Origin of the sequence: Flavobacterium sp. (genome assembly GCF_044357305.1) — a bacterium.
In the GTDB taxonomy this organism is placed as follows: Bacteria; Bacteroidota; Bacteroidia; order Flavobacteriales; family Flavobacteriaceae; genus Flavobacterium.
In genome coordinates this window covers 1-57671 of the sequence record NZ_JBIKPS010000004.1, presented here as the reverse complement: position 1 = coordinate 57671, position 57671 = coordinate 1, and the positions used below count along the sequence as shown (strand labels likewise).

At 32.5% G+C, this 57671-nt stretch carries 47 protein-coding genes (1 of these 47 running past the window's edge); 21 read left to right on the top strand and 26 right to left on the bottom strand.

Going from position 1 to position 57671, the window contains the following annotated elements; translation table 11 throughout:
• The 5 genes from porU to ACIQ2J_RS04595 form a co-directional block, all read left to right on the top strand.
• A protein-coding gene (gene porU / locus ACIQ2J_RS04615) for a type IX secretion system sortase PorU (RefSeq protein WP_396167197.1) crosses the window boundary here: on the top strand, positions 1-2775 show its 3' portion. It extends 1059 nt beyond the left edge of the window; the window shows 2775 of its 3834 coding nt (coding positions 1060-3834); its start codon lies beyond the left edge, outside the window; it ends in the stop codon at positions 2773-2775.
• A gap of 37 nt (positions 2776-2812) precedes the next feature.
• Entirely contained in the window at positions 2813-4033 is a 1221-nt protein-coding gene (porV, locus tag ACIQ2J_RS04610; protein WP_396167196.1) for a type IX secretion system outer membrane channel protein PorV, read from the top strand.
• A 69-nt stretch (positions 4034-4102) separates the two neighbouring features.
• Positions 4103-4585, top strand: a complete 483-nt coding sequence (cdd, locus tag ACIQ2J_RS04605) for a cytidine deaminase (protein ID WP_396167195.1) — start codon at positions 4103-4105, stop codon at positions 4583-4585.
• A 173-nt stretch (positions 4586-4758) separates the two neighbouring features.
• Positions 4759-5757: a pyruvate dehydrogenase (acetyl-transferring) E1 component subunit alpha gene (gene pdhA / locus ACIQ2J_RS04600; protein ID WP_396167194.1), complete on the top strand. Its 999-nt coding sequence runs from the start codon at positions 4759-4761 to the stop codon at positions 5755-5757.
• Between the two features lie 2 nt (positions 5758-5759).
• A complete protein-coding gene (locus tag ACIQ2J_RS04595) occupies positions 5760-7373 on the top strand; it encodes a 2-oxo acid dehydrogenase subunit E2 (protein ID WP_396167193.1) in 1614 nt (537 codons plus the stop codon).
• Positions 7374-7431: 58 nt separating this feature from the next.
• Here the strand turns inward: ACIQ2J_RS04595 and ACIQ2J_RS04590 are convergent, their stop codons facing one another.
• On the bottom strand, positions 7432-8037 hold the full coding sequence (locus ACIQ2J_RS04590) for an outer membrane beta-barrel protein (RefSeq protein WP_396167192.1): 606 nt from the start codon (positions 8035-8037) through the stop codon (positions 7432-7434).
• 154 nt (positions 8038-8191) lie between these two features.
• Between ACIQ2J_RS04590 and aroQ the strand changes: the two genes are divergently transcribed.
• Both aroQ and ACIQ2J_RS04580 read left to right on the top strand, forming a co-directional pair.
• Complete coding sequence (gene aroQ / locus ACIQ2J_RS04585) at positions 8192-8608, top strand: type II 3-dehydroquinate dehydratase (RefSeq protein ID WP_396167191.1); 417 nt, start codon at positions 8192-8194, stop codon at positions 8606-8608.
• 45 nt (positions 8609-8653) lie between these two features.
• Positions 8654-11128: a DUF5686 and carboxypeptidase regulatory-like domain-containing protein gene (locus tag ACIQ2J_RS04580; RefSeq protein ID WP_396167190.1), complete on the top strand. Its 2475-nt coding sequence runs from the start codon at positions 8654-8656 to the stop codon at positions 11126-11128.
• Between the two features lie 119 nt (positions 11129-11247).
• Here the strand turns inward: ACIQ2J_RS04580 and ACIQ2J_RS04575 are convergent, their stop codons facing one another.
• From ACIQ2J_RS04575 to ACIQ2J_RS04560, 4 genes are all read right to left on the bottom strand, one after another.
• On the bottom strand, positions 11248-12015 hold the full coding sequence (locus tag ACIQ2J_RS04575; protein ID WP_396167189.1) for a sulfite exporter TauE/SafE family protein: 768 nt from the start codon (positions 12013-12015) through the stop codon (positions 11248-11250).
• Between the two features lie 227 nt (positions 12016-12242).
• Positions 12243-13550 (bottom strand): UDP-N-acetylglucosamine 1-carboxyvinyltransferase, encoded by a 1308-nt coding sequence (gene murA, locus ACIQ2J_RS04570; protein ID WP_396167188.1) that lies wholly within the window; start codon positions 13548-13550, stop codon positions 12243-12245.
• A 90-nt stretch (positions 13551-13640) separates the two neighbouring features.
• Positions 13641-14366: a DUF4290 domain-containing protein gene (locus ACIQ2J_RS04565; protein ID WP_396167187.1), complete on the bottom strand. Its 726-nt coding sequence runs from the start codon at positions 14364-14366 to the stop codon at positions 13641-13643.
• Position 14367: 1 nt separating this feature from the next.
• Positions 14368-14652 (bottom strand): DUF493 family protein, encoded by a 285-nt coding sequence (locus tag ACIQ2J_RS04560; protein WP_396167186.1) that lies wholly within the window; start codon positions 14650-14652, stop codon positions 14368-14370.
• A gap of 618 nt (positions 14653-15270) precedes the next feature.
• Between ACIQ2J_RS04560 and ACIQ2J_RS04555 the strand changes: the two genes are divergently transcribed.
• The 5 genes from ACIQ2J_RS04555 (at position 15271) to ACIQ2J_RS04535 (ending at position 20215) form a co-directional block, all read left to right on the top strand.
• Complete coding sequence (locus ACIQ2J_RS04555) at positions 15271-16689, top strand: hypothetical protein (RefSeq protein WP_396167185.1); 1419 nt, start codon at positions 15271-15273, stop codon at positions 16687-16689.
• A 1333-nt stretch (positions 16690-18022) separates the two neighbouring features.
• Positions 18023-18334 (top strand): hypothetical protein, encoded by a 312-nt coding sequence (locus ACIQ2J_RS04550; protein WP_396167184.1) that lies wholly within the window; start codon positions 18023-18025, stop codon positions 18332-18334.
• A gap of 69 nt (positions 18335-18403) precedes the next feature.
• Positions 18404-19141: a hypothetical protein gene (locus ACIQ2J_RS04545; protein ID WP_396167183.1), complete on the top strand. Its 738-nt coding sequence runs from the start codon at positions 18404-18406 to the stop codon at positions 19139-19141.
• A complete protein-coding gene (locus tag ACIQ2J_RS04540; RefSeq protein WP_396167182.1) occupies positions 19122-19652 on the top strand; it encodes a stage II sporulation protein M in 531 nt (176 codons plus the stop codon). The genes ACIQ2J_RS04545 and ACIQ2J_RS04540 overlap by 20 nt, the downstream gene beginning before the upstream one ends.
• A gap of 8 nt (positions 19653-19660) precedes the next feature.
• Positions 19661-20215 carry a hypothetical protein gene (locus ACIQ2J_RS04535; RefSeq protein WP_396167181.1) on the top strand — a complete coding sequence of 185 codons (555 nt, stop codon included), beginning with the start codon at positions 19661-19663 and terminating at the stop codon, positions 20213-20215.
• Between the two features lie 489 nt (positions 20216-20704).
• Here ACIQ2J_RS04535 and ACIQ2J_RS04530 read toward each other — a convergent pair whose 3' ends face one another.
• From ACIQ2J_RS04530 to ACIQ2J_RS04495, 8 genes are all read right to left on the bottom strand, one after another.
• Positions 20705-21766: a fibrobacter succinogenes major paralogous domain-containing protein gene (locus ACIQ2J_RS04530; RefSeq protein ID WP_396167180.1), complete on the bottom strand. Its 1062-nt coding sequence runs from the start codon at positions 21764-21766 to the stop codon at positions 20705-20707.
• Positions 21767-22098: 332 nt separating this feature from the next.
• Positions 22099-23268, bottom strand: coding sequence for a proline dehydrogenase family protein (locus ACIQ2J_RS04525; RefSeq protein WP_396167179.1), 1170 nt, complete (start codon positions 23266-23268; stop codon positions 22099-22101).
• A 48-nt stretch (positions 23269-23316) separates the two neighbouring features.
• Complete coding sequence (locus ACIQ2J_RS04520; protein ID WP_396167178.1) at positions 23317-24609, bottom strand: DASH family cryptochrome; 1293 nt, start codon at positions 24607-24609, stop codon at positions 23317-23319.
• Positions 24606-26141, bottom strand: coding sequence for a cryptochrome/photolyase family protein (locus ACIQ2J_RS04515; RefSeq protein WP_396167177.1), 1536 nt, complete (start codon positions 26139-26141; stop codon positions 24606-24608). The genes ACIQ2J_RS04520 and ACIQ2J_RS04515 overlap by 4 nt, the downstream gene beginning before the upstream one ends.
• A 93-nt stretch (positions 26142-26234) precedes the next feature.
• Positions 26235-26372 (bottom strand): DUF2256 domain-containing protein, encoded by a 138-nt coding sequence (locus ACIQ2J_RS04510; protein ID WP_396167176.1) that lies wholly within the window; start codon positions 26370-26372, stop codon positions 26235-26237.
• Positions 26338-27846, bottom strand: a complete 1509-nt coding sequence (locus ACIQ2J_RS04505) for a deoxyribodipyrimidine photo-lyase/cryptochrome family protein (RefSeq protein ID WP_396167175.1) — start codon at positions 27844-27846, stop codon at positions 26338-26340. The genes ACIQ2J_RS04510 and ACIQ2J_RS04505 overlap by 35 nt, the downstream gene beginning before the upstream one ends.
• A 57-nt stretch (positions 27847-27903) precedes the next feature.
• Entirely contained in the window at positions 27904-28323 is a 420-nt protein-coding gene (locus ACIQ2J_RS04500) for a DUF2452 domain-containing protein (protein WP_396167174.1), read from the bottom strand.
• 20 nt (positions 28324-28343) lie between these two features.
• Positions 28344-28646, bottom strand: coding sequence for a TIGR03643 family protein (locus ACIQ2J_RS04495; RefSeq protein WP_396167173.1), 303 nt, complete (start codon positions 28644-28646; stop codon positions 28344-28346).
• A gap of 148 nt (positions 28647-28794) precedes the next feature.
• On the opposite strand from ACIQ2J_RS04495, the gene aroB reads away from it, so the two are divergent.
• The 5 genes from aroB to ACIQ2J_RS04470 all read left to right on the top strand — a co-directional run bounded on the left by aroB (position 28795) and on the right by ACIQ2J_RS04470 (position 33669).
• Positions 28795-29856 carry a 3-dehydroquinate synthase gene (aroB, locus tag ACIQ2J_RS04490; RefSeq protein ID WP_396167172.1) on the top strand — a complete coding sequence of 354 codons (1062 nt, stop codon included), beginning with the start codon at positions 28795-28797 and terminating at the stop codon, positions 29854-29856.
• A 291-nt stretch (positions 29857-30147) separates the two neighbouring features.
• Positions 30148-31551 (top strand): arginine decarboxylase, encoded by a 1404-nt coding sequence (locus ACIQ2J_RS04485; protein WP_396167171.1) that lies wholly within the window; start codon positions 30148-30150, stop codon positions 31549-31551.
• A 236-nt stretch (positions 31552-31787) separates the two neighbouring features.
• Positions 31788-32762, top strand: coding sequence for a deoxyhypusine synthase family protein (locus ACIQ2J_RS04480; RefSeq protein WP_396167170.1), 975 nt, complete (start codon positions 31788-31790; stop codon positions 32760-32762).
• A 10-nt stretch (positions 32763-32772) separates the two neighbouring features.
• Positions 32773-33183, top strand: a complete 411-nt coding sequence (locus tag ACIQ2J_RS04475; RefSeq protein WP_396167169.1) for a DNA primase — start codon at positions 32773-32775, stop codon at positions 33181-33183.
• Positions 33184-33333: 150 nt separating this feature from the next.
• Complete coding sequence (locus ACIQ2J_RS04470; protein WP_396167168.1) at positions 33334-33669, top strand: DUF6150 family protein; 336 nt, start codon at positions 33334-33336, stop codon at positions 33667-33669.
• 242 nt (positions 33670-33911) lie between these two features.
• Here the strand turns inward: ACIQ2J_RS04470 and ACIQ2J_RS04465 are convergent, their stop codons facing one another.
• The 8 genes from ACIQ2J_RS04465 to ACIQ2J_RS04430 form a co-directional block, all read right to left on the bottom strand.
• A complete protein-coding gene (locus ACIQ2J_RS04465; protein ID WP_396167167.1) occupies positions 33912-36581 on the bottom strand; it encodes a carboxypeptidase-like regulatory domain-containing protein in 2670 nt (889 codons plus the stop codon).
• 27 nt (positions 36582-36608) lie between these two features.
• A complete protein-coding gene (locus ACIQ2J_RS04460; RefSeq protein ID WP_396167166.1) occupies positions 36609-37358 on the bottom strand; it encodes a GLPGLI family protein in 750 nt (249 codons plus the stop codon).
• Between the two features lie 59 nt (positions 37359-37417).
• On the bottom strand, positions 37418-37648 hold the full coding sequence (locus tag ACIQ2J_RS04455; RefSeq protein ID WP_396167165.1) for a hypothetical protein: 231 nt from the start codon (positions 37646-37648) through the stop codon (positions 37418-37420).
• 18 nt (positions 37649-37666) lie between these two features.
• Positions 37667-37897 carry a hypothetical protein gene (locus ACIQ2J_RS04450; protein WP_396167164.1) on the bottom strand — a complete coding sequence of 77 codons (231 nt, stop codon included), beginning with the start codon at positions 37895-37897 and terminating at the stop codon, positions 37667-37669.
• Between the two features lie 402 nt (positions 37898-38299).
• On the bottom strand, positions 38300-39973 hold the full coding sequence (locus ACIQ2J_RS04445) for a formate--tetrahydrofolate ligase (RefSeq protein WP_396167163.1): 1674 nt from the start codon (positions 39971-39973) through the stop codon (positions 38300-38302).
• A 53-nt stretch (positions 39974-40026) separates the two neighbouring features.
• Entirely contained in the window at positions 40027-40482 is a 456-nt protein-coding gene (locus tag ACIQ2J_RS04440) for an RES family NAD+ phosphorylase (protein ID WP_396167162.1), read from the bottom strand.
• A gap of 3 nt (positions 40483-40485) precedes the next feature.
• Complete coding sequence (locus tag ACIQ2J_RS04435; RefSeq protein WP_396167161.1) at positions 40486-41001, bottom strand: antitoxin Xre/MbcA/ParS toxin-binding domain-containing protein; 516 nt, start codon at positions 40999-41001, stop codon at positions 40486-40488.
• A gap of 423 nt (positions 41002-41424) precedes the next feature.
• A complete protein-coding gene (locus ACIQ2J_RS04430; protein WP_396167160.1) occupies positions 41425-41634 on the bottom strand; it encodes a helix-turn-helix domain-containing protein in 210 nt (69 codons plus the stop codon).
• A 118-nt stretch (positions 41635-41752) separates the two neighbouring features.
• Between ACIQ2J_RS04430 and ACIQ2J_RS04425 the strand changes: the two genes are divergently transcribed.
• The 3 genes from ACIQ2J_RS04425 to ACIQ2J_RS04415 all read left to right on the top strand — a co-directional run bounded on the left by ACIQ2J_RS04425 (position 41753) and on the right by ACIQ2J_RS04415 (position 43562).
• Entirely contained in the window at positions 41753-42337 is a 585-nt protein-coding gene (locus ACIQ2J_RS04425) for a bacteriocin fulvocin C-related protein (protein ID WP_396167159.1), read from the top strand.
• 6 nt (positions 42338-42343) lie between these two features.
• Complete coding sequence (locus tag ACIQ2J_RS04420) at positions 42344-43189, top strand: TlpA family protein disulfide reductase (protein ID WP_396167158.1); 846 nt, start codon at positions 42344-42346, stop codon at positions 43187-43189.
• Positions 43190-43295: 106 nt separating this feature from the next.
• A complete protein-coding gene (locus tag ACIQ2J_RS04415) occupies positions 43296-43562 on the top strand; it encodes a DUF1573 domain-containing protein (protein WP_396167303.1) in 267 nt (88 codons plus the stop codon).
• Between the two features lie 44 nt (positions 43563-43606).
• On the opposite strand, the gene ACIQ2J_RS04410 is transcribed toward ACIQ2J_RS04415, so the two are convergent.
• The 5 genes from ACIQ2J_RS04410 to ychF form a co-directional block, all read right to left on the bottom strand.
• Positions 43607-46327 carry a DNA gyrase/topoisomerase IV subunit A gene (locus ACIQ2J_RS04410; RefSeq protein WP_396167157.1) on the bottom strand — a complete coding sequence of 907 codons (2721 nt, stop codon included), beginning with the start codon at positions 46325-46327 and terminating at the stop codon, positions 43607-43609.
• A complete protein-coding gene (locus ACIQ2J_RS04405; protein WP_396167156.1) occupies positions 46328-47434 on the bottom strand; it encodes a YhcG family protein in 1107 nt (368 codons plus the stop codon). It lies immediately after the preceding gene.
• Between the two features lie 8 nt (positions 47435-47442).
• On the bottom strand, positions 47443-49299 hold the full coding sequence (locus ACIQ2J_RS04400) for a DNA topoisomerase IV subunit B (RefSeq protein ID WP_396167155.1): 1857 nt from the start codon (positions 49297-49299) through the stop codon (positions 47443-47445).
• A 158-nt stretch (positions 49300-49457) separates the two neighbouring features.
• Positions 49458-50123, bottom strand: coding sequence for a hypothetical protein (locus tag ACIQ2J_RS04395; RefSeq protein WP_396167154.1), 666 nt, complete (start codon positions 50121-50123; stop codon positions 49458-49460).
• A 279-nt stretch (positions 50124-50402) separates the two neighbouring features.
• Positions 50403-51497, bottom strand: a complete 1095-nt coding sequence (gene ychF, locus ACIQ2J_RS04390; RefSeq protein ID WP_396167153.1) for a redox-regulated ATPase YchF — start codon at positions 51495-51497, stop codon at positions 50403-50405.
• 491 nt (positions 51498-51988) lie between these two features.
• Here ychF and ACIQ2J_RS04385 point away from each other — a divergent pair.
• A partial coding sequence (locus tag ACIQ2J_RS04385) for a hypothetical protein (RefSeq protein ID WP_396167152.1) occupies positions 51989-57671 on the top strand: 5683 nt, incomplete at its 3' end.

The window sequence follows — 57671 nt, the reverse complement described above, 5'->3', positions numbered from 1 at the left end:
CATACTGGAGCCCTTTCAATAGTTTCAACTTCTTTTGTTGCAACAGCAAATGGTTTAAATTTAGGTACTTTATCTATGGTTGACGTAGCCTTGAATTCCGGTAAAGTTGCGGCAGAAGCTAATTTATCGTCAACAACTACTTTTCCTGCCGTTGCAAATATCAGTATAAAACTTACTTATAATAATAATGGGGTTCCTACTTCCAAAGGCTATTTAGATTATATTAATTTAAAAGCAAAAAGTAATTTAATAGGTTATGGAAAACAATTTCGATTTACTTATAATGCTGCAAGTACTCTTTCCGGAATTGCTCAATATCAAATTGCCAATGCTGTTGGAATTTCTCAAGTTTGGGATATTTCAGATATTTATAATGTTGGAACTATTTCTAATGCAGGGCAAAGTAGTTTTTCATTTACTTCTTTATTAGGACAAGATACAAAATACATTGCAATAGATTTATCGGATTTATATGCACCTTCTAAAGATTCTAATGTTTCAGTAGCTAACCAAGATTTAAAAGGTACTATTTTTAAAAATACACAAGGTATTTTTCAAGATATAGATTATTTAATTATTACTCCTAGTTTTTTAAATTCACAAGCCGAAAAGTTGGCTAATTTCCATAGAAATTATTCGGGATTGAATGTGAAAGTAGTTAATCTAGATTTAATTTATCCAGAATTTGGTGGCGGAAAACAAGATATTGGCGCCATTAGAAATTTTATTAAATATGTATACCAAAACGCATCTACACCAGCTAATAAAGTAAAATATGTAAATCTTTTTGGCGATGCTTCGTATGATTTTAAAGATAGAATTCGAAATAATACCAATATAGTCCCTATTTACCATGCAGTGAATAGTTATACAGAATTTGCAACCTCTTTTTCTTCAGATGATTATTTTGTAGAGATGGATGCTACAGAAGGAAATCTCGACAATAATTATGGTGCGCCAGACATTGCTGTGGGTAGAATGTTGGTGTCATCAGTACAACAAGCAGAAGAAATGGTTACTAAGGTCATAGAATACCACGATATTAAATCTTATGGAAGTTGGAGAAATATATATGTATCAATATCGGATGATACCGATAAAGATGGAGATCAAGTTTTGCAAGTTGCTCAAAATGAACTAACAGATCTTATTTATACTAATAAACCCTTTATTAATTTCAAGAAAATTCTTTTAGATTCCTATCAACAAGAAACTTCAGCAGGTGGGGCAAGATATCCAAAAGCCAAAGAGGATTTAACCAATTATTTTGAAAATGGAGCATTAGTTTTTAATTATCTGGGTCATGGAGGAGAAGATGGTTTAACAGGAGAGCGACTTTGGGATAAATTGGATGGCGCTAATTTTCATAACCAATATAAATACCCCTTGGTAATTACAATCACTTGTCAATTTACCCGTTTTGACAATCCATTTCGGCCTACCGCTGGAGAATATACTTTTTGGAATCCATCTGGAGGTGCCATTTCTTTGGTTTCAACAACACGTGAAATAAGTTATGCCTTCGGTTTTAATAAATCACTTTCTGAAAAACTTTTTTCTTTTGGTACTTCACCAATCATTTCTATTGCCGAGGCATTGCGCCAGGCAAAAAGTGCTAGCAATGCCGATGGATCTGCAGTCAGAGTTACATCCTATATAGGAGATCCTGCCCTAATGTTGGCAATTCCAAAGCCAACTGTTGTTCTAACTAAGGTCAACGACGTGCCTATGTCACAGCCTGTAGATGACTTGAAAGCATTAGGTTATGTTAAACTTACTGGAGAAGTGCAAGATGAAAATGGAACTTTGTTAACTTCCTATAATGGAGAGCTTTCTGTAAATGTGTTTGATAAAAATTATTCCAAAATGACACTAAATAACGATGGATTTAGTGTGCCAATTTCGTTCGACAATATAGGAGAAACTATATTTAGAGGAAACGCTTCAGTAAATAATGGTGTATTCGAACTTGGTTTCGTTGTTCCTAAAGACATCAAAATTCCACTTGGAAATGGTAGAGTAAGTTTTTATGCTAAAAGAAATCAAGTATTTTTAGATAAAACCGGGTATAATTTGAATATAAAAGTAGGAGGGGTAAACACCAATGCTGTAGCAGATGTCATCCCGCCTAGAGTGCGGCTTTATATGAATGATGAAACTTTTGTAAATGGTGGAATCACTAATGAATCTCCCTATTTCCTTGCTTTTTTAGAAGACGAACATGGTATCAACACCGCAAGTGGAATAGGGCATGATATTGTGGCAATATTAGATGGCGACGAAACCAAACCTTATGTATTGAATGATTATTACGAAACCGAACTTAACAATTATACCAAAGGTAAAATCAGATTTCCGTTCCGGAATTTAGCTGCAGGATTGCATACTATTATTTTTAAAGCCTGGGATGTTTACAATAATTATGTGTCCAGTGAAATTCAATTTGTAGTTGCTAATAGTCAAGATGTTACCTTAACAAATGTGTTAAATTATCCAAATCCATTTGTAAATTATACGCAATTTTGGTTCAATCATAACAAGCCTTATGAGCCTTTAGAAGTGCAAGTGCAGGTCATGACCATTACCGGTAAAATTGTAAAAACTATCAATCAAATCATTACTACAGAAGGGTTTTTATCCAGAGAAATTAATTGGGATGGCAAAGATGATTTTGGAGATAAAATAGGAAAGGGTGTCTATATTTATAAACTAACCGTCAAGTCAACAGTTTCTAATAATAAGGCGGAAAAATTTGAAAAACTTGTTATCCTATAAGAAAATGTTATATTTGTTAAATAATAATACAATAAAAATGAAATCGAAGCTTCAACAATTTAAAATAAATAAGCAAATTAGCAGTAGTAAAACTATACTATTGTTGGCTTTAGTAATATTTACAAATCAGTTTGTTACTGCGCAAGAACGCGTTATTACAACTGGGGTTCCATTCTTAATGGTAGCTGCCGATGCACGCGCTGCAGGTATGGCAGATCAAGGTGTTGCAACATCTGCAGATGCCTATTCCCAACAATGGAATCCAGCTAAATATGCTTTTGCACTTGATAAACAAGGGTTTTCTATTAGTTATACGCCCTACTTAACCCAATTAGTAAACGATATTTCTTTAGGACAAGTAAATTACTACAACCGACTATCTGAAAGAAGTGCATTTGCAACAAGTTTGCGTTATTTTAGTTTAGGTGAAATAGAATTAAGACAAAATTTTGACGACCCAGCCAATGTTGTAAAACCAAATGAATTGGCATTGGATGGTTCCTATTCCTTGAAATTAAGTGATCATTTCAGTATGGCTGTTGGTGGAAGATACATTAGATCCAATTTGAAAATTGCAGATATAAATACCGATGCAGTAGCTGGAAAGTCTTTTGCGGTAGATGTGGCTGGATTTTTTCAATCGGAAGAAGTTGCTTTTAGTGATTTTAACGGAAGATACCGTTTTGGATTTAACTTCCAAAATATGGGTCCAAAAATAAGTTATGACGCTACTAAAAATGATATTACTTCTAATTATTTACCTGCGAACATGCGTATTGGTGGAGGTTTTGATTTTATTTTAGACGAATATAGTAAAGTAGCTCTAAACGTGGAATTTGCTAAACTGATGGTGCCAACTCCGCAAGCACTTACCGATGTTAATGCTGATGGAGTAATTGATAACACCGACCAATCCATAATCAACACCGATTACAAAAAAATAAACTGGGTTTCTGGAATGTTTAAATCTTTTGGAGATGCTCCAGGAGGAATGTCAGAAGAACTTAAAGAATTTACCTATTCAGTTGGTACGGAATATTCTTATCAAGATTCTTTCGCATTTCGAATGGGTTATTTTCATGAAAGTCCTATGAAAGGAGCAAGGAAATTTTTCTCTCTTGGAGCAGGTTTTAAATACAACGTAGTTAAAGTAGACGTTTCTTATTTATTCAATGCATCTAGAATTAAGAGTCCTTTAGAGAATACACTTCGTTTTTCTTTAACCTTTAACTTTGGTGATAAATACGATGAATATTAGAATTTTATAATTTAATTAAAAATCCAAATTTCAGTTTTGAAATTTGGATTTTTTTTCCGCAATAATCCAATGAAAGAAATACACATTACCACAACCTTTGAAGTTTTTCACAGCATTTCTGATTTGTCTGAAAATATTCAGACGTTAATGCAACAAGCTATCGAAATAAGGAAAAAGGCCTATGCTCCTTATTCTCATTTTAGAGTAGGTGCTGCAATCTTATTAGATAATGGTAAAATTGTTTTGGGGTCTAATCAAGAAAATGCGGCCTATCCATCGGGGCTTTGTGCCGAAAGGGTAGCGATATATCAAGCAGGAGCAGTTTATCCCGATGTCAAGATTTTAACCATCGCAATTACAGCGGCTTCCGATTCTAATCCCACCTTGTCGCCAATTCCTCCTTGTGGTTCTTGTCGTCAATCTATTGCAGAATATGAATTCAAACAGGATACTCCGATAGAAATATACTTTATGGGGGAATCGGGTGAGGTTTACAAGTCAAATTCCATTAATAATTTATTGCCTTTATCTTTTAATAAAACATCCTTATAGGCTATATCGTTATAGTTAATATTTTTGATGGAACAATTATTAAAAAATACCATTTTCGTCGGTAATAATTTTTACATCTAATAGCAATATCCTACTTTTGCAATTCGCGAATTTTTGATATTCTATATATTTGCTAAATAAAAACAAAAAACAACATCCGTAATTCATTAAAAATGAAAGAGATTACTAAAGAAGTATACTTAAACTGGTATGAAGATATGCAGTTCTGGAGAAAATTTGAAGATAAATTAGCTGCAGTTTACATCCAACAAAAAGTCAGAGGATTTTTACATTTATATAATGGTCAAGAAGCAGTTTTAGCGGGTGCACTTCACGCTATGGATCTTTCTAAAGACAAGATGATTACTGCTTACCGTAATCACGTGCAACCAATCGGAATGGGTGTGGATCCAAAAAGAGTTATGGCAGAACTTTACGGAAAAGTAACTGGAACTTCTAAAGGAATGGGTGGATCTATGCACATTTTCTCTAAAGAAAAAGGTTTTTTTGGTGGTCACGGAATCGTGGGTGCTCAAATTCCGGTAGGAGCTGGTATGGCTTTCGCCGATAAATATTTCGAAACTGGTGGCGTAACTTTAACCTATTTTGGGGATGGTGCCGCGCGCCAAGGATCGCTTCACGAAGCGTTTAATATGGCTATGTTATGGAAACTTCCTGTAGTATTTATTTGTGAAAACAACGGATATGCAATGGGAACTTCTGTTGAAAGAACCGCAAATCATACCGACGTGTGGAAACTTGGTTTAGGATATGAAATGCCTTGCGGACCAGTTGATGGAATGAATCCTGTGAAAGTTGCAGAAGCAATGACCGAAGCAATTGACAGAGCACGTCGTGGTGACGGACCAACATTTTTAGAAATGAAAACGTACCGTTATAGAGGTCACTCTATGTCGGATGCACAATTATACAGAACCAAAGACGAAGTTGAAGAATACCGAAAAATAGATCCAATTACGCAAGTTTTGGATGTAATCAAAGAAAATAACTACGCAACTGAAGCAGAAATTGAAGCAATTGATCAAAGAGTAAAAGACTTGGTTGACGAATGCGAAAAATTTGCTGAAGAATCACCGTTTCCAGAAGTACAACAATTGTATGATGTGGTTTACGAACAAGAAAATTATCCTTTCATTTCTCATAGATTATAATTATGGCTACAGTAATAAACATGCCTCGTTTGAGCGACACAATGACCGAAGGAACTGTTGCTACTTGGCTAAAAAAAGTGGGCGATACCATAAAAGAAGGTGACATCTTAGCCGAAATCGAAACCGATAAAGCTACAATGGAATTTGAATCTTTCAATTCGGGTGTTTTATTATACATCGGAATTCCTGAAGGAGAATCGGCACCAGTAGATTCACTTCTTGCAATTATAGGAACAGAAGGAGAAGATATTAGTTCATTAATTTCTAATACTTCAAATCCCAAATCCCAAGAAGAAAAAGTTGAACTTAAAGAAGAGCAACTTCCAACTTCTAACTTCCAACTTCCAGCTAATGTAAAAGTAATCACTATGCCACGTTTAAGTGATACTATGACTACTGGAACCGTTGCTACTTGGTTAAAAAAAGTTGGAGATGAAGTGAAAGAAGGAGATATTCTTGCGGAAATCGAAACCGACAAAGCAACCATGGAATTTGAATCTTTCAATTCAGGTACTTTATTATTCATAGGAATTAACGAAGGTGAATCTGCACCAGTAGATAGCGTATTAGCTATCATCGGGCCTGCAGGAACAGACATAACAGGAGTAGCAGAGAATTACGGAAATGGCGAAGCAGCAACAGTTGCTAAAAGTGTAGAAAAAGTAGAAGCACAAGCAGCTGCAACTTCTAACACCCAAGTCCCAACTTCCAACTCCAATGATCGCATTTTCGCTTCTCCATTAGCAAAACAAATAGCTAAAGATAAAGGGATTAACCTTTCTCTAGTGCAAGGTTCTGGTGAAAACGGAAGAATTACAAAAAGTGATGTAGAAAACTATAAAGTCGAAAGTCAACAGTCGAAAGTCGAAAGTCAACCTACAACTTCTCAGCCAGCAACTGCAGCTGCAACCAAACCATTCGTTCCAGCAGGAGAAGTGGTTACCGAAGAAATCAAAAATTCGCAAATGCGAAAAATAATTGCCAAACGTTTGGCAGAATCTTTATTCACCGCACCGCACTACAACCTTACAATTGAAGTGAGCATGGACGACGCAATGCAATCAAGAGCCATTATTAACGCAGTGCCAGATACCAAAGTTTCGTTTAACGATATGGTAATCAAAGCCTGTGCAATGGCATTGAAAAAACATCCAAAAATCAATTCGCAGTGGAAAGAAGAGGCAATTACCATCAATCACCACGTGAATATTGGCGTTGCAGTAGCTGTTGAAGACGGATTAGTAGTTCCAGTTTTACGTTTTACCGATGCCATGAGTTTGTCTCAAATTGGAGCAGGTGTTCGTGATTTAGCAGGAAGAGCAAAAACTAAAAAATTACTACCAACCGAAATGGAAGGAAGTACTTTCACTGTTTCTAACCTTGGAATGTTCGGAATAGTAGAATTTAATTCCATCATCAACCAACCCAATTCAGCTATCCTTTCCGTAGGAGCAATCGTTGAAAAACCAGTGGTTAAAAAAGGTCAAATTGTAGTTGGAAACACCATGATGTTATCCTTAGCTTGCGACCATCGAACTATCGATGGAGCTACAGGCGCACAATTTTTACAAACATTAAAATTGTTTATTGAAAATCCAGTAACGATGTTAGCATAATATATTAAAAACTAGTCCTAAAATATCTTTGTCGATTTTTAGGACTAGTTAATTTAGATTAGAATTTGTAGTTAACTCCAAATGAAACTGCAGACCAGTCTCCTCCAAGTCTAATGCTAGAAGCATTTTCATCACCAGGCTGGTCACCTTTTTGAGAAGCATAACTTAAAACTGCAATTTTAGTTTCTAAAGAGAAATTTTTTGAAACAAAATAATTTAATCCTGGAGCCAAAGCAACTGCAAAACTGTTCACTTTAGTAACATTTCCAATTACAGGAGTAGATTTATCTGTACCAAAAGCGGCACCAAGTTCTCCAAATAAGGAAAATTGAGAAGCTGGATTAAAATAATATCTACCAGCCAATCCAGCTGCAAAAGTACTAGTTTTGCTTTTACCCGAAGCAGAAGTTGCTTGAACACTTCCTGATCCAATATTTAGGTTTACACCTAAAGCTATATTATCCGAAACAAAATAGCCTACAGAAGGTGCAAAAACAAAACGGTCTTCTTTGTAATAAGAAATCTTTGAATCGGAACCAAATAGTAGAGCTCCAGATACAAAAACATCTCCTTTAGCAAATCCTAAATTAGATTCTTTTTTGTTTTGCGCGTTAGCAAAACCAATAGCACTAAGTGCAACAACAGTTAAAATGATTTTTTTCATCTTATTTATTAATTAAAGTTATACTTAAAGTTAAAAAAATAAAATAATCTGTGCAAAAAAAAATGTCTACTTTTAATATTTAGAATAGTTCTAAAAAAATCTTAAAACAACTTATTTGTAACAAAGTTTATTTAATTTTACCGAAACCTTTTACATGAAAATTATTATTATCAACGGTCCCAACTTGAATTTACTAGGAAAAAGAGAGCCTGAAATTTATGGGCACCAAAATTTTGAAGATTATTTTAATTTTTTAAAAGAGAAATTTCCTGTAGTAGAATTAGAATATTACCAAAGTAATGTTGAAGGTGAATTGATAAATAAATTACAAAATGTTGGATTTTCTTACAACGGAATCATTCTAAATGCTGCTGCCTACACTCATACTTCTATAGGAATTGGAGATGCCGTTAAAGCAATTACTACCCCGGTAATTGAAGTGCATATTTCTAATACGTTTGCAAGAGAAGAATTTCGTCACCAGTCCTATATTTCCTCTAGTGCCAAAGGAGTAATTCTTGGGTTTGGTTTGAAAAGTTACGAACTCGCTTTGCAATCCTTTTTGTTATAATAGTTAGCATTTATTTTATTAATAATTTTCTATAAAACATTTTTTATGAAAAAAATCAGTACCCTTTTATTTCTAATTTTCTCAGTAATTTCTTTCGGACAAGTAAAAGGAGTAGTTAATGACTTGCAAGGAAAACCAATTGCCTTTGCCAATGTATATGTAAAAGACACCTATATTAGCACCACTACTAATGACCAAGGCAAATACGAACTAAATATAAAAATTTCTGGAACGTACACAATTATTTATAAATATTTAGGGTATAAAACCGAAAAGAAAATTGTAGAATTTAATAAAGTTACTCTTACAGTAGACGCTACCTTACAAGAGGAAGAAATCCAATTGAATGAGGTGTCAATTAGTACTAAAGTAAATCCTGCTATTGAAATTATAAAAAATGCCATTGCTAGCAGAAAAGAAAATTCTGCCAAAACAGCTAAATACAATGCCGATTTTTATTCCAGAGGAATCTTTCGGGTTAAAAACCTTCCGAAAGCAATATTAGGTCAAAAGCTAGATTTCTTTGATGAAGTGATAGATTCCACCCGAAGCGGTATTTTATATCTTTCGGAAACAGTTTCTAAAATAACATTCCAAAAGCCCGATAAAATGAAGGAAACTATCATTGCTTCTAAAGTTAGTGGCAACGATAATGGTTTCAGTTTTAATAATGCTGCCGATGTAAATTTTGACTTTTACGAAAACTATTTAGATTTTAATGTAAAAGTAGTTTCTCCTATTGCAGACAATGCTTTTAATTATTATAAATACAAATTTGATGGTTCTTTTGTAGATGATAACAATAAAATTATAGATAAAATAAAAGTAACCCCAAAACGAGAAAATGAACCAGCAATGGTCGGCTACATTTACATTGTAGACGATTCTTGGGCAATCTATGCTGTAGATTTATCCATTAAGGGAAGTCAAATGCAAAATCCGGCACTGAATACTTTAACATTAAAGCAGAATTTTAGTTATAATAACACCAATAAAATTTGGGCTAAGAATACCCAAACGATAGATTTTGAAGCTGGAATGTTTGGCATCAATATCAATGGGAAATTTACCTATGTATTTTCTAATTTTGATTTTCCAGAAAAATTAGAAAAGAAAACGTTTACTAACGAAGTTTTAAAATTTGAAGCAAATGCCAATAAAAAAGAAGACTCCTTTTGGAACACCATTCGTCCAGTTCCTTTAACTTTAGAAGAAAGCACCGATTATTTAAAGAAAGATGCTATTCAAACCAAGAAAAAATCTAAAACCTATTTAGATTCTATTGACAACAAACGAAATAAATTTAGAGTTTCAAGTTTGCTTATGGGATATAATTATTCTAATTCCTTTAAAAAATGGTCTATCAATTACGATGGGCCTTTGATGAAAACCTCCTTCAACACCGTGCAGGGTTGGAAAACACAATCAGGTTTATCGTACATCAAACGAGATCAAGAAAAAAGAACTTTCACCAGAGTTGGTTCTAATTTTGATTATGGATTTTCAGAAAATAAACTACGTGCTACAGGAAGTTATGTTCGTAAATTCAACAATATCAATAATGCCATGCTTTATGTAAATGGAGGAAGCAGCGTGAACCAATTCAACGGAAACAATCCTATCTCAAATATGGTAAATACCTTCAGCAGTTTGTTGTTTAAAAACAATTTTATGAAGTTGTACGAGAAAAATTTTGTTGCTGCCAATTTTGGAAGGGAGATTGTAAATGGTTTAAATATGAATTTCAATTTAGAATATTCGGAAAGAAAATCCTTATGGAATACCTCTGACCAAAGCACTACCAAAACCGATGACATCTATTCGTATAACAACCCAATCCTACCAAATGACTTTGTAACTCCAGCATTTGAAAAACACAATTTAATGAAAGCCAATGTAGTTGCAGTAATCAAATTTGGGCAGCACTATTGGACCAGACCCGATGGAAAATACAACATTGGGAATGATGCTTACCCAACTATTTCGGTAGGTCTAGAAAAAACCTTTGCAGCAAACGACAAAAAATACGAATACACCTTGCTATCTGCAAGAGTTCAGCAAGATTTTACTCTCGGAAACAAAGGCGATATGAAAATCAACCTTAGAGGAGGCAAATTCTTTACTGCCGATAACATATCTTTTGTAGATTACAAACACTTTAACGGCAACCAAACCCATATTACAGGTGGCGAAAGTTATACCAATCAGTTCAACAACTTACCCTATTATTCAGCAAGTACCAACAATAGTTATTTTGAAACCCATATCGAGCATAACGACAAAGGATTTTTGATGAATAAAATTCCGTTATTGAACAAACTGCAATCGCAATTGGTTTTAGGATTCCACAATTTGGCAATCCCTGGAAGAAATCCGTACCAAGAATTTTCGGTGGGATTGGACAATTTAGGGGTTGGAAAAGCAAAACTTTTCAGAGTAGATTATGTTCGTTCTTACCAAAATGGCTACCAAGGAAATACCGTTATCTTCGGATTGAAATTCTTGAATATATTAGAATAAAATAGTTTTTTTTGCCACAGATTAAAAAGATTAATAGGATTTAAAAAATCTGTGTAATCCGTGTAATCTGTGGTAAAAACAAATAGTGAAAATTAGTGTCATTCGTGGCAAAAAAAATATCATTTAAAAAACACATCATATCCAAATCGGATTAAAGTGCCAACCACCACTATTAAAAAGAAAATTCGAATAAAAGAGTTTCCTTTTTTAATAGCCAACTTGGCTCCCATCCATCCACCAAAAGCATTACATACCGCCATCGGAATTGCAATTGCCCAAATAATTTTCCCTTTCAAAATAAACAAACAAATCGAACCGAAATTCGTTGCTAGGTTTACCATTTTAGCATTTGCGGAAGCATGTAAAAAATCAAAACCCAAGATTGTAACAAATCCTAAAACCAAAAAACTTCCCGTTCCCGGTCCAATAAATCCGTCGTAAAATCCTATACAAATACTCATTACAACGGCTAGAAGCAATTGCTTTTTTGGAGATAAATTCTTCTCTTGGTGGGTTCCGAAATTCTTTTTGGCAAAGGTATAAATTGCAATCAAAGTCAATACAACTAACAGCAATGGTTTCATAAAATCATTGCTCACCAAAGTCAATAAATTGGACCCTAAAAATGCCGAACTAAAAGCTATAACAGCCATTATGGAAAGTAATTTCCAATTCATTTGTACTTTCTTCAAATACTGATTGGCAGCAAAAGAAGTACCGCTAAAAGCAGGAATTTTCAACGATCCAATTACCGAAGAAACCGCCAAATTTGGCAACAATACCAAAGCAACCGGAGTTTGAATCAAACCACCACCACCTACAATAGCATCTACAAATCCTGCAAAAAAGGCTGCTAAACAAAGAAGTACAATTATATAGGTTTCCATAAATATTTTAAATTCCAATAATTAAATTCCAAATTCCAATTCATTAAAGTAAAGTTGAAATATTTGTTTTCATCAATCTCATTAAATTCCAATAATTAAATTCCAATTCCTTAAAGTAAAGTTGAAATATTTGTTTTCATCAATCTTATTAAATTAAAAAAAAATCCAAATTCCAAGGTATCAAAGATAAATTTGGAATTTGGAATTTTAAAATATTGGAATTTTATTTATACCCTCACGATATTCGCACCAAGTGCACGCAAGCGTTCGTCTATTCGTTCGTACCCTCTATCAATTTGTTCAATGTTTTGAATGGTAGAAGTCCCTTTAGCAGAAAGCGCAGCAATTAATAACGAGATTCCCGCTCTAATATCTGGCGAACTCATTACGGTTGCTTTCAATTCTGATTTAAAATTATGTCCCATAACCACCGCACGGTGCGGATCGCATAACATAATCTTAGCACCCATATCAATCAGTTTGTCCACAAAAAACAAACGGCTTTCAAACATTTTTTGGTGAATCAATACATCGCCATTGGCTTGCGTTGCAACCACTAAAATAATACTTAATAAATCGGGAGTAAATCCTGGCCATGGCGCATCGGCAATAGTTAAAATAGACCCATCAATATCGGTTTTTACTTCATATCCTTCATGCGTAGGAATATAAATATCATCGCCTCTTCGTTCTAGAGTAATTCCAAGTTTTCTAAACACACTCGGAATAACTCCTAGGTTATCCCAACTTACATTTTTAATCGTGATTTCACTTCTAGTCATGGCCGCAAGACCAATCCAAGAACCAATTTCAATCATGTCGGGTAGAATTCTATGATCACATCCACCAAGACTTTCAACGCCTTCAATGATTAACATATTCGATCCAACTCCTTTAATGTTGGCACCCATAGAGTTCAACATTTTACACAGTTGTTGCAAATAAGGCTCGCAAGCTGCATTGTAAATAGTAGTTATTCCTTCGGCTAAAACAGCAGCCATAACAATATTGGCAGTCCCCGTTACCGAAGCTTCGTCCAACAACATATAGGCACCTTTTAATCTTCCTTCATTTTCTACACCATAAAAATGGTCTTCTCTTTCGTATCTAAATTTAGCACCAAGATTAATAAATCCTTCAAAATGGGTATCCAATCTTCGTCTTCCAATTTTATCGCCACCTGGTTTCGGAATATATCCTTTTCCAAATCGAGTCAACAATGGCCCAACAATCATGATAGACCCTCTAAGAGAACCACCTTCTTTTTTAAATGCTTCCGTTTCAAGATACGCTACATTCACCTCATCGGCTTGAAAAGTAATAGATCCTGGTCCGTTTTTTTGCAATTTAACGCCCAAGTTTCCTAAAAGCGTTATCAATTTATTGACATCAATAATATCTGGAATATTACTAATTGTTACTTTTTCTGGTGTTAAAAGCACGGCACACAATATTTGTAAAGCCTCGTTTTTAGCGCCTTGTGGTGTAACATCCCCTTTTAGTCTAATGCCTCCTTCAATTTTAAAAGTTCCCATGTTTATTTTTGGTTTGGGGTTTTGGGTTTTGGGTTTTGGGTTTTGGGTTTTGGGTTCAAGAACTCGCAACTCGCAACACGTAACTCGCAACTATTTTGGATTATTATTATTTTTCACAAAAGGCTTTTTGCCTAAAGCTGGTTTTTTAAAACCTTGAATTTTCATGTTTTTTTGAGCCGGTGCCAACGTTTTGTTAGACACTTTTTTGTTGGTACGAATTAAATCATTAGTAGTAGATAATTCTTCTTCACTGCCCAAAAGATTGATAGTACCTTCGGATAGTTCATACAAATGTTCGAAAATAACCGTATCGGTAACCGTGTCTTTATTCCAACTCAAATACGATTTTTTCATGTGGTTGGCAATAACTTTTACCAACGCACTTTTCATTTCGCCTTCCTCCCATTTGTTGGCAACTTCTATCATGTATTTGATATTGTTTCCATAAAAACGGTATTTCGGATTTTTCTGCGGATATGCCAATCGCTCTGGCTTCAAGTTAATCACCTCCCGAGTTGGTATAGGATAGGGCGAATCTACATCCAACATAAAATCGGCCATAATAAAAATCTGGTCCCACAATTTATGCTGAAAATCGGGTACATCGCGCAGATGCGGATTCAAACTCCCCATTACCTGAATGATGTAACGAGCCGCCTTGTTGCGTTCTTCCCTATCGGCAATAACCTTAGCCTGATCAATCAATTTTTGCAAATGACGACCATATTCTGGGATGATTAAATGCGGTCTTTCGGCGTTGTATTCTAAATTAAATACCACGTCATTCGCATTTTCTTTGATATATTTTGGTACCATATTAAAATGAAATTATTCCTTCTATTGTAGAAACTTCAATGTATTTTTCCACCACATCCGCGGGAGAATTCATCGTTAAATTAACCGAAATACTAGTGTATTTCCCTGCTTTAGACGGATGGGTTTTAATCACTGCCCCCATATTATCAAAAGCATTTTCCACCGCTTCTATTTTCTTGGCATCGGTAGGAACAATAAATTTATAAAGGTATTCTGATGGCCAACTGGAAGTGTTATTCAATTCTTCCTTTAGGCGAATGTAAAATTCTTCGGTCTTTTTATCCATTCTCTAATTAAAATAAACGCAAATATACATTTTTGATATTAGATATAAGATATCCCAACTTAGATTTTTATGATTTACACCTTGAATTTTCAGGAGCGAATGGTTTGCGCATTTTGGTAATCGTCGTTCCCGCTTTTCGTTGCAATCTGTCATTGCGAGGCACGAAGGAGTCCAATAACAACATATCCTTATCGCAATGCCAGGATTTTCTCTTCAATCGGGGCTAAATAGGTTATGTCTTTTGTGAAAGTAGAATTTTAAAAGAAATTTTTTATTATAAAATTCGCTAGAACTAAAAAATAACTCTCATCCCTTTATCTTCATGTCTAAAGAAGCATCTACTATTTTTTTTTATATAATTAATGCACTGCAATTTATTTCATTCGTAAAAAACATTTTTTTTATTTGAAAATAAAAACTACTTTTAACGATAGTAAATTACATATTGTCGAATTATTAATACGTAAATATACAAGTTGCAGGAAACCTTATCCCAAAATTACGCATAAAAAAAGAATATATTAACCCGCATAATTTAAGAATAAAGTTTATCTTAACGGAAAAATTTTCAGCCGTGCGTTTTGCAAAATGAAAAAAACAAAACCAAAATAATATATTATGAAAACAAAAAACAAATTATTTTCAAAATTCCTTTTGCTTCTAGCATTAATTGTTTTGTCGAGTTGTGAGAAGGATCTATACGAAAATCAAATTCAAAACTCTAACAACAAAAGAGAAATTTCTTTCGAGCAATTTAAAAAAGAAACTGGTCTGAACGATTTTAAAACAAAAATTGCAATACCAAAAAATGAAAACACATTGGCTTCAAGAAATTCTGATGGAAGCTATGAGATAAGTGATTTTAATATTGACACCAATTTTATCAAAAGGCTTGTTATTAATCAAAAAACAACTTATACTTTTAGAATTGAACCTTTAGAAAGAACGAATGAAAGTCTTTTTAATTTAATAATGTTTTATAAAGATGGTTGGCAATCATTAATATTAGAATTGAAACCCACACAAGAAAATTTAATTTTATTAAAGGGTGAATTGACTGAAAAATTTGAGGGAACAATTACTAACCTTTATCAATCCAACCGTTCTTCTTCTTCACCATGCACAACTATTTTTGTTGACTTTTGGCATTGTACAGGTACTGGTCCATGCAAAAGTGGTACTTGTGATCAATGCAATCAATGTGTAAGTAATGATAGCTATACTCTGTGTGGTACTATTGAAACGCATCCAGAACCTGAGCATATTGATGTAGGCCCAAGTAGTGGTGGTGGTCCTGGAGGAGATTCATCTACAACATCAGATGATATTACAATTTCACCAAATCTATCAACAGAAGGTCTAACTGACACAACAGGTTTAGCATCAACATCAAATCAATTCTTAACAAATCAATTTTTAAATAATTTATCGCCTGAACAACAGCAATGGACTATAGAACATCCCGATGAATATAATGCACTAATTAACAATTTAATTGCAAATAATTGGAATCAAAATTTAACCACTTTTGTAAGACAAATGATTAATTTAAGTGCTATTAATAATTCTACTTTTGCATTAGATAGTACAATAAATTCTCAAAATGCTTTGACGTTTAATAGTATTGATGAATTAAATAATTATTTTAATAATTATTCTAATATCCAAAATGGAGATATTATGTCATCTATTATTGAAGGAGATACAAAAACTGCTAGCTTCAGTAAAACAGTAAATCTATTTACACATTTTGATGCAGAAGTAAATCAAACCTTGAATCCATATTCAGTTAATGACGTAACTACAAGTATTTCTGGAAACACATTAGGTTTAGTTTATACCCAAACAACAACATCAAGTGCTTCACAGGTTTCAACTTCTGGCAATGTAGTGACTATTACTGTTTCGGGTAATTTAGATTTTGTTCTTTTTACACAAGGAATTGGAACAATACATACTTTCAAGATTAAATATGTATTGAAAGTTAATAAGTTAACAGGAGAACCAATTTCAATTGAAATAATTGGATTACCATAACAATTTAATTTTTAAATATGATACACATAGCAAATAGTTTTAGTTTTGGCATTTTTGTTTGGCAATTTTCGCTTCTAGTTTTATTATCTATAATAATTTATTTAATAGTCAAATACTATAAAAAGAAAAAAAATAACATTAAAAATTAATGTAACAACAGTAAACATTTATTGATGACAATGCGTGAAATTTTAAAATATGAAAACTTTTAATGTAGAAAATGATATTATTTTTATTATAATAAGAATATTACAATTAATTTTTATTATAGGACTTCCTATTTATATATTTTATAGAATATCTAAAATTTTCAAAAAAACAAAAAAAATAGATTTTTAATTTAAGTAAATTTTATTGTTCTTTAATATTTTTAAAGCAGTTTTTGGCTTCGTCAAAACTGCTTTTTTTGTATCATAATATGTCATCAATAACTTTACAAAAAAAAAAAAACAAGTCATAAAATCCCACGGAAACTTAACAGTAACCTACGGAAGTTTAATAGTGAAAGGCGGAAGATTTATATTGAAAGGCGGAAGATTTAAAGTAAACAACGGAAATAAAATAATGATAGGCGGAAGCTTAATAGTGAATGAGAGTTGTTTTACTTTGATACAGAGAAGTTTTACCATGACAAGCGGAAGCTTTATAGTACTAAACGGAACCCGCTCCGCAAAGTCTCATGACTTTGAGGTAAAATAAAGAATAAGAAGAAAGATGTAAAATGAAAATATATGAAAATAAAAAGTTTAAAATATTCCGCAAAGTCGGGAGGACTTTGCGCAGCGGGAGGGTTGCTTCAATCGGAGCTAAGTAAGATTAGATCTTTTGTGAAAGTAGAATTTTAAAAGAAATTTTTTATTTTAAAATTCGCTAGAACTAAAAAATAACTCTCATCCCTTTATCTTCATGTCTAAAGAAGCATCTACGAAATATTTTTTTATATAATTAATTCACTGCAATTTATTTCATTCGTAAAAAACATTTTTTTTATTTGAAAATAAAAACTATTTTTATCGATAGTAAATTGCATTTTGTCGAATTATTAATACGTAAATATACAAGTTGCAGGAAACCTTTGAAAAACGAAACGTGAAAAAAGTAAGTTAAAAGAAAGAAAATCATTAGATTAGCGTTTAAGTACAGCCAGCGTATAGGCAAGCCAAAGAGCAAAACAAATAGAAACGACTAACTTTTGAAAGAGTAATTTAGAAGAAATTGAACAATTTGTGAAGTAAAATGTTTTAAGCAACGGCAGACTTTTTTATTTTTTTTTAATAACATCGAAATTATGTGTAATGTCTGCCCACATAATGTAGAATAATAATTTTAAACTATGAAACGTAGTATCGTTTTTTTTGGAAAAATGTTTGTTTGTTTAACTTTAATTTTTGCATTAAAATCTGCAATGGTAGAAACAAACAAAGTTGCAACAGCCGAAATTGGAGGTTGGTGGGCTGGTAATCAAGGACATGGAACTGCTCAAACCATTTTTATGGGATATGCGGGTGGTCACATGGGAGCAGCTGCTGGCTCTTGGGCTGGTCAATGGATTGGTGGTGCAATCGGTTCATTTGGTGGACCAGCAGGGACTTATTTGGGCATAGTAGCAGGTGGCGCTATAGGTAGTGTCGTTGGTGGAGCTTAAACTATTTTAGCCTAGGATAGCCATTGGCTATCCTAGGCTATATTTTATTAATTTTAAATTATTATTATTATGCTAATTCATTCATTAATTTTAGGTTTTCTAATTTCAATTTCAGCAAGCTACTGGAATAGAATAGATTTTAAAAACACATTAATCTCACATTTTTTAGACATTCTTCTTTTATCATCTATAATATTTTTCTCTTTAGAGTATTTTAAAGAAAACATCCTTGTATTATTAATACTATTTGTATTTCTTACATTGTATTTACATTTCTTTAGAATAAAACTTTTTTTAATTTTTTCTAAAAATAATAAACAATTAAATATTGAAAAAGATTACAATGATAACTTCAATGAAAAAGTAAACATTTTTACGAGTAGTATTTGCAGAAAATATGAATATTTTATTTTAGAAGATAATATTTATATAAATGAAAAGCTATTAAGTTTAGATAGCAAAACTTTATCAAATTTGATACATTTTTTTAAAATAGTTCAGCCAAAAAAATCTATTAAATATTTGTCTTTTTCAATAATTCCATTTTGTCTTTTCTACCTTGGTACTTTAGATAACGATTATAAAAATTATTTTTTCATATTAGGAGGTATAAGCATTTCTCTTTTACAGGTTTATAATAAATATTTTTTAAGTATTTTTAAAATACAAAAATTAAGTGATGATAATAATAAAGAATTTTTAAGTCCGTCACTTAAAAAATTTAAACAGCTATTAGATAGCGAGAAAAATAGTCTTGTATATTCTATGGAAATTCAAAAAGCAATAAATGAAATTAGCAAAGTATAATTTTATTTCATTTATTACATTATTTACAGGCATAGCAATTGGTTATTTTGTTAATATCAAGTTTTTAAGTGATAATTTTATAGACTTGTCATTTAATGAAGATTTTAGTTTGTATTCTTTAAAATTTGATTTAATTATTTTCAGAAAAATATTTTTAAAAAATATTATTGTTGCATTTTTTTTATCAATAGGTGGTTATTTTTCTGGCGGAATATTAACCATTGCTGTGCTACTTACTAATGGTTTCAATCTAGGTAATTATTTTACTTCATATCATTATTGCAATATTTCATTGCTAGAATTTTCCTATTATTTCATTTTTCATGGAATATTAGAATTTTACTCATTCTTTTTATTTTCTATAATTGGATATAATGGTTATAAATTTTACCGTGATATCTTTTTAGAAAATGAAATTAAAATAAATATTGAATTAAATTCATTTATAAAACCAACTATAATATTAATAATAGCAGCAACGATAGAATGCTTTCTAATATCTAATTTTTAAAAAAAAACATGAAATCTATTTTACTCAAAAACATTTTATATACTATTCTTTTTTCATTTATTATTGGTATAGCAAAAGTTGAATACTTTTTAAGCTATTTAGATAATGATTTAATTTCAAACGCAAGAGTAATGAGTTACATTACCTTAATTATTGGCTCTGTTTTTTTTTATTTCTTCATAATTATTTCTTTATTTTTTTCTTATACAATTATAGAATTTTTTGAAATGGGTAAAGGATTAAATGTTTCTAACTTTTATAAATCAATGAATTATTTTGTTTATTTTCTGTTTTTTAATGAAATATCAAAACTATTTATCACTATCTTTAGTTTTAAATCTAATACAATACATAGTGTTCAAGATTTTAATAACACAATTAAACAAAATGCCTTATGGTCAGAATTACTTGAATATAGTGATATTGCATTCATAATTATTGGAAGTTTTGTTTATTTATATCACTTTATTAAATTAGATGCTAAAGTAAAAACTATAAATGTAATATATTCTACTTTACCTTTAATTTTCTCATTTTTCATCTTTAGATATTTTTATAATTAAAAAAGAGCTAAAACAAGGGGCTTCCGCCCTTTTGTTTTAGCTCTTTCTGTTTTTAATAATAAAGAATAGTAAAATTCTAATAAACAATCATAAATTAATAATAATGAAAGATAAAAGCATAAAGACAAATATTAAACCAAGTAGAACCGAAAAAAAAGGCATCTTGCAACAAGCGTTTTGCAAGATTGCGGGGTCAGTGATTAATTTAAAGTTTTGGCATATCTTTGAGGTCAGTGCTAAACCGAAAGTTAAAGGCTTATTTAGTCCCCAACCTCGCCAATCGCCGGGACGTTGCAGGAAACTTTACCCGCTCCGCAAAGTCTCCTCTTTACGAAGTGTTCCATAGCACCGTAATGTTCTGCGAGGCTCTCAACCTTGCAACCACAATCGACTCAAAACAAAAAACTACAACTTTTTATCGTTGTAGTTTTTTTATATATTTTTGATTTAAAAGCTGTGTGAAACAACTAATAAAAAGCTATTAGTTTATTAATTTTTAACACATCTAACAGATAATGCACTGCTTTTAATTACGCCACTTCTTACCAATTGGTCTGAAGAACTGTTTACATTTCTACTCCATACCAAATCAGCAGCGGTACTTCCTGTTGTAGTAGCACTCCACCAATAAGTAACTTTTGTTTTTCCTTTAAAAAGATCTGCAAGGGTAGGAGCAGGAGCAGCTGGAACTACAGGGGGAGGTAAATGATAATTTAAATAACCGGTTCCTGCAGGAACTGCAGTAAATCCAGATTGGTTAGTAGCATAATTTGTAGTCACATCCCAAGTAGGCGTAGCCGTGTCTTCTTTAAGTTTAATTCCTGCAACAGCGTCGCCTCCTAAAAACGTTGCTAAATCAGACCATTCGGTATCCGTTGGAATACGCCATCCAGCAGGAGCTAACCCTCTTGGATCTGTAATTGCATACCAATTATATAATTTTCCATATATAGGACCATTTGCAGTATCATTTTCATAGTAACACCATGCGCCTGTTGTTAAGGCTTCCCATTGCGTTACATCTGTTACTTGCGGAATTGCATCTCCATTTTTATATTTACTAACATCTAAATTCTTCTTCATCCATTCTTTTCCGTTTAATACCACAGAACCATAAGTTGCACCATCAATATCACTTACACCACCACCACTAGTAAACAAAATATTTAATGTTTTAAAGGAGAGTTGCGCACCATAAACTGTCCCGCTGTTATCTTTTGCATATGCTCTAACATAATACGTTGTATTTGCTGTCAATGGACTAAGTGTGCTAATAAAACTAGTTGATCCAGAACTAAGTGTTTCGGTAGTATGCAAACCTGAAATTGTAGGATTTGGCGATGTACTCCAACAAATCCCTGTTGATTGAATAGCACTTTCTCCTAATGTTACAATACCAACACATTTAGCATTTGTGAAATTAATATTCCCCACGCTATAGGTTTGCACTTTTAAAACCCCAATTGGATTGTTTGTTCCCGATATAGAATCGCTATTGCTACAGCTAAATAAGAACACCGAGAAAAAAGTTAAAAACAGAAAATTTTTCATAAGTTGAATGAAATTAGAATGCGTAAATTATTTTCAAAAATAAACAAATTATTTTAATAACTGAAAATTTATTATTGTAATCATTGTTGTCCGATAAAACTAACTATTTGCTTTGTTAAGTCTTACAAATATTATGAAATTTTAGACTCAACTTAATTTTTAATATATTCTCGCTAAGACACAAATTCGCAAAGAACTCAGATATAAACTGCGACTTCGCGCCTCTGCGAGAAAAAACATATAATGTATTTAGCAATAAATATTTTAATCGGACAATAATGTATTGGAATGATAATAAATAAACATCTCTATTAATTCCTATAATTATTATTTTATTTCAACTTTCTACGGTCTCTTTCGGTTTTAATCAGATTCAATTCTCTACTGGTTTGACCTGCAACCGAAGTGTTTTCTTCGGCACGACGGATCAAGTAAGGCATCACGTCACGAACGGGTCCGAAAGGTAAATATTTTGCAACATTGTAACCATTGGCAGCCAGATTATAACTGATATTGTCGCTCATTCCATACAATTGACCGAACCAAACACGAGTGTCACTTTTGTCAATTCCGTTAGTAGCAAGCATTTCTAATAATTTATACGAACTCTCCTCGTTGTGCGTTCCCGCGAAGATTGCCATTTTCTCTATGTGATGCATCATATAATCTACAGCGGCATTATAATTGTCATCGGTTGCTTGTTTGGAAGCGCAAATTGGAGTTGGATAGCCTTTTTCTTTGGCTCTTTCGTGCTCTTTTTCCATGTAGGCACCACGAACTAACTTCATTCCTATATAAAACCCTTCGGTTTTCGCTTTTTCGTGTAATTGTTTCAAATAATCCAATCGATCCCAACGGTACATTTGCAACGTACTAAAAACAATCACTTTTTCTTTATTGTATTTGCGCATCATTTCTTCTACCAAATCATCCGCAGCATCCTGCATCCAACTTTCTTCGGCATCAATTAATAAGGCAACATCGTTATCGTGGGCGGTTTTGCAAACTAATTCAAAACGCTCTTTTACTTTATTCCATTCGGTTTGTTCTTCGGCAGAAAGGGATTGTTTTTCGCCAACTTTAGTATATAAATCCAATCTTCCTAAACCAGTTGGTTTAAAAACAGCAAACGGAATTGCTTTTCGTTCTTTGGCAAATTCGATAGTTTTTAAAGTCATGTTCAAAGCCAAATCAAACTGCGCTTCTTCTTCTTTACCTTCTACAGAATAATCCAATACCGAAGAAACTCCTTTGGTATACATTTTATCTACCACAGACAAACAATCCATCTCATTGATTCCACCACAAAAATGGTCGAAAACCGTAGCGCGAATCAAACCTTCAACAGGTAAATGGGCTTTTAAAGCAAAATTAGTAACTGCGGTTCCTATTCTTACCAAAGGTTCGTTGGCAATTAACTTGAAAAGAAAATAGGCTCTATCTAATTCGGTATCACTTTTAAGGCTAAAGGCAATTTGAGTATTATTGAAAATTTTATCCATCGAAATTTTATTAATTATGCAAATATAATTAGAGTTATACAATAATTTTTAGGAATTTAACCATAAATCCCTAAAGGTTCTATTTTTATCATAATCAACAGCTTGTTTTTCAATATTAAAATAACGATTCCCTCTAGGGTCGTTACCAACTCCTGCTAGATATGCCCAATTCCCCCAATTGCTACAAACATCATAATCAATAAGTTGTTGTTCAAAATAGGCCGCACCAAATCGCCAATCAAGTTTTAAATCGTTACACAAATAACTTGCAACATTCTGACGACCACGATTGCTCATAAATCCGGTTAACTTCAATTCAATCATATTAGCATCTACAAAATCCACTCCGGTTTTTCCATCGATCCAATTTTGTAATTGGTCTGTATTGTGTTGGTTACTTGAAATTTCTTTATTTTGAATTCCGGCTTGTTGAAACAATTTGACATTGTATTTTTTCATCATAAATCTAAAATAATCGCGCCATAATAATTCAAAAACCAACCAATAAGTAGATTCATTGGCGCCAAATTGCTGCTCGTATTTTTTCAGTTCTTCATAAATAAACCTTGGAGAAATACAACCCAAAGCCAACCAGGCCGAAAATTTAGAGGAATAATCGGCACCAACTAATCCGTTTCTAGTTTCTTTGTATTCGGAAATACATTTGGATTCAAAAAAATAATGATTTAAACGAGTAATTGCTTGGGTTTCTCCACCTTTAAATTGAATTGCTGCTCTTGGATCAATTGGAGTAAATATTAAACCTAAATCTTCCAATGATGGTAAATCTAATACATCTAATTCGGGAGAATTTATTTGGGATGGTTTTTCAAAAGCACTTCTTATTGGAGATTCTTTTTCGGTTTTTTTTCTGAAATTGGAAAAAACATCCGGAATATCTTTTATAGAAAAAGGCAAATCTTCGGCGTGATATAGTGTACTGGTACTGAAGGTTTCCAACTCACATTTTATTTTAAAAAGTTCGGATTGCACTAATGCTTCAGTTTGTTTTTCTTCATATGAAACTTCTCTTTTGGCATAAACTTTCGTTGCTTTATAATGCTTAACAATTTTAGGGATTTCAACATCAGGCGTCCCTTTAACAACAAGCAATCCCGAACCTAAAGCTCTTAAATTTTTATCTAAATCGAGTAAGGATTCTAATAAAAACTGCGCTCTATAACTTCCTGTTTTTTTAAATCCAAAATCGGTTATTTCAAATTGGGATTCGTCAAAACAATACACTGGAATAATTTCATCACTTTGTGCAATGGCTTTGATAAGCGTTTCATTGTCCTGCAATCTTAAATCGGTTTTAAACCAAACTAATGAGGTTTTCATAATTCATTTATATTTTTCAAATAATACGCGGCTTGTTCTAATAATGCCGTTTTATCTTCGGGTTTCATTTTTTGCCACACTTTATACATCATTCCAATACGCGGATTTTTAGCCAATTTATCTTCATTTTTGTCGTAAAAATTCCAATACATGCTATTAAAAGGACACGATTTTTCGCCCACTTTAAGTGCTTTTTTATAATAACAACTGCCACAATAATGGCTCATTTTGTCAATATAAGTAGCCGAACTCACATAGGGTTTGGTGCCCACAATTCCGCCATCGGCAAATTGGCTCATGCCGCGAGTATTGGTGATTTCAACCCACTCGAAAGCATCAATATAAATTCCGAGGTACCAAGCATCCATTTCGTCGGGATGCACACCAGCCAAAAGAGCAAAATTCCCCGTAATCATCAACCGCTGAATGTGGTGCGCATAGGCATAATTCAGCGATTGCGTGATGGCGTCCTTCATGCAATTCATTTTAGTTTTGCCTGTCCAAAACCAATCGGGTAATTTTTCTTGATTGTTGAAATAATTCAGTGTTGCATATTCGGGCATTTTTAACCAATAAATACCTCGCATGTATTCGCGCCAACCAATTATTTGACGAACAAAACCTTCCAATTGATGGTATTCAATTTCATCTGGACGTTTTTCCCATTCTTCAATGGCACGTGCAATTACTTCCTGTGGCGAAATCAGTTTGATATTCATAGAAAAAGAAATCCGAGAATGGTACAAAGACCATTCATTTGGCGTCATGGCATCTTGATAACTTCCAAAAAGTTGCAGACATTCGGTGGCAAAAAAATCTAATAATTGCAAGGATTGTTCTCTATTTATAGGCCAAACGAAATTTTTAGCATCTATAGATCCAATGGTTTTTATGGTACTTTTATGGATTTCCTTCAGAATCTTAGAAACATCATTATCAAAAACCAAAGGCAGAATTGGTTTGTGATTTTTCGGAAGTTTTTTCCTGTTATCGCCATCATAATTCCATTGTCCGGTTAATGGCTTATCACCTTCCATAAGGACATTGTGTTTTTTTCGCATAGCCCGATAAAAACTTTCCATCAAAAAAGTTTTTTTTCCTTCAAAAAAATTGCCCAATTCATTTCGAGAAGTAAAAAAATGTTCCGAATCTACCGCAGTACTGGAAATAGAAATAGAATTACAGAGATTTTTCAAGATTACATCTACACGATATTCATCTGGTAATTGGTATTCCAAATGAGTGAAATTATACTTTGAAACTAAATTTTCAATATTTTTTTCAAAGGATTGAAGGTTATTTGCATCATTCAAGTGAATGTATTCAACTTGATGCTTTTTAGATTTTAATGCTGTAGCAAAAGATTGCATGGCTGCAAAAATTCCAATTACTTTTTGAATGTGGTGTTGGGCATAATCGGTTTCTGTTCGGATTTCCATCAAAACATAAACAACCGAATCATCCACAGTATTATACCAGGAATGCTTGCTGTTTAGTTGATCGCCTAGAATTAATCGTAAGGTTTTGTTCATTTTTTTATTTTTTTTCCTGCAAGGTCTTTTTTGGACCTTGTAGGTTTTATAAATATACCTACAAGGTTTTTTGAAACCTTGCAGGAATTATTATTATTTATTGCTTCTGCATTTATCACTACAATATTTTACTTCGTCCCAAACTTTTTCCCATTTCTTTCGCCATGCAAATGGTTTTTGGCAAACGACACAAATTTTATTGGGCAGGTTTTGTTTTTTTACTCCTCGCATTTTTGGGTTTATTTGGATTGGACACGTGCTTTTTCAATATTCTATTTCCTTCTTCTTTTACCTCGTCTTTCTTTCTAAAACTCCAAACAATGTCGCTGGCATACTTTCGAGTTGCGTCAATATCTACAATTGGTTCTGGATAATCTTTTCCTATTTGACAATTATAAAATTGTTGCTCAATAGCATTTAATTTCCAAGGCTCGTGAATTAATTCTATTGGAATTTCTGCCAATTCAGGCAACCATTGTTGGATAAAAGTACCTTCCGAATCGTGTTCTTCGGAGTTTTTAATCGGATTATAAATTCGAATAGTATTAATGCCGGTGGTACCCGATTGCATTTGCAATTGCGGATAATGAATTCCGGGTTCGTAATCTAAAAATTGCCGTGCTAAAAAGTGCAATTCGCGCCAATCTTGCCACAAATTAAAGGTGAAAAACGAAACTACCATAGCGCGCATTCGAAAATTTAGATAGCCCGTTGCTACCACACATCGCATGCAGGCATCCACAATGGGAATACCCGTTTTACCCTCTTGCCAAGCCTTAATAAAGGTTTCGTTTTTAGGTTTAACTAAAGTGTCATAAGCGCGATTTACATTTTCAAATTCCATGCGGCATTCGTCTTCAAATTTTTGCATAAAATGGCAATGCCAATGCAATCGAGAAACAAAATTTAGAATGGCTCGTTTATTTTTGGACGTCTCATAATGTTGGTTGGTGTATTGGTAAATCATGCGCATACTAATATTTCCGTAAGTCAAATAAGGCGACAATCGGCTGCAGCCTTTTCGGCTTAAACTGGGTTTTGAAATGTGCTTGCTGTAATTTACATAGCGTTCTTTTACAAAACTATCCAAATACCTCCAAGCCCAATATTCGCCCCCTTGTTGGAAATTTTTATTGCGAGTGGTAATTTCTTTAGGCAATTCTTTTCCTTTTAATTTAGAATATAAATCAGGAGGTAAATTTGCAATCTTTAAAGTGGAAACATCTACTACTTTTGGGTTATCTCGCATTACATTTTCCCAACGTTTATCCCAATCGCTTCTGGATTTTAATTTTCGGATAACGCCGTGCATTTGGGATTGTTTCCAAGATATTTTATTTGCATCAAAAAAAGATAGCATGGAAATATCTCTGTCATAACTGACTTTATTACCAATTTCTTGATGCGAAAAAACGGATTGGATGTCATATTCGTTTAGTAATTCCTCAAAAACAGATTGTACCTCGTTATGGAAAAAATAGATTGTCGCTGAATTTTTTGCTAGTTTGGATTGCATTTCTTGCACCGATTCGTATACAAATCGCCAATGACGAACATCCGAATCGTCATGAGCCATAAGGGAGGCTTCAAAAAAATAAACTAACAGAATAGGGATTTCACTTTGTTGCGCTAAATAAAGTGGTTCGTGATCTGTAAAACGTAAATCACGCTTAAACCAAACAATATTGATAGCCTTTTTATTCAATTTAGATTTATTGAAATGAATTATTTGGTTGTAAGCAAATTAATGGAATTCGGTTTTCTAATAGAAATTTGTCACTTTTTCATTAAGAATGACCCACTTTTTATCACTATTCAATTTGAAAGTACCCAAATGTTCTTTATTCCATTCTTGTGGGGAGATCAACGATAGAAAATTCACTCCATCCTCACCAGTATACAAATGGTATATTTCGCCCATAATTGGTTCAAATGAAAATTTTGCGCTATACACCAATTCGTTAAATTCGAATTCTTGCATCAAATTTTCATATTGACTTTTAAGTTCCTTAAACTTATTTTCAAACTCCTTATTTACAGTACTAATATTTCTATTCTTCCAAGAAACAACATCATCCATTCTAATTGCTGGTGCTCCAACATTGGTAGCATAAGGCAATACGCTAGCATTATATCCTTTATCGTCAGAAAAAACTACATTATCGGGCTTCTTGTTTTCCATTATTGTATCTTAAATACGTATTAACGTTTCGTGATTTTGTTATTTGAAATTGCTCTTTGGCGAGTACATTTAAATCGATCCATTCCTTCCACTCTTTTTGCTAAGTGTTTGGTTTTGCAATTCTCCACTCGTTCGCGCCATAATTTATAACTTCTAAATTTCAATTCTTTTTTCATCAAAGCCTTGACATTGTCTTCGGTTAAACCAAATTGAAACTTAATAGCGTCAAAAGGAGTTCGGTCTTCCCAAGCCATTTCTATTATTCTATCTATTTGAATTTCCGAAAAATCAGATGTTTCTAAAGGAGCAATTATTGTTTTCAAAATATATTGTTTAATCTTTATTTAAAAATAGTAAACAAAATTAGACATTTATTTAGAAACTAGCTCTATTTATTATAAAAAATAAGTGAAAAATCCTTTAAGAAGAATAAAATAATATGTCTATTTTTGTTAAAATTATAAAGGCACTATGCAGTCAATACAAGCCAACGGATATTCTATCCATTTTAACGAAAGCGGTTACGTGGCAATTCATGAAATACTACTTGAAAGAAATTATTCCTCCATCTTTATTCTTGTGGATGAAAATACTAATGAGTTTTGTTTGCCAAAATTTTTACCCCAATTAGCAACCGAAATTCCTATTGAAATAATTGAAATTGAAGCAGGTGAAGGAATGAAAAACATCTCGACTTGCGTTGAAATTTGGTCTATACTTTCCGATTTAGGTGCCGATAGAAAAAGTTTACTTATTAATCTTGGTGGTGGAGTTATTACGGATCTTGGCGGATTTATTGCTTCTACCTTTAAAAGAGGAATAGATTTTATTAATGTTCCTACTACTTTATTAGGAATGGTGGATGCTTCTATTGGCGGAAAAAATGGTGTAGATTTAGGTACTTTAAAAAACCAAATTGGAGTAATTTCTGTTCCTCAAATGGTTTTGTTGGATACCGATTTTCTAGAAACGCTTCCGCAAATACAAATGCGTTCGGGACTTGCCGAAATGCTCAAACACGGTTTAATTTTTGATAAAAACTATTGGAACCAATTTTTAGATTTGAGTAATTTAAATTTTGACGATTTAGATGCTTTAATTTATCGTTCCATAGAAATTAAAAACGAAATTGTAATGCAAGATCCAACGGAAAACGGAATTAGGAAAGCGTTGAATTTTGGTCATACTTTAGGTCATGCCATTGAAAGCCAATTTCTAGAAAGTGCCACCCCATTGCTCCACGGAGAAGCCATAGCAATTGGAATGATTTTGGAAAGTTATATTTCTAAAGAACAAAACATGCTTCCGAAAGTAGAATTTGAAGAAATAAAAAAGACTCTTTTAGCCCTATTTGGAAAGCATTCTTTTTCGTTAAATGATAAAAAAGCTATTCAAAGTTTACTCATACACGACAAGAAAAATGAATACGGAAAGGTTCAATTTGCATTGATAAATAGTATTGGTACTATTATGTTAAATCAAGAAGCAAGTAATGAATTGATAATGAGAAGTTTTGATGATTATGAAAGTTAAAATATTTTTTACGAAAAATTTTACAATTCACTAATTTTATTTTTACATTTGCTGAGATGATAAAAAATAAAAACCCCAAAAAATCTCCATTTTTTTTGCACGAAAACCTTATTAGTTTTCAAGCAAATAACCTAAGTTTTTTTAATAATAAAAAAACTACGGTGGTTTCCTTTTTTAACATTATCGAATCAATAACCCTTGATTTACCTATTGCTTACGCAAATATTAGAGTTTGAATTTTAGATTAACTTTTGTTTAATTACACTTTTTAATTTAAAAATCTACCAAAAAATGAACACTAAATATTTCGACTTAATAAACCAAACCTACTATTTCCCTCAAGAAGAATTTACTTTAAATAAAGAAAATGCACTTCAATTTCATAATATCGATTTGATGAAATTGGTCGAACAGTATGGTACACCTTTAAAATTTACTTATTTACCGCAAATTTCCAACAACATCAACAAAGCCAAAAATTGGTTTCGTAAAGCGATGGAAAAAAACAAATACGAAGGTAAATATTACTATTGTTATTGCACTAAAAGTTCTCATTTTGAATATATTATGAATGAAGCTTTTAAAAACAATATTCACATTGAAACTTCTTCTGCTTTTGATATTAACATTGTTGAAAATTTATTGGAAAACAACAAAATAAACAAAAGCACTTATATTATTTGTAATGGTTTTAAAAGAGACCAATACATTTCAAATATTGCTCGATTGATTAATAATGGACATAAAAATACCATTCCGATTATTGACAATTATGAGGAATTAGATTTATTGCAAGCAGAAATAAAAGGAAAATTTAAAATCGGAATTCGAATTGCTGCCGAAGAAGAACCAAAATTTGAGTTTTATACTTCTCGTTTGGGAATTGGGTATAAAAATATTGTGCAGTTTTACAAAAAACAAATTCAAGAAAATGATAAATTGGAGTTGAAAATGCTTCACTTTTTTATCAATACCGGAATTAATGACAATGCGTATTATTGGAACGAATTAGTAAAATGTATCAAAGTATATATTGCACTAAAAAAAGAATGTCCAACCCTTGATGGATTAAATATTGGTGGTGGATTTCCTATTAAAAATTCTCTAGCATTTGAATACGATTACCAATACATGATTGACGAAATTATCAATCAAATAAAAATTGCTTGTGATGAGGCAGAAGTAGATGTTCCTAATATCTTTACTGAATTTGGTTCGTTTACCGTTGGAGAATCTGGAGGTGCTATTTACAAAGTTTTGTATCAAAAACAACAAAACGATAGAGAAGCATGGAATATGATAGATAGTTCTTTTATCACTACTTTACCGGATACTTGGGCAATTAACAAACGTTTTATTATGTTAGCTGTAAACCGATGGAATGACACCTATGAAAGAGTTCTTTTAGGAGGAATGACTTGCGATAGCGATGATTATTACAACTCGGAACAAAACATGAATGCCATTTATTTACCAAAATACAATAAAGAAAAACCATTATATATTGGATTTTTTAATACGGGTGCCTACCAAGAAACCATAGGTGGATTTGGTGGATTGCATCACTGTTTAATTCCGCAGCCAAAACACATATTGATCGATAGAGACGAAAACGGAATTTTAGCAACGGAAGTATTTTCAGAGCAACAAACTTCCGATGATGTCTTGAAGATATTAGGCTATACCAAGAAATAATGGAATGAAAACCTGTATTTTGTCGAAAAAAAAATATCAAATAAATAAGAAAAATAAACTAAACCAATTTATTATCAATTAATTACACTAAAGCAGTACTGTTCTTGAAAATTAGCAAAATTTGTTTCGCTAAAACAAAGAGCATTTTGTCGAAATTAGTAGTAAAAAATTTGAAATTTTAAAAAAAAAAGTTTTTCTTTGAACTCTGAGAATATCAAACAAATCAAACAATAATAATGAGTAAAGGACCAATAAGTCAGTTTATAGAAAAAAATTATCTTCATTTTAATGCAGCTGCTTTAGTTGATGCTGCTAAAGGATATGAGCAACATCTTCTTGAAAATGGAAAAATGATGATTACGCTTGCTGGAGCGATGAGTACTGCGGAGTTAGGTAAATCATTAGCCGAAATGATCCGTCAAGATAAAGTACACATTATTTCTTGTACAGGAGCTAATTTAGAGGAAGACATTATGAATTTAGTGGCACACAATTCCTACAAAAGAGTTCCAAATTATAGAGATTTAAGTCCGCAAGACGAATGGGATTTATTAGAAAATCATTACAATAGAGTTACCGATACTTGTATTCCAGAAGAAGAAGCTTTTAGAAGATTACAAAAACATTTATTTGATATTTGGAACAATGCCGATTCTAAAGGAGAACGTTATTTTCCGCATGAATTTATGTATCAAATGCTAAATTCAGGTGTTTTAGAACAATATTACGAAATTGATCCGAAAGATTCTTGGATGATTGCAGCTGCCGAAAAAAACCTGCCTATTGTAGTTCCAGGATGGGAAGATAGCACCATGGGAAACATTTTTGCTTCCTATTGTATTAAAGGAGAATTCAAACCTACTACCATGAAAAGTGGAATTGAATACATGATGTGGTTGGCCGATTGGTATCCTAAAAACTCAACCGGAAAAGGATTAGGTTTCTTTCAAGTTGGTGGTGGAATTGCAGGAGATTTTCCAATATGTGTGGTACCAATGTTGTACCAAGATATGGAAATGCACGACATTCCGTTTTGGAGTTATTTCTGTCAAATATCGGATTCTACAACCAGTTACGGATCGTATTCTGGAGCAGTTCCTAACGAAAAAATTACTTGGGGAAAATTAGATGTTCACACACCAAAATTCATTATCGAATCCGACGCAACAATTGTTGCACCATTAATTTTTGCTTATTTATTAGATTTATAATACCCGTTTTATGAAAAGAGTTATTGTTGATTATGCGAAGCTAACAGGCGATATTTTAAACTTATTAGTGGATAAATTCCCCGATGGATATGATGATAGTAATATTATCCGTTTTAGAAATGCTAAAGATGAACTTATTGAGGCTGTAGAAGTTAGGACTGAAGACACTATTTACCTTGTAAAGGTTAGTACAAAATTAGCTAATCGAATGGAAAAATTTGACGAGGATGATTTAGTTGATGTTATTGAACCTATTGCTCCTATAAAGGACCTTGATTTAGATGATGATATACCTAATGATGAAGAGGAGGAAGAAGAAATTGATTTGTTAAAAGATAAAGGAGGTTCTGACGAGGATGACGAGGACGAAGATGATTTCAATACCTCTGATAATTTTGATGAGGCTGAGGAGGATGAATAATCCTTTATTAGATTTATATTGAAGGAGTAATGCTAAAGCTTTAAATAGTTTTACATTACTCCTTTTTTATAAAGTCACTTTTTAATTTAATAGTTTAATTTTGGGATTTGTTTATTGCCGAAAATAAAAAATAATCTAAATAGAAATATTATGAAAACGATCTCATTTCAACTAGTGGTAATTTTTTTTTGTGTAAAATCGTATAGCCAAAAAATATTTTCTGTGGATTATGAAAATCAAGCACATATAAAAGTTTTTGTTGTTCAATATGAAAATCAGGCCGATTTAAAAGTATTTAAAGTAGCTTACAGTAATCAAGCAGATCAAAATGAAGGTAAATGGTTTTTTGTAGACTATGCTAATCAGGCGGATAAAAAAATCTACTTTGTCAAATATGCTAATCAAGCAGATTTAAAAATTTATTTTGTTAAATATGCCAATCAAGTCGGATGGTTGAATAATTCTAAAAAACAATTATTATATTAATTTTTTGTCCTGATATTAAGAAAGTTGGATTTATTAGAAGCTTTTATAGCAGAGTAATTATATTGATTCTGCACTTTTCATTTTAAGACAACCCAATAATAGTAGGAGCAAAACATTTGGCGTTTTAATAATGGTAATTCCCGCTATCCATTACAACAAAAAAATGTCCCGAAACAATCGGGACATTTTTTGTTTTCATTTCTATCGGGGCTATATAGATTATGCCTTTTGTGAAATTATTGTTACAATTTATAATTTATAGAAAACATAAATACTCTTGGCAATACATAAGTTTTCCGTTCCGTAATTACATAATCCGAAAAAGAATAATCGTTTTTAATTTTATTATTGAATACATTATTTGCAAACAATTCAAATCCAAATGGACTATTTTTTTTCTGATAATGCAACGAAATATTCGCAATATCATAAAAATTGGTTTGATTTAAATTATTAGTATTCTTTAAATTATCATAATCAATTTTTAAAACAAAAAATTCACAAAAAGTCAGTTCTAGTTCGGTTGTAATCTCATCCGATTGGTACTTACTTTTTGTTATTCCATTAAATTGGCTATAACCTTTGGTATAACCAATGCTTAAATCGGGCCATTTTTTGTAGGCTGTTTTAAATACAATCCCAATATTTTGATTGTTCCTATCATTGGTTGTGGAAATGTTATTTAATGTTTGCAAATAATTAAACCAACTTAAATTAGAATTTATCTTCAAATTAAAACGATATATCTTTTTGCTAAAAGAACCATTAAAACGCCAATTTGTTTCTGGATTATCAGTTAAAATTGGGGTTGTATATTGATCAATACCATTTATTTGAATATCATTTCTAGTGGTTTTTACTTTCTTGTTGTAACTTGCCATAGCATTCCAAATAATGCCACGATACATATTCATTTTAGAATATCTCAAATTTGCAGTATGAAATTGTTCATTTTCCAACAACGAATTTCCTTTAAAAACAGAGTTATAACTTTGCAATGTAAATTGATTTGCCATTTGGCTCACTTCGGGAAAAGTATTAGATAATTTATAATTAAAAGTTATCGTTTCCGATTTATTAAACTCATAATCACTATTAAATTGTGGCTGAAATAAAGTTTTAGAAATAGTATAATCTGTTAGGTTTTGATTGGTATTCAAATGATACCAATGCAAAAAAATTCCTACTTTATTTGTCCATTTACCAATCTTGAATTTATACTCTAAACCAAAATAAGCGTCGTTCAATTGGTATTTTACATTATTTCCAAAACCTGTATTAGCAAAATCATTTACTGATCCATTGGTTAGTAGTTGCTTTTCTGAAGTTTCAAAATTAGAATTAATAAAGTTGTTACCAAGGATAGTATATAAATGATTGAAATTATTTATTGTCCAATAATGTTTTAACAACGCATCGATATTATTGTTTTCAATCTTTTTTATTTGATTTATAAAATAGCTGTTATCGTTTTGTAATGGAATTAATCCTGTCAAAAACAATCCATCCGTTTTCCAATTTATTTCTGGAGTAGTTTTTTCGTAAGCATGATTTACTACAAATGTCATTGTATGTTTATTGCTAAAATAACTATGACATTCTATAAACTGTTTGACCGAAATATTATCTGATTTTTTTACAGTTTCAAAAGTGCTATTATTTATATTAGTAATTGAATTTAATATATTTTCATCATTATTATTACTTAATTGGTATTGTAAATTATAAAAAACTTTTGTGTTTTTTTTTGGATTATAATCCAACTTTAAGTTCCCAATGCCCAGTAGGGATTTATTTTTATTTTCTTGTGTTTTATTTTCAAAACTGATGGTATTGTTTTGCAAATACTCATTTCTGTTTTCAGTTAAAGAAGTCATCAATAATTTTGAAAAAATTCCAAAGCCAGAAACGGATAGTTTTGAAGAAGTATCCAAACTAAAATTCAAAGCACCAAATTGGGATTTATTCTTAACTACATCGGTATTTTCATTTGTAAATGAATACAAATTAGTTAATGATTTTCTATCCGATAAAAAACTGCTCATACCGCCTTGAAAACGCATTAAATCTTCAAAAGTAAAGGTGCTTTTTCCTATATTATTCATATCCCCAATAAAACTTATATTAGTTTTTGGAGCATAATAAAACAAGCCGGTATGAGCCAAATAAAAACCATTATCGTTGGCAATTTCAGCACCGGCTTCTAAATCACCAAATACAAATTTCTTTTTGTTTGCCTTTAGTTTTACGTTCATTGCCAAATCTTCACTGTCGGAGACTTGCTTCATAAACCCCACCTCATTAAAGTGGTCTATAACTTCAATTTTATCTAGTGCATCAGCAGGAATGTTTTCGACAGCAAGTTTAGAACCACCACCAAAAAAAGATTTTCCTTCTACCAACATTTTAGTAACTTTTTTGCCTTGCACGGTAACATTACCTTTTTTATCTACCTCAACACCAGGCAACTTTTCAAGAAGTTCTTTCATCTTTCGTTCATTGCCATTAGCAAAAGCTTTAACATCAAAAGTTAGGGTATCTTTTTTTATTTCAATGGGTTTATACTCGTGTTTTATTACGATTTCTTTTAAAACTTGCCCAGTAGATTTTAGTTTGAAATCATGGGTTGTTATGGTTGAGTTAGGCTCAATAATAAGCACTTCTTCACTATAACCGATATAAGAAACGGTTATCTCATATTTTACATTGGCTTCTAATTCAAGTTTATAACGTCCTTTATTATCTGCAATAGCAAATTTTAAAGATGCTTTTTCTTGTAAAGGTTTTGCAATTATGTTGGCGGATTCAAGAGGTATTTCTTTATCATCAAAAACCACACCTGTTATAGTATGGATTTGGGAGTAAAAATCATTATAAAAAAATAAACATATTAATATCAATAATCTATTCATTTATTTCTGTTTATTTTCTGAAAAATGTTAATTTTTATTGTTTTCTATTGTTTCAGTTCTTTTTTGATATCGCTCTTTCAATATATTCTCATACTCATCATTTGTAACAATTTCACCATTAATTGGTAAAGAAATAGTAATTGCATCCTCCGATAATTTAATTTTATGAACACCATAAATTATATTTTTATCATGCAACTCTAAAATTAATCCTGGTAAACCTCCATATCCTTTTGGACCAAATGAAAATGGTATTTCTGGAGTAAACCATGCAACAACAGTTTTATTAAATATTCCCTTCGAATTTTTATATTTTATTATTTGAGTTGCTTTATAGCATTTTAAATTTTCAATATTTTTAGATTCTTTAGTAATATTCCAATTTAGATTTAAACTATCAATAACAACAAATTCATTTGCTTTAAAAATACCATTATTATCATTTGCGTTATTAAAAAATTTTGTTTTTTTATCTAGATCTTCGTAAAATACTTTATTACAATTGCACCAAGCAATAGCCATTTTAACACCCTCATCTTCAATCAAATCAACTAATTCAAATCTGGATATTTTTTGATTAAATATTAACTTTTGAGATATTCTATCAGAAGATTTTATTGCTAGATCATACATTTGAGATAATCTATCTGATTTTTTTATCAATACAGAATCAACTTGAAAAACAACTTTATATACTATTTCTCCACTTTTTATTTGTGCATTAATACTTGCAAAATTAAATATTAGAAGAAAAAAAAATACTTTTAATTTATTCATAAAACTAGATTATTTATTAATGACCTAATAGATATTAATCTATTAGGTCAAAAAAATTATTAATTACAATATGTTTCGTCAAGACATTTATCAAAAGCCCTATCAGCTATTACGCAGGCTTCTTCAAAAGTGGCGCACATATCCATAAGATTTTCCACATCACTTACCCATTGTTCTGTGCATGGGAATCCTCTCACTACTTCTTCTTCGTTTTCTGTTACTAAATCATTATTAGCAGATGCAGTAAAACATGAAAATAATATTGAACAAATCAAAAATGCTTTTTTCATAACTATATAATTTTAGAATTAATTTCCGTAAAGTGCATCCAAACATTCTTCAAAGCATCTGTCTGCTATAATACAAGCTTCTTCAAATGTTGCTCCATATGCATTCTGTAAAACGCCAATATCTTCTTTCCACTGTTCTGTGCAAGGAAATCTACCCACCTCTTCTTTCTCCTCTAAATCTATTGTGTTAGCAAGAGAAACCCCACTAAAAGCTATCAATGCGATAGCTGTAAACATTAATTTTTTCATAATAAATAATTTTAAATTTATAAATATTTTTTTGGTTAACCATTGTAAAATTGAAAAAAAAAAAAAATGAATAGGGTTGTTTTTATTATCTATTTAACATATTATTAACGATAAATAGGTGCTTTGTAGGAGAAGTTTTACGAGCGTGTACTATTAATCTTACAGCTTGTTATCAATGGGTTTTGGTAATAAACTTTTTACATTTAAAGTTTTTAAAATAAACAATTTATTAATCAAAATAAAACTAGATAGATTTACAATTATTATTTCTTAATCCTAAAAAAAAACTAAAACAGTTACTACTTTTTTAGGTAATTCAAGAGAAAAATGTATTTGTCGAGTTAAATATCTTATTACTATTAATGATAAGCACAAAGTGATTGTCTTACTTGTTTACAATTTCTAAGACAACCCAATTATCCTGCCTTCATCATCAATATCAATACGTTCTGCATTGGGTACTGCAGGTAAACCAGGCATTCGCATTACATCGCCAAGCAAAGGCACAATAAACCCAGCACCACTAGCAATTTCAAATTCCCGAACCGTAATTACAAAATCGGTTGGGCGACCAATTAACTTTTCATTATCCGAAAAACTGGCTGGTGTTTTTGCCATACAAACCGAAAAATCATTAAAACCTAAATCGTTAATCATCTTCAATTGCGTTCTCGATTTGGGAGAAAATTCTACTGCTTTTGCGCCATAAATTTCAGAAGCAATTGTATTTATTTTGTGTTCAATAGAATCCTCTTTTTGGTATAATGGTTTGTAATTGGCTGTACCACTTTCAATTTCGGCAATAACTTTTTCTGCCAATGCAGCCGAACCTTTTCCGCCAACTACAAATGCCGTACTCACAATTGCAGTAACACCTTTAGTCAAACACAAGGCTTTCAAGGCCTCGTATTCTGCCTCGGTATCGTCTGGAAATGCATTAATACAAACCACAGGATTCAATCCAAACTTCTGAATATTTTCAATATGTTTTTCTAAGTTGCAAAATCCTTTTGCAATAGCAGGAACATTTTCTGTTTTAAACTCCTCAGCACTCAAACCAGCGTGGTGTTTTATCGCTCTTATTGTCGCCACTAAAACCACCGCATCCGGCTTCAACCCCGATTGCCCACATTTGATGTGCAGAAACTTTTCGGCACCTAAATCGGCACCAAAACCAGCTTCGGTAACAACATAATCACCAAGCGAAAGTCCCATTTTGGTTGCAATAACAGTATTTGTTCCTTGAGCAATACTTGCAAATGGTCCACCATGTAAAATGGCAGGATTTCCTTCTAAGGTTTGCACTAAATTAGGTTTCAAAGCATCTTTAAGCAAAACTGCCATTGCTCCTACTACCTTTAAATCGCGAGCGAAAACTGCTTTTCCATCTAGAGTTTTACCCACAAATATATTTCCTAAACGGAATTTTAAATCTTGTAAATCTTTAGAAAGGCACAAGATTGCCATCACTTCGGAAGCCGGAGTAATATTAAAACCATCTTCGCGCATCGTTCCGTTGGCTTTTGCTCCTACTCCAATTATGATTTGGCGTAACGAACGATCGTTCATGTCCATCACTCGTTTCCAAGCAATAGATTTCGGATCTAAATTCAAAGAATATTTTGGGTTTTGCAGATTATTATCAATCACAGCCGACAATAAATTATTTGCTTTTTCAATAGCCGAAAAATCGCCTGTAAAATGCAAATTTATATCCTCCATCGGAACTACTTGAGCATATCCTCCACCGGCAGCACCACCTTTCAAACCAAAAACTGGTCCAAGAGAAGGTTCGCGTAAAGCGGCAATAGCTTTCTTTCCAATAAAGTTCAAACCATCCGTTAAACCAATAGACATCGTAGTTTTGCCTTCACCATATTTAGTTGGTGACATGGCTGAAACCAAGATTAATTTCCCTTTTGGGTTTTCATCTTGTAGGTTTAAAGGTAATTTAGCCTTATACTTTCCGTAGTATTCTAAATCGTCTTCTGTGATGTTTATTTTTTCTGCAATTACACGAATGTGTTGCAAGGTTGCGATTTGAGCAATTTCGATATCAGAAGGAAAATGGGCCATTATTTTGTATTAAAAATTGGAATAAATTTTGAAATAAATAGAATTAAAAAGTATCAACTCTTAATTCTATAATCGTATTGGTACTCTTCTACAGCAACAATTTTAATTGCACTAGGGTCTATATTAGTTGGGTTTATTATAAAATTAAATTCATCCGGGATAATTACCGAAGGAACTCTAATTATAGGAAACGAAGACTGAATTAATTTATCCGAACCAAATGTTTTAGTAGACGAACTTGCAGGAATCGCTTTCCAATTGCTTGGTAAACTTTCCATTGGAATTACTTCAATCAAATCATCCTGAATTTCAATCACAGTAAAACTCAGTTTTGGAATAATAAAATCCAAGCCAATATTTACAGAATATTCCAGCAAAGCCAAGGCTCTACTTTGCGAAGTGTAAACACAAGGCGTACCCATTCTATTCCATCTACCACCAAATAATTTTGCGCCTAAACCAGATAAATCATTGCAGTATTGCTCTTTACCAATCCTGTAAACTAGCATAACCTAAGAATAAATACCATATTCTATACGACCAATTATGTTTTTTACTTCTTCTCTACCAAATTGATTATCAATAATATCGAAAGGTGTTTTACCTGCTAATGCTTTATTAGAAACAAACATCCAAGAATTAAAATTAGTAACATCTTCAAACACTTCATAACCATAGGAATATAAATCAGTTAATGCTAGGATTTTTTCTGAAACACTGTCGCTGTAGGCTTCATTTTTTTTCTTACTGATAAGCGTGGCTCTTGTTACGGCCAAAGCTTGAGCTAATTTATCGTAATCTAACTGAGCTTTTAACTTGAATTGCTCTAAATCATTTTTATTTATCCCCTTATCAAGTAATGTCATTTTTTCAAATGAAGTCATTTTATTGATTGGAGTTGCAATTCCTGAAACAATTGAATTCCAAAAATTATAAGCAGGATTAGTTAAATACAAAGGTGCTATTGGCTCACTTACAACATTTTGAACTTTATCTTGAATTACATATTTTTTGGAAACTTTCTTCATAGTATAGTTTTTAAATAATTACAATACAAAATTATACTATTTTATTTAGTTTTCAAAATTTTTAACAACTTTTTATATTATTCCAAACTTAACGTTATTTGACCATCATCATCTAATTCTGTTTGAATATCCCCGGAAACTGTCTCATCTCCAGAAACTTCTATTTCTTCTGCAATTGGCTCTTAAGGTTCTTCGTAAGGTAATGATTCTAATAAATTTACCTGTATTACTGATTTTCTTATACATTAGAAAATTGTATTTTGGCATATTCCAATATCAAAATGAAATATTGACATTATTATTGTTTTTTTAGTAAACTTTTTAAAAAACTTATTTCTTCTTTTAATGACTGAATATGTTCTTTATCTGAATTAATTACTGAATCAACATAAGCACTTGCATTTTCACTGTTTTGCTGATTTATTACTTTTTGAGTTTCTCATCTATTAATTCTGAAACTGTGCATTTTAGTATTTGGGCAATATGCATTAATCTTGTTATGCTAATCCTTTCATCTGCTTTTTCAAGTCTTGCATAAGATGGTTGTGTAATACCTAATTCTGTTGCAATATTATCTTGAGACAAACCTTTTGTTTCTCTAAAGATACTAATTTTATTGCCTATTATATTCATATAGCGCATAATTTTAATCAAAATAGAATAATTTATTTAAAATTCAAATAATAGAATCAAAAATATTATGTTCTATTTGTTAAAAATAATTATTAAAAATTTATTAAAACCATTTCTTATGAAAAAATTAATTTTAACTTTGGGTATTGTATTATCTTTATTGAGTTCATGTACAACTGATGATACTGTAACAAATCAAGAAAATTCAAAAATCACGTCAGTTTTAAAAGAGAAAAACTATGACACGCAAAAATTAATGTATCGAATGTTGTCCAAAGAAGAAAAACAAGAAATCTGGGTAGACAAAATTGATGTATTAATTTCAGATTCAAGTCTTAGTGGCCAACAAGTTTCTTTATTAAAGGACTTGAAGAATCATTTAAATGTTACTCTTTTTGATACTAAATCAAATAATGATGAAAGAGAAGTATTTAAAACGATTTATGTAAAAGACTTTTTAAATAAAGCGAAAAGCTTGTTTTCAGAAGATTATGTATATAACAATTTTTTTACAATAAGTGGAAATAATAGTTCTTCAAAATTATATGATTCAAAACCTATTTGCTCATGTAATCAAGGATCAATGTGGTCTTGTGGTATGGCAACAAGTACTTGTAGAGAAACTGATAAATGTAGAAAAGATTCTGATGGATGTGGCTTCGCAACAATGTTTGAATGTAATGGTAATTGCTTTAATAACTAAAATATAATGAATAGAATAAAAAAAATTAGTTTGTTTTTTTTCTTGTTACTAATAGTATACTTCTTTAATTTTGTCGGCAGAACTTATGGAATGTTCTTTAATTTTATTGTAACGGGTATAATAAACTTTCTATTTACCTTTTATTTACTAAAAATAAACCCATATAAAAAATTGGGTTTATTTTTAATTTTTCTTCCATTTCTTCTATTAACCTCAACAGTAATTTATGGTTTAATAAATTCAGAACGTATGCCTGGTATAATTGGATATTTTATGTATCTGTTTTCTAGCACATCAGGACTTATTTTGTTTCTTTCAAGAAAAAAAAGAGTTGTAATATTCATTTACTTTATTTTGTTATCATTATCGATTTTAAACTATAATAATTTTATTAACTACTATTATTCAATTGTTGATCAAAATACGAGCATAGGTAAGAACTTGCCTGAAATCGAGATTTTAAATAGTAAAAATGAATTACAAATATTAAACAATAATGGTAAAATTTTAGTTGTTGATTTATGGTCAAACACTTGTGGTAACTGTATAAAAGATTTTCCAAAATTTGAGAAGCTAAAAAATGATTTTGCAAATGATAGTTTGGTAGATTTTATATCAATAAACATTTATAATAAAAAATCAGATATTACTGAAAGTGAAAAATACTTGAAAAAATATACATTTAAAAAATATTTCACAGACCGTTCTGTTTATAAAAAATTAGATTTCAATTCAATACCAAATTATATGTTAGTTGGAAAAGATGGTAAGATAAAATACTTTGGTAATCTCAACATGGAGACATATGAAACATATAATAATATTTACAAACTCATAGAAAATGAAAAATAGCTTCTTTTACTTTACCTTTATAATAATTCTCACATTTTCCTGTAATAAAACCAACAAAAATAATTTTGCAGAAATTGAATATCAAAAAGAAATTAATTTTTGAACTATAAACGCAAAAGATACTATCACAAAATCTTTTATAATTAAAAATACCTCATCAATACCTTTAATAATTAAAAACGTAAAAGCTAGTTGCGGATGTACTTTAGTGAAATTAAAGGATTCAATAATTGAAAAAAATGAGTCTACTAATATCGTGGCTACTTACATTCCAAAAAAAGATGATATTGGTAAAATTAGTAAATCGATAGTGATAGAATCAAATACTAAAACTGTTTATAATGTAATGTACTTAAAAGGAATTATAAAATAAAAACAAAAGAGGTTGAAAAAATTCAACCTCTATCTTTCAACTTTCTACTCCAAACTTAACGTTATTTGTCCGTCGTCGTCTAATTCTGTTTGAATATCCCCGGAAACTGTCTCATCTCCAGAAACTTCGATTTCTTCAGGGATTTCTTCAATTGGCTCTTCAAATGGCAATGATTCTAACAAATTGACTTGTTTTAATTTATCTGCTGTCAATTGGTTTCCTATTGCTTTGATCCCTTTTACGGCAATAAATTGTTCCAAATCGATAGTTTGATTTTCTTTTTGAACGCCTTTTACTTTTGCAAAAATAATTTCTGCAACTGGACGCCAATCGGTAGAAACAATTTCTAATTGCGATTTTTCGTGTTCCGTGATGAATAGTTCTTCCTTATTTTCATTTTCTACCAAGAAACGTTTAATAAAATAACGCTCTTTTTCTCCATCATAATAAATGGTAGAAATTGGTTTCTTTGGATTCCATTTTTCCATCACAATCATGTCTTCTTCAAAATGCGTAGTCAACTCTGGAATAATTGTTTTCAATTTCCCCGATTGATTGATGATAAGCAAACGGTCATTTGGTCTGAATTCGCCTAGTAATTCGCCTCTTCCATCTACATTCAAACGCTGAACCGTATCGTCAAACCAAACTTTTCTCGGACGTAAAGTAGAAATTCCTTTCTCCTTCAATTCAATTTTCTTAATTGGGTATTTGGTAACCGTATTACCGCGTGAAGCACGACCTTTTATAGCAATATCAGTAAAATCGACATCCCATTTTAATTTCTTGACACTTCCTACTTGGCGTAATAAAATAGTAACAACCTCCGCTTCCCCATTAGGATTGGCGGAAAAATACGAAACTTGTGATCCTGCATTTTCTTGCGTTAAATCATAAAATTTATCACGAGTAACTCCCGAAACATTAAATCGTTTTATAAAAGTAGAACCATTTTTCCCATCACGATAAATCATGTTGTAAATTGTTCGTTTGTCATTTTTATCAAATACTGCAATATGGATAATGTCTTTACCTACGAATTTCTTATCGTCGACTTTGGCAATCATCATTTTTCCATCTCGCAAAAAAACAATTACATCATCAATATCCGAACAATCGGCAACGTATTCGTCTTTTTTCAAACCCGTTCCAAAGAAACCTTCTTCCTTGTTTACATAGAGTTTGGTATTTCTCAAAACTACTTTTGTGGCTTCAATATTTTCAAAACTTCGCAACTCGGTTTGACGTTCACGACCTTTTCCGTATTTTTCTTTTAATCGGGTGAAATAATCAATAGCAAAATCAATTAGATTGTCTAAATGATGCTGCACTTCTTTCATTTCGTCTTCCAATTTAGAAATAAAATCATCCGCTTTATCCGAGTCAAAACGGGTAATACGAATCATCGGAATTTGAGTCAATTTTTGTAAATCATCATCTACAATTTCACGTACAAAAGATTTTTTGAAAGGTTCAAAAGCCTTGTACATATAAGCATAAAGCGATTCTCTATCAGAATATAATTTGAAATCAATGTACATTTCTTCTCGAATGAATATTTTTTCCAAAGTAGAAAAATGCCATTTATTTTTAAGTTCTTCCAGTTGAATTTCTAATTCTGCTTTCAACAATTCCACCGTTCTTTCAGTGGAGATTTTTAGCATTGCAGAAACTCCAATGAACAAAGGTTTATTGTCTTCAATCACGCAACCTAAAGGTGCAACAGATGTTTCACAAGCTGTAAAAGCGTACAATGCATCAATAGATTTATCGGGTGAAACTCCTGGAAAAAGATGAATTAATATCTCAACTTCGGCAGCCGTATTGTCTTCAATTTTCTTGATTTTGATCTTCCCTTTTTCATTGGCTTTCAAAATACTATCAATCAAAGTTGATGTATTGGTTGAAAACGGAATTTGAGTAATCACCAAAGTTTGTTTATCCAACTGCGCAATTTTGGCTCGAACACGAACACGTCCACCACGCAAACCATCGTTATAATTGGAAACATCAGCAATTCCAGCCGTTTGAAAATCGGGATATATGGTAAAAGGTTTTCCTTTTAAAATTTTTATGGAAGCATCAATCAATTCGTTAAAATTATGCGGCAATACTTTGGTAGAAAGTCCAACAGCAATACCCTCGGCACCAGAAGCCAAAAGCAACGGAAATTTAACCGGAAGATTGTTTGGTTCCGCACGACGACCATCGTAGGACATTCCCCAATCAGTGATTTTAGGAGAATATAAAACCTCCAAAGCAAATTTGGACAATCGTGCTTCAATATATCTCGAAGCCGCTGCGCTATCGCCAGTAAGGATATTTCCCCAGTTTCCTTGACAGTCAATAAGTAATTCTTTTTGACCTATTTGCACCATTGCATCTCCAATACTAGCATCACCGTGGGGGTGGTACTGCATCGTGTGTCCAACAACATTCGCTACTTTATTGTAACGACCATCATCCAACTCTTTAAGCGAGTGCATAATACGGCGTTGCACGGGTTTAAAACCATCTTCAATAGCAGGAACGGCACGCTCCAAAATTACATAGGAAGCGTAATCCAAAAACCAATCTTTGTACATTCCTGTAACTTTGGTAATGGTATCTTCTGGATTTTCGTCGTTTTCATAAAAATGATTCCCGCTTTTAGAAACTAAATCTTCAAAGCCTTCGTCAGTACTTTCCTCGTTCACAGACTCGTTTAACTCGTCGTTAGTTTCGTCTTCGTTTGGGATTATGTTATCTTCTTCTTCGTCTTTCATTTATCTTGATTCCGAAATTAATTTTATTAAATCTTCTTTGCTTGGTAAAATAGTTTTGTACTTACTAGCAAAAATTTGTTCGTTATTATCTGGCAATGTATATTCTACCACTAAATCGCTTTTATTTTGGCAAAGCACAATCCCGATGGTTTTATTTTCCTCTTCCAAGCGAATTTCTCTATCATAATAGTTCACATACATTTGCATTTGACCTAAATCTTGATGTTTTACTTCACCTATTTTTAGATCTATTAGTACAAAACTCCTTAAAACTCGATTGTAAAATACTAAATCAATATAGAAATGTTTATCATCAAAAGTTATCCTTTTCTGACGTGCTACAAATGCAAAACCTTCTCCTAATTCCAAAAGAAAATGCTCTAATTTATTGATTATTTCTTGTTCTAATTCTGATTCAGAATAATTATGTAATTCCGGCAAACCAAGAAATTCTAAAATATAAGGATCCTTAATAATATCTTTTGGTTTTTCAATAATCTGACCTTCTTCTGCTAATTTTAATATACCTTCTTTATCTCTACTTAAAGCCAATCTTGTATATAATGCCGAATCGTACTGCCGTTTTAGCTCTCTTACACTCCAATTGTGTTTTTCTGATTCAATTTCATAGAAACTTCGTTCTTTTTCATCATCAATTCGCATTAGAAAAGTATAATGTGTCCAAGTAAGTTTAAAAAATGAAATCAGTGACTGCGTTTTTTGCGTTTCAAATTTCCCAGTCACTGACTGCGTTTTTTGTAATTCCAATTCCGCAGTCAGTGATTGCGTATTTTGCAATTGTAAAATACTAGACAGTGTCTCGGATTTTGAATAGGTAAAATAAAATTGTCGAATTTGTTCTAAATTCCTCAACGAAAATCCTTTACCAAACTCATTTGTCAATTGCTCTGAAAGTCCTTTTAGAATTTTTTTTCCATATTCGGCTCTTTCTTTTCCGTTTTGTTCTTCTTGAACAATTCTTCTTCCAATTTCAAAATAAGTGTAGGTCATTGTTGAATTTACCGTACGTAAAACCTGTTGTCGCGCATCTTGCAATAACGCAACCACCTGTTGGAATAATTCTTTATTTGGAAGATTATTACTCATTAAAAAATTTAACTTGCCTCTATAACATCTAAATCCACTTTCAGATTATTGATAATGAAAATCTGTCTGTCTGGTGTATTTTTACCCATATAAAATTCTAAAAGAGTTTCTATTGGTGTAGCTTTATCTAACATTACAGGATCTAATCGGATGCTTTCACCAATAAAATTTTTGAACTCATCTGGAGAAATTTCTCCCAATCCTTTAAATCGGGTAATTTCTGGTTTTGGTTTTAGTTTTTCAATGGCATCTCTTCGTTCTTCATCCGAATAACAATAGATGGTTTCTTTTTTGTTTCGAACCCGAAATAATGGCGTTTGCAAAATATACAAATGCCCTTCCTTGATCATTTCTGGAAAAAATTGCAAGAAAAAGGTAATCAACAGCAATCGAATGTGCATTCCATCGACATCGGCATCGGTGGCAATTACGATGTTGTTGTAACGCAAATCTTCAATCCCTTCTTCAATATTTAAAGCTGCTTGAAGCAAATTAAATTCTTCGTTTTCGTATACAATTTTCTTGGACATTCCATAGGAATTCAAGGGCTTACCACGCAAACTAAATACGGCTTGTGTATTTACATCCCGACTTTTAGTGATGGAACCCGAAGCGGAATCTCCCTCGGTAATAAAAAGCGTACTTTCTAGACTTCGTGGGTTTTTAGCATCGGTTAAATGCACACGACAATCCCGCAATTTTTTATTGTGTAAATTCGATTTTTTAGCACGGTCTTTGGCTAATTTTCGAATTCCAGAAAGTTCTTTTCGTTCGCGTTCGGCTTGTAGAATCTTGCGCAAAAGCAAATCGGCAACTTCCGGATTTTTATGTAGAAAATTATCTAGTTTAGTTGTGATAAAATCGTGGATGAAAGTACGAACTGTAGGCCCATTCGGACCAATATCATTGGAACCTAATTTGGTTTTGGTTTGACTTTCAAAAACGGGTTCTTCCACTTTAATAGAAACGGCCGAAACAATGGATTTACGAATATCCGAAGCTTCAAATCCTTTATTATAATAATCTCGGATAGTTTTAACGATTGCCTCCCGAAAAGCATTTAAATGCGTTCCTCCTTGGGTAGTATTTTGTCCGTTTACAAACGAATGGTATTCTTCGGAATATTGTGATTTACTGTGGGTTAATGCTATTTCAATATCTTCGCCTTCTAGGTGAATGATAGGATATTGCATGTCTTCTTCAGTGATGGTTTCTTCTAGTAAATCTTTTAAACCGAATTCTGAAATGTATTTTTCACCATTATAATAAATCGATAATCCACGATTTAAATAACAGTAATTTTTGAGCATTTTGATAATATACTCATTTCGGTATTTATAATTTTTGAAAATGGCTTCGTCAGCAATGAAAGCTACTTTGGTACCTTTTCGTTTGGTAGATTCTGCAACATCTTCTTCTAGAGTTAGATTCCCTTCCGAGAATTCGGCTGCTTTTTGTTGGTTATCTCGAACGGATTCTACACGGAAATAATTGGACAAAGCATTCACGGCTTTGGTACCAACTCCATTTAAACCAACTGATTTTTTAAAGGCTTTGGAATCGTATTTTCCACCGGTATTCATTTTGGAAACAACATCCACTACTTTTCCTAACGGAATTCCACGACCATAATCACGAACGGTAACGAGTTTATCTTTGATGGTAACTTCAATAACTTTTCCGGCCCCCATAACAAATTCATCGATGCAATTATCGATGACTTCTTTTAGAAGAATATAGATTCCATCATCGGGTGACGAACCGTCTCCGAGTTTCCCAATATACATTCCAGGACGCATTCGGATGTGTTCTTTCCAATCGAGTGAACGAATATTGTCTTCGTCGTATTTAGTTTCGTCTGCCATTTTAAAATAAATCGAATTTGTGCTAATGTAGTGAATTTCGAAAGAATTTTAATGTTGATTTAGAGAAGTTATTAAGAATGTTTTTGACAATTTAAGGAGATGGGAGAAAAGAATATAGAAAATAGAGAATAGATATTAGACGAAAGATTAACAGTTAATTAGTGGGAGATTTTTTTGTAGTTTTGATCAAAACCAAAGTTTTTTAACTCCAAAAACTTACTGAATTCTTTTCTTGAAGGACTAATAATAAAACGTGTAGAATCAATCCTTTTTGAATGATTTTTTGTAATTGAATCCATTCGTTTTAAATCATTATCTGAATACAATTGTTTGATTGTTATAGTGTTTTTATTCAAACTCATTAATTTCACTTTCCAATAAATAGAATCTTTTTGATTTAAAACTAAACGCCCATTAATTCGTTTTGCTTTTTGAATATCTGAAAATGAAAAAAAAGTGTCGACATCTTTGTATGCTAATTCAATTGAATCACCAATGACTTTTGAATTGAAAACTTCTTTTTTATTTTTTGATATATACTTTCCGTTTTCAATATAAAAATCTTGCTTTAAAGAATCTGTTTGATTTTTATGAATTCTAAATTTGAATTCACTTTCAGTATAAATTATATTTTTTTTAATATTCAAATAAACAGAATCTGAATTCCTATAAATTCCTTGAAATTTATTTGGGATAGAAGTCAATTCTGAATCATTAATTGGTTGAGGAGCTTCAAAAAAGAACATATTCCCGGCAGGACATTCGCTTTGTTTGCATGAAACTAAAAGCAAAATTACACCAAATAATAAAACTATTTTTTTCATTGCGAACTTTTTTTTAAATTCAATTCAAATGTTATGCCAAAAATTAGGTTGAATTTATCTACTCATGTTCTGCCCCAGATTGTAATGGAAAGCATTTTGCAGGAAAACACTGTTTTTTGTTGTCCTAAAAAAGCGACCAACGGAAGCTCTTTTTAGGACTTACAAAAAAAGTGTTTTACAAAAAATCTTGGAATGGAAAGCTGGAGTAGGCACCAAAAAAACCGCAAAATTTCTCTTGCGGTTGGTCTATATTCTATAATCTTTTATCTATTTTCTAATTTACACGTTGAAACGGAAATGCATCACATCACCATCTTTAACGATGTATTCTTTTCCTTCTACACGAAGTTTTCCGGCTTCTTTTACTTTGGCTTCGGAACCGAAATTAGAGAAATCTTCATAGGCAATTACCTCAGCACGGATGAATCCTTTTTCGAAATCGGTGTGGATTACTCCAGCCGCTTTGGGTGCGGTATCGCCAATATTAATAGTCCAAGCACGAACTTCTTTTACACCTGCTGTGAAGTAGGTTTGAAGTTTTAAAAGTCGGTAAGCAGCACGAATTAAAACGGCTGAACCCGGCTCGGATAATCCCATATCTTCAAGAAAAACTTGACGCTCTTCGTAACTTTCTAATTCGGTTATATCGGCCTCAGCGCCTACCGAAAGGATAATTACTTCGGCATCTTCGTCTTTCACTAATTCGCGAACTTGATCTACATATTTATTGCCATTTACTGCAGATTCTTCATCTACGTTACAAACGTACAATACTGGTTTGGCTGTGATTAATTGAAAATCTTCTAATAAATCTATTTCGTCTTGGTTTTGAGGAAGGACGGTTCTAGCAGATTTTGCTTGCAGTAAATTCTCGCGAATTCTATCTAAAAATGCTTTCTCTACTTGGGCTTCTTTGTTACCTGTTTTGGCGGCACGATTTACTTTTTCTAAACGTTTTTCAACAGTTTCTAAATCTTTTAATTGCAATTCGATATCGATAGTTTCTTTATCGCGAATTGGATTTACATTGCCATCTACGTGGACAATATTATCGTTATCAAAACAACGTAAAACGTGAATGATAGCATTACATTCTCTAATATTTCCAAGAAATTGATTTCCTAAACCTTCACCTTTACTAGCTCCTTTAACTAAACCTGCAATATCTACGATATCTACAGTTGCCATTTGAACGCGCTCTGGATTTACCAATTCTTCTAAACGAATCATTCTTGGATCGGGTACGTTTACCACCCCAATATTAGGTTCGATAGTACAGAACGGAAAGTTGGCACTTTGCGCTTTTGCATTAGATAAACAATTAAATAAAGTTGATTTTCCTACGTTTGGTAATCCTACAATTCCTGCTTTCATTGTGACTGTGATTTTTAAAAGTGTGCAAATATACTTTTATTAATTGAAAGATTAAAACGTTTTGATTTTCAATGCGCAATTTGCTTTTTTACATAGAAAATTACTTTTCTAGATTACGTAATTTATAATTTGAGTAAATTTACAATAAAGTAATAAAGTAGGATTGGTAGCAAAATTAAAACATATGAATTGTACTTAATAAAGCAATTATCTACTTATAATTATTCCATAAATTGTAACTATATTTTATTAATACTTATTAATGTGTAGGAAATTAATTACAACAAAAAAGTCTTATTTTGATTAAAAAATTAAAATTAATATTAAACAACTATCTTTTTTATTCTGCTTGTAACACCAGTAAAATAAAGTATTGTACAATTTTACTCCATTTTAGGACTATGCATATTTTAGCATTTATTTAATTTGCTAACTATATCGAAATAGTTTTTTTCGGTTTAAAATTAACCATTAATTTAACCAAATTTATCATGAACAAATTATTAACAAACAAAAAAAGATTTACAAATCTTATTTTCAGCATGTTTTTATTGCTGTTAGGATTTAATGTAAGTTGGGGGCAAACCCAAACCATCGGATCCTTTCCTTATATGGAGGGAGGATTTGAAAACTATGCCGCAAGTACATTAAATGGTACTTTGTCAACGGCAGTATGGTCTGTAAGTAGTAATACTAATTCTACTACAAAAGCAATTTTAAATAATGCTGCAGTAGCGAGAACAGGAAGTAAGTATGCAAGTCACACTACACAAGTTGCAACCAATATAAGGTTACAATCGCCTACCACGGCTACTGCGGCAAATGCACCTGCTCCTAACGCTACTTATACTGTACAATACTATTATAATACAACAACAGATCAAACGACTAGTTTGCAAGGTGCTATTTATAATGCTGCTACAGACAGTAAATCTGGACTTGTAACGTCTACTTATTTGTCAGGGGTTTGGGTTAAAGCAACCTATACTGCGACGACAAATGTTGCAGCTGTAGTAGCTAGCGCAAATTTTGCAGGTGTTAGACATGCTGCAATAACATCATCCAATGTGCTTATTGATGATTTTGTGGTGTATGCTGGCGCTGTTGATACTACACCTCCAACAGCTGCAACGGTTTCAACGGTTTCTATTACCTCAGCAACGACATTCAATGTGGGTTGGACTGCCTCTGCTGATGCAGACAAAACAGGGTATATGGTGGTGCGTTATGCCGCTGACCCAACTGGTCAGCCTCTTCCAAATACAAATGGTATTTATGGCGTGGGTAATTCCATAGGAACAGGTACTGTTGCCTATATAGGTGCTACTAGTGCAACTAGTTTTACAGACACAGTAGCTAATACTAATGTACAATACTATTACAGAATTTTTACGGTTGATAAAGCCTTCAATTATTCTGCTCCATTAAATCTTACTACTGTTGTTGATACTACCCCTCCAGGAAATCCAGGTGCTGTTACGGTGTCTGGAGCAACGGCTACAACTTTAGCAATAAGTTGGGATGCAGCCTCAAGCATTGACGGTGGTGGTTATTTAGTGGTGCGCTATACAACAAGCCCTAATGCCGATAATGATCCAACTCAAAATTCAACTTATGGAGTTGGAAATACCTATACTAACGGAACGGATGGTTTAACTGGTACTGTTGTTTATGTAGGAACGGGATTATTAACTACTGATACTGGTTTGACAACAGATGCTACTTATTATTATAAAGTTTACACTTTTGATCAAGCGAAAAATTATTCTGGAGAATCATCAGGTTCTGGTACAACCACTGCAGCTGAAGATAACACTCCTCCAAATGCGCCAGGCACTGCCTCTATATCGAATCAAACAACAACATCTATGGTTGTTAACTGGATAGCGGCTTCAGGTGGTGTAGACGGTGGTGGGTATATGGTGGTGCGCTATTCTGGTGACCCATCACCAGAAACAGGTGCTAATCCGGTACAGAAAGCAACATATGTAGTTGGTAATACCTATGCTACAGGGACTAACCCTGATGGGGTTACTGCTCCTAAAACCGCAAGAGTTATTTATGTAGGAACAGATTTAACTTGTTTATCTTCAGGTTTAACGCCTTCGGACTATACCTATTATAAGGTGTATACTTTTGATGCTGCTAAAAACTATTCAGATGCCTCTTTTGTAAAAGGAAAAACATCGTATCAGTTTGTAACTCCTACAGCTTTGGCTGCAACTGTTCCAGCAGCAGATGGTTTTACGGCAAATTGGAATTTGTTAGACAATTCTTTAACACCTACTGCAGCTATATATACTGTTAATACGTATACTGTTGCTTCAACGGCATCTACATTTGTAGGATGGACAATTCCTACTACAGTTGCAGATACTGACTCATTGATTGCAGATGTTACCACTGCTAATAATACCACATCAGCGTTGACAGTAGAAGGAGGTGGAGGTAACACTATAAATACTTCAGTGACCGGTAATCCTGGTTTTGCTGCTAGAGGTACTAGCTGGTATTCTACATTTATTATTTCTGGTACAGAAGGTGTAGATGCTGTTTATGCTACTCCTAAAGCTACCCCAGACAAATACTGGCAAGTTAAGGTGAATACAGTAGGATACATTAATCCGACAATATCGTCTCATCAACTTTCTACTAACACAGGACCAAGAGATTTTAAATTGCAGTATAGCAGTAACGGTATCTCGGGTCCTTTTACAGATTTAGTTTCTACCATTACAGTGTTGAGTACTTGGAATACCACAGCGGTAGCTAATGTGGCTTTACCAGTTTCTTGTCAAAACAATCCAAATGTAGTATTGCGTTGGGTACAAACTTCGTTTACAAATACAGCTGGTGTTGAGATGACTACTCCATCTACAGGAGGATCAAGTCGTATTGATAACATCTTAGTTAAAGGTTTTAAACTTACAGTTGCTAACACAACGGCTTCTACAAGTACTACCAATACTTCTATTCCAGTTACTGGTTTAACAACTGGAAGTTATTATTATGATGTAGTGGCTTCTAAAAACAGCACTACTGATGTTGCTACTGGTCTTGTAACTACCTATGCTGCATCGCCAAATTCTAACTTAATTTCAGTTGCGGTTACCACTCCTCAAAATGTGGCAAATTATAGATCTACTGCAAGTGGTCCTATTTCTAGTACTTCTATTTGGGAATATTTTGATGCAACAACATGGCAAACAGCAACTGAAGCACCTACAAGTGCTAATAGTATAACTATTCAAGCAGGGCATACTATTACATTGGATGCTAACTTTGTATTCAATACAGGAAAATCTTTAACCATTTCTGGTACTTTAGATTTAGCTGGATTTAATGTTTCTGGTGCTGGTGCCACTGTTACTTCAAATTCTGGTTCTAAAGTAATTTTAGGGAATAATGTTTCTTTGGCTACTGGTATAACTACTGCTACAGTTTCATTAAGTACAGCGACTAATTTTGATTTCAATGGTACAAGTGTTGCTCAACATACAGGTGGGTTGCCAGGTTCTTCTATAACTACTTCAAATGCTAATGGTAGTCAGAACTACACCACTACACTTACAGGAAACATTACTGTTTCTAATCCTCTAGGTGTAACCATGAATCAAACTATTAAATTAAATACACCAGGTATTTTAACAGTTACAAGCACTGGGAAGTTTTTGTTTGGAGATGGAAATGAGGCTTCAGGTACAATAGCTGCTGGCACTTATAATTCAGGCACTTATAATTTAACAGGTACGGGTTCATTTGTTGCACAATCTGATTGTACTCTTGTTATTACCTCTAGTAAAGGTATTTCAGGATTAACCGATGGAAATATTAGAACATCTACTGCTCGTACTTTTGGCTCAGGAATCAACTTTGTTTTCGCTAAAAATGATGGATTTAACGCAATTAGTATGGGAACTTCTTTTTATAATAATGGTGATATTAATCCTGCAACAGGTATTAAGAATATGACAATTGATTGCCCTAATGGTGTTTATTTTGCATCTACATATGCAGGAACTGCCAATACAAATGCTTCAGGATTTGTAACTACAATTACGTATACAGGAGGAAATGACATTACTGTAAATGGAACATTAAATTTTGTTTCTGGTAAATTATATACGGGAGATTATGTAACGGTTGCTACCAACTCTGTTCCACCTGTTGTTATAAATTCAGTTTCTTATTATCCAATTGTTTCTTTAGCAATTACACCCGGAAATACTAGTGCTTTAAAATTGAATGTAGGTCCTTCAGGTAGTATTACAGGAGCAAGTTCAGGGACAGGTTGGATTATTGGTAATTTAAACAAACTTACTACTTCAGGTAATAGTCCTTCTTTCAACTATACTATTGGAGATGCTACTAATTATTATCCTTTAGGATTAACTTTTACGGGGAATACCTCTGTTGATGGTGGTTTAACTGCTAGAACTAATTCAGGAGCAGCTTCAAACATTGCTGATTCAGGTATCGATACTACTAAAAAAGTAAATAGATATTGGTCTTTAACTAATAGTAATTTGGCTGGTTTTGGAAATTACCAAGCAACTTTCAACTATGATGTTTCTGAAAATGACGATACCACTAGCGCATCAAGTTATATAGTTCTTAGATACGATAATTTTACTTGGAATTCAACAACAATTTTAGGAACACCATCCACTTCATCTGCAACAGCTTCAGGTATTGCAGGTTTTGGAAATTTTGTAATTGGAAAATCCAATATTACACCATCTCCTTCTGCAGAAGCACAAGTTTTTTGTAACTCAGCAACTGTCGCTAATTTAATTGCACAAGGGACTTCAATTAATTGGTATAGTAGTGACGTAAGTTCATCACCATTATCCTCTGCTACTGCTCTAACAACAGGTACTTATTATGCTACTCAAACTGCTAACGGTATTGAAAGCGCAAGAATTTCTGTTTCAATAACTGTAAATGTAACTGCTGTTCCAACGGCAACTGCGCAAACATTCTGTAATTCAGGAACTGTTGCTGATTTAGTTGCAACAGGAACTGCATTAATATGGTATGCAACTGCAACCGGCGGAAGCGCTTTAGCTTCAGATGTCGCTTTAGTTTCAGGAAACTACTATGTTTCTCAAACTTTAAATTCATGTGAAAGTGCAAGAACTGCAGTTGCTGTAACTATTACTAATGGAATTGCTGTTCAACCAATGGATGCCAATATTTGTTCTACAGCAACGACTTCTACAGCAAGCATTTCTGTAGTTTCTTCTGGTGGAACTCCAACTTATGCATGGCAATATGCTACTGCATTACTTCCAACCACTTGGATTACTATTACAGCTGCAAATGCAAGTAATGTTTATACAACTTATACTTCGGCTACTTTAAATATTAAGAAATCGGCTACTTTGTTAACAGGTACTAAATACCGAGTTATTTTAACGAATGGATCCTGTGGAACTGTAACTTCAAATGTGGCTACTTTAACTGTAAATCCGTTATCTGTTGTGAAAACAATTTCAGGTGCTGGAGCTATTTGTAACGGAGCAAGTAAAACCCTTACTTTGGCAACAGGTTCTGTTGGCTCTATCCAATGGCAATCTTCTACTACATCGGCTACGGCTACAGATTTTGCAAACATCAGTGGCGCTACTGATCCAGTGTCTTTAACTGTAAGTCCATCAGTGACTACTTGGTATAGAGTGGTGGCTAAAAGTGGTGCGTGCTCTTCTATTGCTAGTGCAGCAGTTGCAGTAACTGTAAGTCAACCAACCGCTGTTGGAACACTTTCAGCTCTTGCTTCAACACTTTGTACTGCTACAGGAACTACACTTAGTTTGTCTAGTGCTACCGGAACTATTGCATGGCAAAAAGCTACAGTTACTAGTGGAGTAACAGGAACATTTGCTGCAGTTGCAGGAAATGTAACTACTACATTAGCTACTGGAAATCTAACTGCTACTACTGCTTATAGAGTGGTTGTTTCTAGTGGAGCTTGTCCTACATCTACTTCCGATCCAATAACAATAACTGTAAATCCTGTTTCTACCGTGAAAACAATTTCAGGTGCCGGAGCTATTTGTAATGGAGCAAGTAAAACCCTTACTTTAGCAACAGGTTCTGTTGGTTCTATCCAATGGCAATCTTCAACTACATCGGCTACGGCTACAGATTTCGCAAATATTAGTGGTGCTACTG

Bases quoted from the DNA above. Each gene is read 5' to 3' on its own strand.
- porV (WP_396167196.1), top strand. From the start codon at position 2,813: ATGAAATCGAAGCTTCAACAATTTAAAATAAATAAGCAAATTAGCAGT.
- cdd (WP_396167195.1), top strand. From the start codon at position 4,103: ATGAAAGAAATACACATTACCACAACCTTTGAAGTTTTTCACAGCATT.
- pdhA (WP_396167194.1), top strand. From the start codon at position 4,759: ATGAAAGAGATTACTAAAGAAGTATACTTAAACTGGTATGAAGATATG.
- ACIQ2J_RS04595 (WP_396167193.1), top strand. From the start codon at position 5,760: ATGGCTACAGTAATAAACATGCCTCGTTTGAGCGACACAATGACCGAA.
- ACIQ2J_RS04590 (WP_396167192.1), bottom strand. From the start codon at position 8,037: ATGAAAAAAATCATTTTAACTGTTGTTGCACTTAGTGCTATTGGTTTT.
- aroQ (WP_396167191.1), top strand. From the start codon at position 8,192: ATGAAAATTATTATTATCAACGGTCCCAACTTGAATTTACTAGGAAAA.
- ACIQ2J_RS04580 (WP_396167190.1), top strand. From the start codon at position 8,654: ATGAAAAAAATCAGTACCCTTTTATTTCTAATTTTCTCAGTAATTTCT.
- ACIQ2J_RS04575 (WP_396167189.1), bottom strand. From the start codon at position 12,015: ATGGAAACCTATATAATTGTACTTCTTTGTTTAGCAGCCTTTTTTGCA.
- murA (WP_396167188.1), bottom strand. From the start codon at position 13,550: ATGGGAACTTTTAAAATTGAAGGAGGCATTAGACTAAAAGGGGATGTT.
- ACIQ2J_RS04565 (WP_396167187.1), bottom strand. From the start codon at position 14,366: ATGGTACCAAAATATATCAAAGAAAATGCGAATGACGTGGTATTTAAT.
- ACIQ2J_RS04560 (WP_396167186.1), bottom strand. From the start codon at position 14,652: ATGGATAAAAAGACCGAAGAATTTTACATTCGCCTAAAGGAAGAATTG.
- ACIQ2J_RS04555 (WP_396167185.1), top strand. From the start codon at position 15,271: ATGAAAACAAAAAACAAATTATTTTCAAAATTCCTTTTGCTTCTAGCA.
- ACIQ2J_RS04550 (WP_396167184.1), top strand. From the start codon at position 18,023: ATGAAACGTAGTATCGTTTTTTTTGGAAAAATGTTTGTTTGTTTAACT.
- ACIQ2J_RS04545 (WP_396167183.1), top strand. From the start codon at position 18,404: ATGCTAATTCATTCATTAATTTTAGGTTTTCTAATTTCAATTTCAGCA.
- ACIQ2J_RS04540 (WP_396167182.1), top strand. From the start codon at position 19,122: ATGAAATTAGCAAAGTATAATTTTATTTCATTTATTACATTATTTACA.
- ACIQ2J_RS04535 (WP_396167181.1), top strand. From the start codon at position 19,661: ATGAAATCTATTTTACTCAAAAACATTTTATATACTATTCTTTTTTCA.
- ACIQ2J_RS04530 (WP_396167180.1), bottom strand. From the start codon at position 21,766: ATGAAAAATTTTCTGTTTTTAACTTTTTTCTCGGTGTTCTTATTTAGC.
- ACIQ2J_RS04525 (WP_396167179.1), bottom strand. From the start codon at position 23,268: ATGGATAAAATTTTCAATAATACTCAAATTGCCTTTAGCCTTAAAAGT.
- ACIQ2J_RS04520 (WP_396167178.1), bottom strand. From the start codon at position 24,609: ATGAAAACCTCATTAGTTTGGTTTAAAACCGATTTAAGATTGCAGGAC.
- ACIQ2J_RS04515 (WP_396167177.1), bottom strand. From the start codon at position 26,141: ATGAACAAAACCTTACGATTAATTCTAGGCGATCAACTAAACAGCAAG.
- ACIQ2J_RS04510 (WP_396167176.1), bottom strand. From the start codon at position 26,372: ATGCGAGGAGTAAAAAAACAAAACCTGCCCAATAAAATTTGTGTCGTT.
- ACIQ2J_RS04500 (WP_396167174.1), bottom strand. From the start codon at position 28,323: ATGGAAAACAAGAAGCCCGATAATGTAGTTTTTTCTGACGATAAAGGA.
- aroB (WP_396167172.1), top strand. From the start codon at position 28,795: ATGCAGTCAATACAAGCCAACGGATATTCTATCCATTTTAACGAAAGC.
- ACIQ2J_RS04485 (WP_396167171.1), top strand. From the start codon at position 30,148: ATGAACACTAAATATTTCGACTTAATAAACCAAACCTACTATTTCCCT.
- ACIQ2J_RS04480 (WP_396167170.1), top strand. From the start codon at position 31,788: ATGAGTAAAGGACCAATAAGTCAGTTTATAGAAAAAAATTATCTTCAT.
- ACIQ2J_RS04475 (WP_396167169.1), top strand. From the start codon at position 32,773: ATGAAAAGAGTTATTGTTGATTATGCGAAGCTAACAGGCGATATTTTA.
- ACIQ2J_RS04470 (WP_396167168.1), top strand. From the start codon at position 33,334: ATGAAAACGATCTCATTTCAACTAGTGGTAATTTTTTTTTGTGTAAAA.
- ACIQ2J_RS04465 (WP_396167167.1), bottom strand. From the start codon at position 36,581: ATGAATAGATTATTGATATTAATATGTTTATTTTTTTATAATGATTTT.
- ACIQ2J_RS04460 (WP_396167166.1), bottom strand. From the start codon at position 37,358: ATGAATAAATTAAAAGTATTTTTTTTTCTTCTAATATTTAATTTTGCA.
- ACIQ2J_RS04455 (WP_396167165.1), bottom strand. From the start codon at position 37,648: ATGAAAAAAGCATTTTTGATTTGTTCAATATTATTTTCATGTTTTACT.
- ACIQ2J_RS04450 (WP_396167164.1), bottom strand. From the start codon at position 37,897: ATGAAAAAATTAATGTTTACAGCTATCGCATTGATAGCTTTTAGTGGG.
- ACIQ2J_RS04445 (WP_396167163.1), bottom strand. From the start codon at position 39,973: ATGGCCCATTTTCCTTCTGATATCGAAATTGCTCAAATCGCAACCTTG.
- ACIQ2J_RS04440 (WP_396167162.1), bottom strand. From the start codon at position 40,482: ATGCTAGTTTACAGGATTGGTAAAGAGCAATACTGCAATGATTTATCT.
- ACIQ2J_RS04435 (WP_396167161.1), bottom strand. From the start codon at position 41,001: ATGAAGAAAGTTTCCAAAAAATATGTAATTCAAGATAAAGTTCAAAAT.
- ACIQ2J_RS04430 (WP_396167160.1), bottom strand. From the start codon at position 41,634: ATGAATATAATAGGCAATAAAATTAGTATCTTTAGAGAAACAAAAGGT.
- ACIQ2J_RS04425 (WP_396167159.1), top strand. From the start codon at position 41,753: ATGAAAAAATTAATTTTAACTTTGGGTATTGTATTATCTTTATTGAGT.
- ACIQ2J_RS04420 (WP_396167158.1), top strand. From the start codon at position 42,344: ATGAATAGAATAAAAAAAATTAGTTTGTTTTTTTTCTTGTTACTAATA.
- ACIQ2J_RS04410 (WP_396167157.1), bottom strand. From the start codon at position 46,327: ATGAAAGACGAAGAAGAAGATAACATAATCCCAAACGAAGACGAAACT.
- ACIQ2J_RS04405 (WP_396167156.1), bottom strand. From the start codon at position 47,434: ATGAGTAATAATCTTCCAAATAAAGAATTATTCCAACAGGTGGTTGCG.
- ACIQ2J_RS04400 (WP_396167155.1), bottom strand. From the start codon at position 49,299: ATGGCAGACGAAACTAAATACGACGAAGACAATATTCGTTCACTCGAT.
- ACIQ2J_RS04395 (WP_396167154.1), bottom strand. From the start codon at position 50,123: ATGAAAAAAATAGTTTTATTATTTGGTGTAATTTTGCTTTTAGTTTCA.
- ychF (WP_396167153.1), bottom strand. From the start codon at position 51,497: ATGAAAGCAGGAATTGTAGGATTACCAAACGTAGGAAAATCAACTTTA.